The 57,671-nt window shown below is 72.7% G+C and carries 43 protein-coding genes (2 of these 43 running past the window's edge); 30 read left to right on the forward strand and 13 right to left on the reverse strand.

The window, feature by feature from the left end:
- The 10 genes from Sco07f_RS09305 to Sco07f_RS09350 form a co-directional block, all read left to right on the forward strand.
- Positions 1-1,680, forward strand: partial view of a non-ribosomal peptide synthetase gene (locus Sco07f_RS09305; protein WP_108987521.1) — the final stretch only. The gene continues 5,073 nt to the left of window position 1, outside the view; the window shows 1,680 of its 6,753 coding nt (coding positions 5,074-6,753); the start codon falls outside the window, past its left edge; its stop codon occupies positions 1,678-1,680.
- Positions 1,677-7,250 (forward strand): non-ribosomal peptide synthetase, encoded by a 5,574-nt coding sequence (locus Sco07f_RS09310; protein WP_108987522.1) that lies wholly within the window; start codon positions 1,677-1,679, stop codon positions 7,248-7,250. Before Sco07f_RS09305 ends, Sco07f_RS09310 begins: the two co-directional genes overlap by 4 nt.
- On the forward strand, positions 7,247-8,398 hold the full coding sequence (locus Sco07f_RS09315; protein ID WP_108987523.1) for a saccharopine dehydrogenase NADP-binding domain-containing protein: 1,152 nt from the start codon (positions 7,247-7,249) through the stop codon (positions 8,396-8,398). The genes Sco07f_RS09310 and Sco07f_RS09315 overlap by 4 nt, the downstream gene beginning before the upstream one ends.
- The gene (locus tag Sco07f_RS09320) at positions 8,395-10,449 is read left to right on the forward strand and encodes a Gfo/Idh/MocA family oxidoreductase (protein WP_108987524.1); all 2,055 of its coding nucleotides are present in this window, start codon (positions 8,395-8,397) and stop codon (positions 10,447-10,449) included. Before Sco07f_RS09315 ends, Sco07f_RS09320 begins: the two co-directional genes overlap by 4 nt.
- Positions 10,450-10,457: 8 nt before the next feature.
- Entirely contained in the window at positions 10,458-11,723 is a 1,266-nt protein-coding gene (locus tag Sco07f_RS09325; protein WP_108987525.1) for a cytochrome P450, read from the forward strand.
- The gene (locus Sco07f_RS09330) at positions 11,720-12,556 is read left to right on the forward strand and encodes a thioesterase II family protein (RefSeq protein WP_108987526.1); all 837 of its coding nucleotides are present in this window, start codon (positions 11,720-11,722) and stop codon (positions 12,554-12,556) included. The genes Sco07f_RS09325 and Sco07f_RS09330 overlap by 4 nt, the downstream gene beginning before the upstream one ends.
- 85 nt (positions 12,557-12,641) lie before the next feature.
- Positions 12,642-13,370: a class I SAM-dependent methyltransferase gene (locus Sco07f_RS09335; RefSeq protein ID WP_042821867.1), complete on the forward strand. Its 729-nt coding sequence runs from the start codon at positions 12,642-12,644 to the stop codon at positions 13,368-13,370.
- The gene (locus Sco07f_RS09340; RefSeq protein ID WP_108987527.1) at positions 13,367-15,253 is read left to right on the forward strand and encodes an ABC transporter ATP-binding protein; all 1,887 of its coding nucleotides are present in this window, start codon (positions 13,367-13,369) and stop codon (positions 15,251-15,253) included. Before Sco07f_RS09335 ends, Sco07f_RS09340 begins: the two co-directional genes overlap by 4 nt.
- A complete protein-coding gene (locus Sco07f_RS09345) occupies positions 15,250-17,007 on the forward strand; it encodes an ABC transporter ATP-binding protein (RefSeq protein WP_108987528.1) in 1,758 nt (585 codons plus the stop codon). Before Sco07f_RS09340 ends, Sco07f_RS09345 begins: the two co-directional genes overlap by 4 nt.
- A 64-nt stretch (positions 17,008-17,071) precedes the next feature.
- Complete coding sequence (locus Sco07f_RS09350) at positions 17,072-18,472, forward strand: salicylate synthase (RefSeq protein ID WP_108987529.1); 1,401 nt, start codon at positions 17,072-17,074, stop codon at positions 18,470-18,472.
- Positions 18,473-18,671: 199 nt separating this feature from the next.
- On the opposite strand, the gene Sco07f_RS09355 is transcribed toward Sco07f_RS09350, so the two are convergent.
- The 4 genes from Sco07f_RS09355 to Sco07f_RS09370 all read right to left on the reverse strand — a co-directional run bounded on the left by Sco07f_RS09355 (position 18,672) and on the right by Sco07f_RS09370 (position 22,356).
- Positions 18,672-19,859, reverse strand: a complete 1,188-nt coding sequence (locus Sco07f_RS09355) for a GTP-binding protein (protein WP_087789266.1) — start codon at positions 19,857-19,859, stop codon at positions 18,672-18,674.
- 7 nt (positions 19,860-19,866) lie between these two features.
- Complete coding sequence (gene rpmF, locus Sco07f_RS09360) at positions 19,867-20,037, reverse strand: 50S ribosomal protein L32 (protein ID WP_007387878.1); 171 nt, start codon at positions 20,035-20,037, stop codon at positions 19,867-19,869.
- A gap of 181 nt (positions 20,038-20,218) precedes the next feature.
- Positions 20,219-20,716 (reverse strand): FBP domain-containing protein, encoded by a 498-nt coding sequence (locus tag Sco07f_RS09365; RefSeq protein ID WP_108987530.1) that lies wholly within the window; start codon positions 20,714-20,716, stop codon positions 20,219-20,221.
- A gap of 56 nt (positions 20,717-20,772) precedes the next feature.
- Positions 20,773-22,356: an MFS transporter gene (locus Sco07f_RS09370; protein ID WP_174855330.1), complete on the reverse strand. Its 1,584-nt coding sequence runs from the start codon at positions 22,354-22,356 to the stop codon at positions 20,773-20,775.
- 726 nt (positions 22,357-23,082) lie between these two features.
- On the opposite strand from Sco07f_RS09370, the gene Sco07f_RS09375 reads away from it, so the two are divergent.
- The 3 genes from Sco07f_RS09375 to Sco07f_RS09385 all read left to right on the forward strand — a co-directional run bounded on the left by Sco07f_RS09375 (position 23,083) and on the right by Sco07f_RS09385 (position 25,669).
- Positions 23,083-23,745, forward strand: a complete 663-nt coding sequence (locus Sco07f_RS09375; protein WP_108987531.1) for a DedA family protein — start codon at positions 23,083-23,085, stop codon at positions 23,743-23,745.
- Between the two features lie 89 nt (positions 23,746-23,834).
- Positions 23,835-25,034: a sensor histidine kinase gene (locus Sco07f_RS09380; protein WP_108987532.1), complete on the forward strand. Its 1,200-nt coding sequence runs from the start codon at positions 23,835-23,837 to the stop codon at positions 25,032-25,034.
- Positions 25,034-25,669 (forward strand): response regulator, encoded by a 636-nt coding sequence (locus tag Sco07f_RS09385; protein WP_007387895.1) that lies wholly within the window; start codon positions 25,034-25,036, stop codon positions 25,667-25,669. The genes Sco07f_RS09380 and Sco07f_RS09385 overlap by 1 nt, the downstream gene beginning before the upstream one ends.
- 39 nt (positions 25,670-25,708) lie before the next feature.
- Here the strand turns inward: Sco07f_RS09385 and Sco07f_RS09390 are convergent, their stop codons facing one another.
- Positions 25,709-26,104 (reverse strand): RidA family protein, encoded by a 396-nt coding sequence (locus Sco07f_RS09390; RefSeq protein WP_087789262.1) that lies wholly within the window; start codon positions 26,102-26,104, stop codon positions 25,709-25,711.
- A 139-nt stretch (positions 26,105-26,243) separates the two neighbouring features.
- Here Sco07f_RS09390 and Sco07f_RS09395 point away from each other — a divergent pair, with 139 nt between their 5' ends.
- The 5 genes from Sco07f_RS09395 (at position 26,244) to Sco07f_RS09415 (ending at position 30,483) form a co-directional block, all read left to right on the forward strand.
- Complete coding sequence (locus tag Sco07f_RS09395) at positions 26,244-27,218, forward strand: helix-turn-helix transcriptional regulator (RefSeq protein ID WP_108987533.1); 975 nt, start codon at positions 26,244-26,246, stop codon at positions 27,216-27,218.
- Positions 27,219-27,988: 770 nt separating this feature from the next.
- Positions 27,989-29,074, forward strand: a complete 1,086-nt coding sequence (locus tag Sco07f_RS40535; protein WP_244942015.1) for an RHS repeat-associated core domain-containing protein — start codon at positions 27,989-27,991, stop codon at positions 29,072-29,074.
- A 46-nt stretch (positions 29,075-29,120) separates the two neighbouring features.
- Positions 29,121-29,411: a CdiA C-terminal domain-containing protein gene (locus tag Sco07f_RS09405; RefSeq protein WP_108987535.1), complete on the forward strand. Its 291-nt coding sequence runs from the start codon at positions 29,121-29,123 to the stop codon at positions 29,409-29,411.
- Between the two features lie 206 nt (positions 29,412-29,617).
- Positions 29,618-29,917: a hypothetical protein gene (locus Sco07f_RS09410; RefSeq protein WP_143666017.1), complete on the forward strand. Its 300-nt coding sequence runs from the start codon at positions 29,618-29,620 to the stop codon at positions 29,915-29,917.
- A gap of 29 nt (positions 29,918-29,946) precedes the next feature.
- Complete coding sequence (locus tag Sco07f_RS09415; RefSeq protein ID WP_159106933.1) at positions 29,947-30,483, forward strand: hypothetical protein; 537 nt, start codon at positions 29,947-29,949, stop codon at positions 30,481-30,483.
- Positions 30,484-30,967: 484 nt separating this feature from the next.
- On the opposite strand, the gene Sco07f_RS09420 is transcribed toward Sco07f_RS09415, so the two are convergent.
- Complete coding sequence (locus tag Sco07f_RS09420) at positions 30,968-32,407, reverse strand: endo-1,4-beta-xylanase (protein WP_108987537.1); 1,440 nt, start codon at positions 32,405-32,407, stop codon at positions 30,968-30,970.
- 491 nt (positions 32,408-32,898) lie between these two features.
- Between Sco07f_RS09420 and Sco07f_RS09425 the strand changes: the two genes are divergently transcribed.
- The gene (locus Sco07f_RS09425) at positions 32,899-34,326 is read left to right on the forward strand and encodes a non-reducing end alpha-L-arabinofuranosidase family hydrolase (RefSeq protein WP_087789257.1); all 1,428 of its coding nucleotides are present in this window, start codon (positions 32,899-32,901) and stop codon (positions 34,324-34,326) included.
- A 141-nt stretch (positions 34,327-34,467) separates the two neighbouring features.
- Here the strand turns inward: Sco07f_RS09425 and Sco07f_RS09430 are convergent, their stop codons facing one another.
- From Sco07f_RS09430 to Sco07f_RS09440, 3 genes are all read right to left on the reverse strand, one after another.
- A complete protein-coding gene (locus Sco07f_RS09430; protein WP_244942016.1) occupies positions 34,468-36,570 on the reverse strand; it encodes a SpoIIE family protein phosphatase in 2,103 nt (700 codons plus the stop codon).
- Between the two features lie 228 nt (positions 36,571-36,798).
- Complete coding sequence (locus Sco07f_RS09435) at positions 36,799-38,004, reverse strand: acyl-CoA dehydrogenase family protein (protein ID WP_108987538.1); 1,206 nt, start codon at positions 38,002-38,004, stop codon at positions 36,799-36,801.
- 24 nt (positions 38,005-38,028) lie between these two features.
- Complete coding sequence (locus Sco07f_RS09440; protein WP_108987539.1) at positions 38,029-39,594, reverse strand: class I adenylate-forming enzyme family protein; 1,566 nt, start codon at positions 39,592-39,594, stop codon at positions 38,029-38,031.
- A gap of 192 nt (positions 39,595-39,786) precedes the next feature.
- Between Sco07f_RS09440 and Sco07f_RS09445 the strand changes: the two genes are divergently transcribed.
- A complete protein-coding gene (locus Sco07f_RS09445) occupies positions 39,787-40,383 on the forward strand; it encodes a TetR/AcrR family transcriptional regulator (protein ID WP_054102264.1) in 597 nt (198 codons plus the stop codon).
- Here Sco07f_RS09445 and Sco07f_RS09450 read toward each other — a convergent pair.
- Positions 40,350-41,804: an MFS transporter gene (locus tag Sco07f_RS09450; protein ID WP_108987540.1), complete on the reverse strand. Its 1,455-nt coding sequence runs from the start codon at positions 41,802-41,804 to the stop codon at positions 40,350-40,352. The two genes, Sco07f_RS09445 and Sco07f_RS09450, sit on opposite strands and share 34 nt — an antisense overlap.
- A gap of 104 nt (positions 41,805-41,908) precedes the next feature.
- Between Sco07f_RS09450 and Sco07f_RS09455 the strand changes: the two genes are divergently transcribed.
- From Sco07f_RS09455 to Sco07f_RS09485, 7 genes are all read left to right on the forward strand, one after another.
- Positions 41,909-43,084 (forward strand): serine hydrolase domain-containing protein, encoded by a 1,176-nt coding sequence (locus tag Sco07f_RS09455; RefSeq protein ID WP_108987541.1) that lies wholly within the window; start codon positions 41,909-41,911, stop codon positions 43,082-43,084.
- A gap of 228 nt (positions 43,085-43,312) precedes the next feature.
- Positions 43,313-44,725: an MFS transporter gene (locus Sco07f_RS09460; protein WP_054102267.1), complete on the forward strand. Its 1,413-nt coding sequence runs from the start codon at positions 43,313-43,315 to the stop codon at positions 44,723-44,725.
- Positions 44,722-45,855: an FAD-dependent monooxygenase gene (locus tag Sco07f_RS09465; RefSeq protein WP_108987542.1), complete on the forward strand. Its 1,134-nt coding sequence runs from the start codon at positions 44,722-44,724 to the stop codon at positions 45,853-45,855. The genes Sco07f_RS09460 and Sco07f_RS09465 overlap by 4 nt, the downstream gene beginning before the upstream one ends.
- A gap of 248 nt (positions 45,856-46,103) precedes the next feature.
- A complete protein-coding gene (locus tag Sco07f_RS09470; protein ID WP_108987543.1) occupies positions 46,104-48,221 on the forward strand; it encodes an MMPL family transporter in 2,118 nt (705 codons plus the stop codon).
- A gap of 41 nt (positions 48,222-48,262) precedes the next feature.
- Complete coding sequence (locus tag Sco07f_RS09475; protein ID WP_108987544.1) at positions 48,263-49,774, forward strand: streptophobe family protein; 1,512 nt, start codon at positions 48,263-48,265, stop codon at positions 49,772-49,774.
- 86 nt (positions 49,775-49,860) lie between these two features.
- A complete protein-coding gene (locus Sco07f_RS09480) occupies positions 49,861-50,610 on the forward strand; it encodes a response regulator transcription factor (protein WP_087789249.1) in 750 nt (249 codons plus the stop codon).
- Positions 50,607-52,172 carry a sensor histidine kinase gene (locus tag Sco07f_RS09485; RefSeq protein ID WP_108987545.1) on the forward strand — a complete coding sequence of 522 codons (1,566 nt, stop codon included), beginning with the start codon at positions 50,607-50,609 and terminating at the stop codon, positions 52,170-52,172. Before Sco07f_RS09480 ends, Sco07f_RS09485 begins: the two co-directional genes overlap by 4 nt.
- A gap of 78 nt (positions 52,173-52,250) precedes the next feature.
- On the opposite strand, the gene Sco07f_RS09490 is transcribed toward Sco07f_RS09485, so the two are convergent.
- Positions 52,251-53,714, reverse strand: a complete 1,464-nt coding sequence (locus tag Sco07f_RS09490) for an MFS transporter (RefSeq protein WP_108987546.1) — start codon at positions 53,712-53,714, stop codon at positions 52,251-52,253.
- 157 nt (positions 53,715-53,871) lie between these two features.
- On the opposite strand from Sco07f_RS09490, the gene Sco07f_RS09495 reads away from it, so the two are divergent.
- Positions 53,872-54,483, forward strand: coding sequence for a TetR/AcrR family transcriptional regulator (locus Sco07f_RS09495; protein ID WP_007445113.1), 612 nt, complete (start codon positions 53,872-53,874; stop codon positions 54,481-54,483).
- Positions 54,484-54,682: 199 nt separating this feature from the next.
- Here the strand turns inward: Sco07f_RS09495 and Sco07f_RS09500 are convergent, their stop codons facing one another.
- A complete protein-coding gene (locus tag Sco07f_RS09500; RefSeq protein WP_159106934.1) occupies positions 54,683-55,750 on the reverse strand; it encodes a right-handed parallel beta-helix repeat-containing protein in 1,068 nt (355 codons plus the stop codon).
- 271 nt (positions 55,751-56,021) lie between these two features.
- The gene (locus Sco07f_RS09505; protein ID WP_108987791.1) at positions 56,022-56,456 is read right to left on the reverse strand and encodes a hypothetical protein; all 435 of its coding nucleotides are present in this window, start codon (positions 56,454-56,456) and stop codon (positions 56,022-56,024) included.
- A gap of 188 nt (positions 56,457-56,644) precedes the next feature.
- Here Sco07f_RS09505 and Sco07f_RS09510 point away from each other — a divergent pair, with 188 nt between their 5' ends.
- Complete coding sequence (locus Sco07f_RS09510; protein ID WP_087789245.1) at positions 56,645-57,292, forward strand: TetR/AcrR family transcriptional regulator; 648 nt, start codon at positions 56,645-56,647, stop codon at positions 57,290-57,292.
- Between the two features lie 141 nt (positions 57,293-57,433).
- Positions 57,434-57,671, forward strand: partial view of an MFS transporter gene (locus tag Sco07f_RS09515; protein WP_167468058.1) — the 5' end (the start) only. 1,415 nt of this gene lie beyond the right edge of the window; the window shows 238 of its 1,653 coding nt (coding positions 1-238); the start codon lies at positions 57,434-57,436; its stop codon lies beyond the right edge, outside the window.

The raw sequence follows: 57,671 nt of genomic DNA on the forward strand, positions 1-57,671 counted from the left end.
GGAGACCTGGTCGCGGTCACCCTCCCCAAGGGACCGGAGCAGATCGCGGCGGTCCTCGGTGTGCTCGCGGCCGGTGCCGCCTATGTGCCGCTGAGCCTGGAACAGCCCGCCGCGCGGCTGGAACGGGTGCATGCCACCGCCGCCTTTCCCGTGGTCGTGGGCGACTGGCCCGCGTCGGGAGGAACGGCCCCTCGCGCCCTGTCCTTCGCGGACACGCAGGAGCACGAGCCGCTGCCCGCACCGTGGACGACGCCTCCCCGCTCCCTCGCCTACGTGATCTTCACTTCGGGTTCCACGGGGGAGCCCAAGGGCGTCGAGATCACCCACGCCGCCGCCTGGAACACGGTCGCGGACATCAACGCCCGGCACGGCATCCGCGGGGACGACCGCGTCTTCGCCCTGTCGGCACTGGACTTCGACCTCTCCGTGTACGACATCTTCGGCCCGCTCGCCGCGGGCGGCTCCCTCCTGCTGCCCACCGAGGACCAGCGGCGGGAACCGGCTCGCTGGCCCGGCCTGCTGGAGCGGTACGGCGTCACCGTGTGGAACACCGTCCCCGCCCTGCTCGACCTGCTGCTCGACGCCGACGAACAGGGCGGCGGGGAAGGCGGCCGGATCGCCGGGCTGCGGACCGCACTGGTCTCCGGCGACTGGATCGGCCTCGACCTGCCCGCCCGGCTGAGGGCCCGGACTGCGCGGCCCTGCGCCTTCGTCGCCATGGGCGGCGCCACCGAAGCCGCCATCTGGTCCAACACCCTCACCGTCACCGAACCGGACCCCCGCTGGGTCTCCATCCCCTACGGCCGCCCCCTGACCGGGCAGCACTACCGCGTGGTCGACGGGGACGGCCGGGACTGCCCCGACTGGACGCCCGGCGAACTGTGGATCGGCGGCGCGGGGCTGGCCCGCGGCTACCTGGCCGACCCGGCCCGCACCGCCGAGAAGTTCGTCGAACAGGACGGGCGCCGCTGGTACCGGACGGGTGACCTGGGCCGGTACCGGGGCGACGGACTGCTGGAGTTCCTCGGCCGGCTCGACAGCCAGCTGAAGATCGCCGGCCACCGGATCGAGGCCGGCGAGATCGAGGCCGCCCTGGAAGCACACCCGGCCGTGCTGCGGGCCGCCGTCGTGGCCGTGGGGGAGCGCACCGACAAGCGCCTGGCCGCCTTCGCGGTACCGCAGGACCCCACCGCGGGCACCGCACCGGCCCGGGAGCAGGCTCCCCACGGGCCGGTCGAGAACCCGGAGCTCACCGAGAGCCTCTTCGCCCTGCTGGCCGAACGGGTCCCCGTCTACGCCGTTCCGTCCCGCATCCGGCTCCTGTCCGCCCTGCCCCTCACGGCGAACGGAAAGGTCGACCGGGCGGCCCTGGCCGCTCTGGCGGGACCGGAGACGGTGTCCGAGGGAGCCGAGCCGCCACGCGGCCGGACCGAGGCGGCCCTCGCCGGACTCTGGAGCGAGTACCTGCCGCACTGGGTGCCCGACCGCAACGCCAACTTCTTCACCACCGGCGGCGACAGCCTCACCGCACTGCGCCTGCTGACCGCGATCGAGCGCCGCCTCGGGGCCGCCGTGCCCGTCCGCCGCTTCTTCGCCGCACCGACCGTCGCCGCGCTCGCCGCGGACGTCAACCGAACGCTCGCGGCCCACGAGACCGCCTACGAGACCGGAGAGCTGTGAACATCGCTGAACTGCTGGCCCGCTACGCCGACGACGGCGTGGTGCTGTGGGCCCAGGACGGACAACTGCGTTTCCGGGCCCCGCAGGGCCGGCTCACCGACGCGCACCGGGCCGAACTGCGCACGCACAAGGAAGCCCTCCTGCGCCACCTGGAGGCCGGGGAACCGGCCCTGCGCGCCGACCCGGACAACCGCCACGAACCGTTCCCGCTGACCGACATCCAGGCCGCCTACCTCATCGGCCGCACCGACGCCTACGCCTACGGCGGCGTCGGCTGCCACGCCTACGTCGAACTGGAATACCCGGACCTGGACGTCGACCGCGTCACCTCCGTGTGGCGGGGACTGGTCCAACGGCACGACATGCTCCGCGCCGTCGTCCACCCCGACGGCTACCAGCGGGTCCTGCCCGACGTGCCCGCCCTCGTGGTCGGCACCGACGACCTGACCGCACTCCCGGCCGCCACCGCCGAGGCGGAGGCGGAGCGCACCCGCACGCGCCTGGCCACCCGCGAGGCACCCACCGACCAGTGGCCGCTCTTCGACGTGCACGTGACCCGCACCGCCGAGCGGGCCGTGCTCCACCTCTCCTTCGACATGCTCGTCGTCGACCACGCCGGCCTGCGCATCCTGCTGGCCGAGTTCCAGCAGAGCTACGGAGGCGCCGCCCTCTCCGACGCCCCGCGGATCACCTTCCGCGACTACGTCCTGGCCCGCCGCGCCCTCGCCGACAGCGACGCGCACACCCGCGACCGCGCCTACTGGCACGGACGCCTCGACACCCTGCCACCCGCTCCCGAACTGCCCCTCGCCGAAGCCTGGGAAGGCGCGGTGAGCGATCCCGGAGAGCCGGACCGCACTCCGGCCCCCGACGGCCCGGTGACGTTCCGGCGGCTGGAGATCCTGCTGCCCGCGGCCGACCGGGACCGCCTCACCGAGCGGGCCGCGCGGCGGGGACTGACCGTGTCGACGGCCCTGCTCACCGCGTACGCCGAGACGGTCGGCGCCTGGTCGCGCACCAGCCGCTTCACGCTCAACGTGCCCACCGTCGACCGGCCCGACCTGCACGAGGACATCGGCCGCCTCGTCGGGGACTTCACCTCGCTCGAACTCCTCACCGTCGACCTCGACGCCCCGGCCACCTTCGCCGAACGGACCAGGGCGGTGGGAGAGCAGCTCCTCGAAGACCTGGCGCATCCCCTCTTCACCGGCTCCGAGGTGCTGGCCGAGCTCTCCCGCACGGCGGGCGCCCCGGTACTGATGCCGGTCGTCTTCACCAGCGCCCTGGGCACCGGCGCCACCTCCGAGGGCGTACCCCCCGAGGTGAGGTACGCGGTGACCCGGACGCCGCAGGTATGGCTCGACTGCCAGGTCATGCACCGCGGCGACACCCTGAGCCTGTCCTGGGACATTCGGGAGGGCGCGCTCGCCCACGGGGTGGCCGACGCCATGTTCGAGGCGTACACGGCACTCGTACGGTCGCTGGCGGCCGAGCCGGAAGCCGGCGACGCCGCCTGGGACGCCCCGGCCCGCATCACCCTGCCCGCGGCACAGGCGGTACGCCGACGCGCGGTCAACGCGACCGAGGGGCCCCTGCCGGACGCCCTGCTCCACGAACCCGTACTCGCCCAGGCACAGGCCACACCGGACGCGACCGCCGTCCGGGCCCCCGGACTCGCCCTCACCTACCGACAGCTCGTGGCCCGCGCGAGCGCTCTGGCCGAGGCCCTGACCGCAGCCGGGCTGCGTCCCGGGGAGCCCGTGGCGATCTGGGCGGACAAGGGCTGGGAACAGGTCGTCGCGGTCTTCGGCACCCTTATGGCGGGCGGCGCCTACCTGCCGGTCGACACCGCTCAGCCACCGGCCCGCCGGGACACGATCGTCGCGGACGCGGGCGTCCGCACGGTCCTCACCCAGTCCTGGCTCGCCGAACTCGACGACCTCCCGGAGAACGTCACAGCCGTCGCAGTCGACCTCCTCCCCGAGGACCCGGCGGCCACGCCGCACACGGGCGGAGCCCGGCGCGACCCCGACGACCTCGCCTACATCATCTACACCTCGGGCTCCACCGGTACGCCCAAGGGCGTGATGATCAGTCACCGCGCCGCTCTCAACACCGTCGAGGACATCAACCGCCGCCACGCCGTCACCGGACGCGACCGCGTCCTCGGCATCGCGGGCCTCGGCTTCGACCTGTCCGTCTACGACCTGTTCGGACCGCTCGCGGTGGGCGCCACCCTCGTCCTGCCCGCGGCCGACCGGCGCGGCGACCCCTCCCACTGGGCCGAGCTGGTCCGCGACCACGGGGTGACCGTCTGGAACTCGGTCCCCGGCCAGCTCCACATGCTGTGCGACTGGCTCCGCTCCGAGCCCCCTGCCGACGACGTCTCGCTGCGGCTCGCGCTGATATCCGGTGACTGGATACCGGTCGCCCTGCCCGACCAGGCCCGCGCACTCCTGCCGGGGCTGGAGATCATCTCGCTCGGCGGCGCCACCGAGGGCTCCATCTGGTCCATCGCCCACCCGATCGGCGACGTGGACACGGCCCGCCCGAGCATCCCGTACGGCAAGCCCCTGACCAACCAGACGTTCGCCGTGCTCGACCGGCACCTGCGGCCCCGCCCCGAATGGGTGCCGGGCGAGCTGTACATCGGCGGCGCCGGCGTCGCCCTCGGCTACTTCGGCGACGAGGAGCGCACGGCACAGCGGTTCCTCACCGACCCCGTCACCGGAGGACGGCTGTACCGCACGGGTGACCTCGGGCGGTACCTCCCCGACGGGACCATCGAGTTCCTGGGCCGCGAGGACGCCCAGGTCAAGATCCGCGGCTACCGGGTCGAACTCGCCGAGGTGGAGGCCGCCGTACAGGCCCACCCTGCGGTCGCGGCGGGCGCCGTGGTCGTCGACGACTCGGCGGCGGGGGGACGGCGCCTGGCCGCGTTCGTGGAGACGGCCCGCAAGGACGGTGGGACGACCGGTCCTTCCGGGGTGCCCCCCAGGGACGGCGACGAGTCCGTCGCGGCGGGACGGGCACAGGCGCGCAGGGCGGCGGCCGACGCCGTGAGCGAAGCCTCCGGGGCCGTCGACGCCGCGCGGCTCACCGACTTCCTGGCCGCCCTCGACGAGATGGCGATCGCCGAGATGACGCACGTCCTCGCCGCCTCCGGAGTGTTCGACGGGGGAGCGGCACGCACGGCGGAGGACGTGGGCACGGCCCTGCGCGCCACGCCACGTCACCGGCACATCGTGCGGCGCTGGCTGCGCGCCCTGGCCGCCCGCGACCGGCTCACCCACCGGGACCCGGACGGCACCTACACCGGCCTCGTCCCCGTCTCCGACACCGAGCGGGAGCGCCGCCGGCACCAAGCCGCGGCGCTGGAGCAGGAGATCGGCTGGAGCACGGAGCTGCTCACCGTCATGCACACCTGTGCCGAGCGGCTGCCCGAACTGGTCTCCGGCGAGACGGGCATCCAGGAGCTGCTCTTCCCCGGCGCCGCCACGGAGGCCGCGGACGCCGCCTACCGCGACAACCTCGCCATCCGGCATCTCAACCGCGCGGTGGTCGCCGCGCTGCGCGAGATCGCCGCCGGTCACACCGGCGAGGAGCGGCTGCGTGTCCTCGAAGTGGGCGGCGGTGTCGGCGGCACCACCGGCGAACTGGTGCCCGTCCTCGCCGAGTACGGCGTCGACTACCTGTTCACCGACGCCTCCGCGTTCTTCCTGAACGAGGCCCGCGAGCGCTTCGCCGACCACTCCTGGGTCCGCTACCAGCGCTTCGACGTCGACGAGGACCCCCGCGCCCAGCAGCTGTCGCCGAACACCTTCGACGTCGTGATCTGCGCCAACACGCTGCACGCCGCCGCCGACGCGGACGCCGCCGTGGGCCGGCTGCGGGAACTGCTGGTACCGGGCGGACAGCTCGTGTTCGTGGAGAACACCCGCGACGAGAACCTCCCGCTGCTCGTCTCCATGGAGTTCCTGGAGGTAGCCGGCCGGACCTGGACCGACGTGCGCGAGCACACCGGGCAGTCCTTCCTCACCCACGCCCAGTGGCGCGAACTCCTCGCCGCACACGGGGCGTCCGAGATCACCTCACTGCCCGACGCCCGCGACGCCCTGGCACTCACCGGCCAGGAAGTCTTCCTCGCCACGCTGAAGGACGACCGCTACCACGTCCCCGTGGGCGAGCTGGCCCGCACGGCGGCCACCCGGCTCCCGGAGTACATGCTCCCCTCGGTGTGGCAGGTCGTCGACACCCTGCCCCGCACGGCCAACGGCAAGACCGACCGCTCCCGGCTGCGGGCCTGGCTGCCCCGCGAGAGCGCCCCCGTCGTCGTGGACGAGCAGCCGAAGGACGAGCTGGAGAACAGCCTCGCCGAGCTGTGGACGGAACTCCTCGCGGTCGACCGCGTCACCCGCAACGACGACTTCTTCGACCTCGGCGGGGACTCGCTCCTCGTCGCACGCATGGTGGGCCGGCTGCGCGAACGCGTACCGCGGGCGGCCGACCTGGAGTGGGAGGTCGTCCTGCGCCACATGCTGCGCCGCCCCACGGTCGCCGGTCTCGCCGGATTCCTGCGCGGCCTGGCCGGTGCCGAGGACACGCCCGTGGCGGACGCCGTGCGCACGAACCCGGTGATCCACCTGCACGGCTCGCGCTCCGAGGACGAGCCGACGACCGTGCTGGTGCACGCGGGGACCGCGACGATCATGCCGTACCGGGCGCTGATCACCGAGATCAGACGCCGCTCACCGGGCCTCGCCGAGGTCGTCGGCGTCGAGGTCCCGGACCTGAACGGGTTCCTGGCCGCGCCGCCGGAGGGACTCATCGAGCAGATGGCGGCCGACTACGCACGGGCCCTGACGGCGGACGGCCGCAGCCGCTTCCACGTCGTCGGCTACTGCCTGGGCGGCCTGATCGCCACCGAAGTGGCCCGCAACCTGGCCGAGTCGGGGGCGGAGGTGGAGAGCCTCACCGTCATCAGCAGCCACAGCCCCCGCTTCCGGCTCGACGACGAACTCCTCGCCGAGTACTCGTTCGCCGTCATGATGGGCATCGACCCGGCCGACCTCGGCTTCCCGGACGACCAGTACCGGGTGGCCGCGGCGGCCGACGCCGTCCTGGCCGCCAGTCCCGGTGTGCTGCCGGACGGCGGACTCGCCGCGCTGCCCGAGGAGTTCGAGGACGTCGCGAGCCCGTTCCGGCACCTCGCCGGCGTGCCCCGGGCCACCCGTATCGCCCGGATGTGCGAGGCGGTGCCCGCCTCGGCCGGCACCTACGAGCCCGACCACATGACCCGGCTCTTCCTCGCCTTCCGGCAGAGCGTCTTCGCCATCACCCGTTACGACGCCGAGCCCTACGCGGGCGACATCACCTTCCTGCGCCACGACGGCGCCTACCCCTTCCCCGGCAGCAAGGACGCCGTCACCACCTACTGGGAGGAACTGACCTTGGGCGACCTGGACATCCTCGACATCGGCGGCGACCACTACAGCTGCCTGTCCGTCGAGCACGCGCCCGGGATCCTCAAGACCCTCGGCGAGCTGACCCGGGGGGCGATCACCCGATGACCAGGACCGTGATCGGGGTCCTGGGCGCCTCCGGGGCGGTCGGCCGGGCCGCCGTACGGGAGCTGCGCGCCCTCGGCCACACCGGGCTCCGCCTGGGCGGGCGGACCGAGTCCGCCCTGCGCGCGGTCGCCGAAGAGGACCCCGTCGGCCGCGACGGGACGGTCCGGGCCGACGCCACCGCACCGGACGGCCTGCGCGCCTTCACCGAGGGCTGCGACATCGTCCTCAACTGCGTCGGCCCCACCTACCGGCTCCGTGCCACGGTGGCCTCCGCGGCACTCGCCGCGGGCGCCCACTGCGTCGACGTGGCCGGGGACGACCCGGCCGCCGAGGACCTCCTCGCGGACGGCGACCCCGCCCGCGACGGCCGCGCCGTCGTCCTTTCGGCGGGAGCGCTGCCCGGACTGTCGAGCCTGCTGCCGCGCTGGCTGGCCGGGCGGGGACTGGACGACGCCACCGCACTGACCGCGTACTGCGGTGGCCTGGAAACCTGTTCGCCGACGGTGGCGCACGACCTCATGCTGTCCCTCACCTCCGGCGGCGCGGACGGAGCGGCCTACGGCGAGGCGCTGGCGGCCGTCCGCGGCGGGCGCCGTGTGCCGCGCGTCCTGCGCACGGCCGAGGACACGGAACACGAGGCGTTCCCCGGACGGGTCGCGGTGCAGCCCTATCTCAGCGGGGAGAGCGAACGCCTCGCCACCGTCCTGGGCCTGGACCGCCTCGACTGGTACAACGTGCACCCCGGCCCCGCCGTACGCGCGCTGCTCAACCTCCTGCCCGGACGGCTCGCGGCCGGTGACGACCCGGACCGGCTCGCGGAGCGGCTGATCCTCGCCGCCGATCTCGACCTGGCCGGACGCAAGCCCTACTACGTCATGGACTTCGCACTGGCGGGCACGGCGTCGGGCCGGCCGGCGACCGCGGGAGCGACCCTGCGCGCGGCCAGCAGCTACCGCCTCACGGCGGCCGTGGGCGCGCTCGCGGTGGACGCGGTACTGCGGGGCGGCATCCCGGCGGGCGTGCACTTCGCCTGCGACGTGCTGGACCCGGACACCGTGGTCGGGCACCTGCGGTCGCACGGGGCGGCCGACCTCCGGCTCACCGGCGCGGCGGCCGACGCCGACCAGGTGGAAGAAGGTGTGCTGTGAGCGCGTCGTCGCCGCTGCGCGTACTGGTCTGCGGCACCAACTTCGGCCGCTTCTACGCCGAGGCCGTACGCCGGCGCCCCGGCTACACCCTGGCCGGCATTCTGAGCCGGGGCTCGGCAGCCTCCCGTGCGTACGCCCAGAGCCTCGGCGTCCCGTTCCTCACGGACGTCGACGACCTCCCGGCGGACATCGACGCCGCCTGCGTCGCGGTGAGTTCGTCCATATCGGGCGGCGGGGGAACCGACCTGGCCCGGGCGCTCATGGACCGGGGCATCCACGTCCTCCAGGAACACCCCGTCCACCTCACCGAGTTGACGGCCAACCTCAGACACGCCCGCGAGCGGGGAGTGCAGTACCGCCTCAACACCCATTACCCGCACGTCGCCCCCGTCCGCGCCTTCGTCGAGGCGGCCCGTCGGCTCGTCGCACAACAGCGGCCGCTGTTCGTGGACGCCGCCACTCCCGTCCACCTGATGCACCCCCTGGTGGACATCCTCGGCCGGGCGACGGGCACGCTGCGGCCCTGGCGGTTCGCGGACCCGGCGCCACTGCCCGCCGAGATCGGGCCGCAGCCGTTCCGCTCCCTGCACGGCGTGTTCGCCGGCGTGCCCCTCACCCTGCGGGTGCACCACCAGCTCGACCCCGCCGACCGGGACAACCACGCCCTGCACTGGCACCGGATCTCCCTGGGAACCGAGGGCGGTGTGCTCACCCTGGCCGACACCCACGGCCCCGTGCTGTGGAGCCCCCGGCTGCACATCGGGCGGGACGCGGACCGGCGGTTCGTCCTGGACGGTCCGGGCACCGGCCGGCTCGGGCTCGGGACCACGGCCGTGGTCGGCACCACGGGGTCCTTCCGTACGGTCTTCTCCGATCTGTGGCCCGAAGCGATCGGTGCGGCCCTCGACGGACTCCGCGAGGCGGTCGCGCAGGGCGGCGACGCCTTGCGCGCGGGCCAGTACGACCTGGCGGTGTGCCGCATCTGGACCGACCTCGCCGCCCGGCTGGGACCACCCGAGATCGTCCGGCCGGCCGCGCCCCGGCCCCTGGCGGTCAGAGACGTCTTCCCCGCCCCGGAGGGATTCCCGCACGAGACGACGTCCCGTCCGGGACCGGCCTCCCCGCCTGGCGGCCGGGCGGCCCCCACCGGGGAGCCGGACGGCCCCTCACCGCGGACCGCCCCGCCCCGCCCGGCGGACGCCGCCGCCTACTCTCCGTCGGCGGAGTTCTTCGACCTCGTCGCCGCCGAGCACACCGCGACCTCCAGCGCCCCCGCGATCGCCGCCCTCCTCGCCGACGCCGACCTGAGCACCGGTCCGGTCGTCGACATCGGCGCGGGCACCGGTCTGGTGACCGAGGCCGTCGCCCGGGCCCGGCCGGACGCGGAGATCATCGCCTGCGAACCGTCGGTCGGCATGCGCGCCGTGCTGACCAGCCGGGTCTTCAGCGACGAGGACCTGCGTGCCCGGGTGACCGTCACCGCGGACTCCGCCCCGGACCTGGAACTCCCGGACCGGATCGGCGTCGTTCTGCTCTGCGGGGTCCTCGGCCACCTCGACGCCGGAGAACGGGCCCGGCTGTGGCGGCGGTTGACCCGGCGGCTGGCTCCCGGCGGGCTCGTGGTCGTCGAACTCATGCAGTTCGAGCGTTCGTTGACCCTTCCCGAGACCCGGCTCGCCACCGCCGTAGCCGGACACCACCGCTACGAGTGGTCGTTCGGCGGAGCACCGGACGAGACGGAGGCCGCGGTGATGCGCCTGCACTCCACCTGGCGGGTCTACCGGGACGGCGCCGCCCGACCGGAACGCGAGGTGCGCGACTCCTACCGCTGGGCGCCCTTCGGGCTGAAGGACGTGGCGACCGAGTCCGGCCTGACGGCACGTGCCCTGCCCACCCGCCCCGGAGCACCCCCGCTGGCCGTGCTCACCCGGGCACCGGGCAGCCCCGGCCCGGCCGACCGACCGCAACTGCCGCACGCGCGGCCCTCGCCCGACGGCCCGGACGCCTCGCACACCGCCCCTCCACTCGTCTCCTCCTCCACCGACGGCTAGGACACCCCATGAACAGCCCAGAGACCTCCACGGCGTCCCACGCCCCCGGCCCCCTCGGCACGGATACCGCGCCGGAACCCGCCGCCCCGCCCCGGGACTTCCCGGTCCAGCGCGGCTGCCCCTTCGCCGCGCCCGCCGAGTACGCCGCCCTGCGCACCCACGACCCGGTCGCCCGTGTCACCCTGCCCACCAAGAAGGAAGCCTGGGTGGTCACCCGTTACGACGACGTACGCGAACTGCTCTCCGACCCCCGTGTCAGCGCCGACATCCGACGCCCCGGCTTTCCCGCCCTCGGCGAGGGCGAACAGGAGGCCGGGGCCAGGTTCCGTCCCTTCATCCGCACCGACGCCCCCGAGCACACCAAGTACCGGCGGATGCTCCTGCCGGTGTTCACGGTGCGCCGGGTCCGGGCGATGCGCCCCGCCGTACAGGCACGCGTGGACGAGATCCTGGACGACATGCTCGCCGCCGGCGGCCCCGCGGACCTCGTCCCCGCCTACGCCAACGCCGTCTCCACCTCGGTGATCTGCGAACTGCTCGGTGTCCCCCGCGAGAACCTGGAGTACTTCCGGGACGTCACCCGGATCTCCGGCTCCCGCAACAGCACCGCCGAGCAGGTCTCCGAAGCCCTCGGCGGCCTCTTCGGCCTGCTCGCCGAACTGGTCGGCAAGCGGCGGGAGGAGCCCCGCGACGACCTGATCTCCAAGCTCGTCACCGAGCAGCTCGTCCCCGGCCACGTGACCACGGACCAGCTGCTGTCCACCCTCGGCATCACCATCAACGCCGGCCGCGAGACCACGACCAGCATGATCGCCCTGAGCACGCTGCTCCTCCTGGACCGGCCGGAGCTCATGGGGGAACTGCGCCGCGACCCCTCCCTGATGCCCGCCGCCGTCGACGAACTCCTGCGCGTCCTGTCCGTCGCCGACTCCATTCCCCTGCGCGTGGCCGCCGAGGACATCGACCTGTCCGGCCGGACGATCCCCGCCGACGACGGCGTCATCGCCCTCCTGGCCGGGGCCAACCACGATCCCGAGCAGTTCGAGGAGCCGGAGCGGGTCGACTTCCACCGCACCGACAACCACCACGTCGCGTTCGGCTACGGCGTCCACCAGTGCGTCGGACAGCACCTGGCCCGGCTGGAGCTGGAGGTCGCCCTGGAGACCCTCATCCGGCGCGTCCCCACCCTCCGGCTCGCCGGGGACCGGGACGACGTCGTCGTCAAGCACGACTCGGCCACCTTCGGCCTCGAGGAACTGAGGGTGACCTGGTGACCGTCCCGCAGAAGGCGTCCAGGCCCTCCCCCCGCGCGGCCCGGGCCGACAGCCCCTGGATCAGGCGGTGGAGCGGCGGGTCCGCCCCCCGGTACACGCTCGTCTGCCTGCCCCACGCGGGCGGCACCGCGGGCTTCTACCGGTCCTGGGCGGCGCTGACGCCCCCCGAGGTGGAACTCCTCGCCATCCAGTACCCCGGCCGCGAGGACCGCTTCGAGGACCCCGAGGCGGCTGACATGCGCGAGCTGGTGAGCGCGGTGGCGGACGCCCTCGGACCGCTGCTCGACCGGCCGTACGCCCTCTTCGGGCACAGCATGGGATCCGCCGTCGCCTGGGAGCTGGCCCACGAGCTCACCGGCCGCGGAGTCCCCGGCCCACGCCGGCTGTTCGCGTCCGGCCGGGCCGCCCCCGGCACCGCCGTGACCGGAGACCTGCACCGCCAGAACGACGAGACGCTGAGCGCCGAACTGGCCCGCCTCGGCGGCACCGACCGAGAGGTCCTGGACGACCCCGGGCTGCGGTCCCTGGTGCTCAGGGCCGTACGCCACGACTACCGGATCATCGAGACCCACCGGCCGGCGGACCGGCCGCCACTGTCCTGCCCCCTGCACGTCCTGACCGGCAGCGCGGACCCCGAACTCGGCGAGGAACGCAGCCGCGACCGGGCAGGCGGCTGGGCGGACCTCACCACCGCCCGCACCGAGGTACGGGTCTTCCCCGGCGACCACTTCTACCTCACGCCCCGGCGCCGCGAGGTCGTCGCCGCCGTCCTGCGCAGGCTGGACCCCTCGCTGACCACCGGCGGCGCACACACCTGGCCGAGCACCCCGTGAACCGTGACCACGCGGCGGGCCCGGCCCCGTGCCGCACGCCCACCCGCACCCGACCCGCCACGCCCGCCCCCACCCGGAGCACGTCGTGATCGACTACTACTCGACCTCGGCCGAGTTCTACGAGCTGGTGGCCACCCGGCACACCGCCAGCAGCGGCCCCCCGCTGACCCGCGTCCTCACCGGACTGGACGTGTCCCACGGGCCCGTGCTGGAAATCGGCGCGGGCACCGGCCGCGTCACCGAGGTGATCGCCTCCGCCCTGCCCGGGGCGGAGATCCTCGCGGCCGAGCCGTCGGCCACCATGCGCGCCATGCTCACCTCCCGGGTCGCCCGCGACCCGGATCTGCGCCGGCGCGTGACCGTCGTCGACGGGGCCGCCCAGGACCTCGTCCTGCCCGAACGGCTCTCCGCCGTCGTCATCTTCGGCGTGGCCGGCCATCTCACCGCCCCCGAACGCGTCGCCCTGTGGAAACGGCTCGCGGACCGCCTTCCGGACGGCGCGCCCATCGTCGTCGAGCTGATGGGGGTGTCCTCGCCCCGCGTCATCCCACCCGTGATGTCCCTCAGGGAGACCATCGGGCGCCAGACGTACGAGTGGTGGATCGGCGGAGAACCCACCGAGGGCGACGCCATGCGCTTCACCACCACCTGGAAGGTGCTGCGCGACGGCCGCACCGTGCGCGAGGTCTGTGACACCTACGACTGGCACACCTTCGACGTCGCCCGGCTGGCCCGCGAGGCCGGTATGACCAGCCGCCGCATCACCGAGGCGGGCGGCAGGCCCATCCCCGAAATCGGAGTACTCGTCAAGTGAAGTCACAACCGCCCGAGCCCGGCCCGGACCCGGCAGCCCCGGACACCGCCGCCGGCGGCACCGGCACCCGCGTCACCCCGCCGCCGCTGCGCGCACTCGCCGAACCCGTCCGCGGGCGACTGGCGATCGCCGTCGGCCTCCAAGCCGTGGCCGCCCTCGCCGGAGTGGTCCCCTTCATCGCCGTCTCCCGCATCGCCGAGCGGCTCACCGGCGAGTCCCCGGCCGACGGCGACGCCCTGTGGCCGCTGGTGGTGCTGGCCTGCTCGTCGGGCCTCGTCGCCCTGGTGTGCGGCACGGCGGCCGGTGCCCTCGCCCACATCGCCGACAACGACCTCCAGCTCGCCCTCCGCCGGCGGCTCGCCCGGCACATCGGGCGGCTGCCGCTCGGCCGGCTCACCGACCGGGGCACCGGCGAGGTCAAACAGGCGGTGCAGGAGGACGTGAGCGCGCTGCACACACTGTTCGCCCACACGCTGCTCGACGTCGTGGCGGTTCTCACCGCCCCCGTCCTGGCACTGGCCTACCTGCTCACGGTCGACTGGCCTCTCGCCCTCGTCAGCGTGGTGCCCCTGCTGCTGGGCGTGTTCCTGTTCAGCCGGGCCATGACCGGCGCGGCGGCCCAGATGGCCGAGTTCGGCGCCGCGGTGGGCCGGATCTCCGTCGCCGCCGTGGAGTTCGCCTCCGGCATCGCCGTGTTCAAGAGCTTCGGACGCGGGCACAGGGCCCACGAGCGTTTCGTCCGCGCGACCGAGGGCTTCGCCGGCTTCTTCTCCGGCTGGGTCCGCTCCACCCTGGTCAGCTCCACCGCCGCGATCCTGGTCGTCGCACCGGCCGTGGTCCTGCTGCTCCTGTCCGCGCTGGGCGCCCTGTTCGTCACCCGGGACTGGATGACCGGCGCCGAACTCGTCCCCTTCCTGCTGCTCGGCCCCGCCGTCGCCGCCCCCATGGGGGTCGTGGGTCCCCGCATCCAGCAGATCCGGGCCGGTCAGGCCGCCGCCGTACGCATCACGGAGCTGCTGCACGCCCCCACCCTCCCCGAGCCCACCGACCCCGCCGTGCCCGACGGCCACCACATCTCGATGCGCGGGGTGTCCTTCACCTACGACGGTCGGACCGACGTCCTCAGCGGTGTCGACCTCGACCTCGCCCCCGGCACGGTCACCGCACTGGTGGGGCCGTCCGGTTCCGGCAAGTCCACCCTGGCGTCACTGCTGCCCCGCTTCCACGACGTCACGGCCGGCACGGTGACCCTCGGCGGCGTCGACCTCCGCGACATCCCCGCGACCGAGCTGTACCGCCGGGTCGGCTTCGTCCTCCAGGACGTACGGCTGCTGCGGGCGAGCGTCGCCGACAACATCCGCCTGGGCCGCCCCGACGCCACCGACGAGGAGGTCGAGCGGTGCGCCCGCGCCGCCCGCGTACACGAGCGGATCACGGAGCTGCCCGACGGCTACGCGACCGAACTCGGCCGGACCGTCACCCTCTCCGGCGGTGAGGCACAACGCCTGTCCATCGCAAGGGCGTTGCTCGCCGACGCCCCCGTCCTCGTCCTCGACGAGGCGACCGCGTACGCCGACCCGCACTCCGAGGCACTGATCCAGGACGCGCTGTCCGCGCTCGCGGCCGGCCGCACCCTCCTCGTCATCGCCCACCGCCTGTCGACCGTCCGCTCCGCCGACCGGATCGTGGTCCTGGAGGACGGACGCGTCACCGAACAGGGCGGGCACGACGACCTGCTGGCCGCCCGGGGGCGCTACGCCGCGCTCTGGGAGGCCCAGCACACCGCGGGCCCGTTCGAGAGCGACGGCACACCGCACCACCGGCCCGCGACGACGGGGACCGGCCGCGCGGCGGACGACATCCGAGAAGGAAGTGCACGATGATCCGTCAGCTCTACCGCGTCCTGGGACCCGAAGGCTCCCGTCCACTGAATCGGCTGCTGATCCTCCAGTCGGGCGCGGCCGTCCTCCAGGGCGTCGCCTTCGCCCTCCTCGTGCCCGTCCTCGAGACCCTGCTCGGCACGGACCCCGACGACGTGTGGCCCTGGTTGTCGGCGTTCGCCGGCTGCGTACTCGCCTACGCGGTGCTCCAGGGTGCCGCCCTGAGCGGCGGGTTCACCGTCGGCTCCACGCTCTCCCGGGTGCTGCACCGCCGACTGGCCGACCAGGCGCTGCGGCTGCCGCTGGGGTGGTTCACCGCCGGCCGCACCGCCGAGTTCAGCAGGCTGGCCGGCCAGAACGTCATCCAGGTGATGAGCACACCGGCCCACCTGCTGCGCCCGTTCATCACCTCCCTCCTCACCCCGGCGACGCTGGTCGTCGCCACCTTCTTCCTCGACGTCCGCACTGCGTTGGTGCTCCTGGTCTGCGCGCCCGTGCTGTTCGCCGTCCAGCAGGGCAGCGGTGCGCTGATGCGCCGACTCGACCTCGGCCGCGACGCCGCGATCGGTGAGTCCGCCGACCGGGTGCTGGAGTACACCCGCAACCAGCCGGTCCTGCGGGCGTTCGGCCGGACCGCGGAGGGGTACGGAGCACTGGACGACGCCCTGGTGGCCGAGGCGCGCGCCGACCGGCGCCTCATCGCGCGCGGCCTGCCCGGCCTGGTCTCCTTCACCTTCGCCACCCGGCTCGTGTTCGCCCTGCTGCTCGCACTCGGGGTGTCCTGGCAGCTCGACGGGTCACTGACGGTGCCCACCCTCCTGGCGCTGCTGGTCCTGCTGGTCCGCCTCATCGACAGCGTGTCGTCCGCCGCCGAGGCCGGCGCGGGCCTGCGCATCGCCCGCAACACCCTGGAACGGCTCGGCGCTGTCCTGGACGAACCGCCGTTCCCGCGGCCCGCCGAGCCGAAGACCCCCCGCGACGCGAGCGTGGAGCTCACCGGGGTCGGCTTCCGCTACGACGACGGGACGGCCGACGGCGATGCGGCACGCCCGGTCCTCGACGGCGTGACCTTCCGCCTGCCCGAGCGCAGCATGACCGCCCTCGTGGGGCCCTCCGGCGCCGGCAAGTCCACGGTCGCCGCACTGATCGCCCGCTTCCGGGACACCACGGAGGGCACCGTCCGCATCGGCGGGGTCGACGTGCGCGAGATCGCGGCCGACGACCTGGCCGCCCACGTCTCCCTCGTCTTCCAGGACGTCTACCTCTTCGACGGAAGCATCGAGGACAACGTCAGGATCGCGGCGCCGGACGCCGCCCCGGACGAACTCGCCTCGGCCGCGGCCCTGTCCGGGCTCGACCGGGTGATCGCGGAGCTGCCCGACGGCTGGGACACCAGAGTGGGGGAGGCAGGCGCACGGCTGTCCGGCGGACAGCGTCAGCGCGTGTCCATCGCCCGCGCACTGCTGAAGGACGCCCCGATCCTCGTCCTCGACGAGGCCACCGCCGCACTCGACCAGGAGAACGAGGCGCTCTTCGCCGAGGCCGTGCGCACCCTGGCCGACCGCAAGACGCTGCTGGTCATCGCGCACCGGCTGAGCACCGTCGTGCACGCGGACCAGATCCTGGTCCTGGAGGGCGGCGGGATCACCGAGCGAGGCACGCACGACGACCTGGTCACGGCGGGCGGAACCTACGCGTCCTTCTGGCAGCGGCGGGCACGGGCCCACGGCTGGCGGCTGGAGGCGGCACGGACATGACCCCCCACCCCGTACCAGCGAACCACCGGACACCGCAGCAGCGTCAGAGGGAAGGCACGACACGATGAGCACCGGTCTGAGGAACATGTGGGACCCATGGGCGAGTTCCGTTCCTGCACTCGTACACACGAGCACCCTGGAGCCCTGCCCCGACCTCGCGGCCGCCGCCACCCGCCTGGCCCAAGCCGCCCTCGCCGACCAGTACATGGTCTACGAGGCGGCGGGCGGCGTCTGGCACTTCGCGGCGGGATCCGCCGTGCACCTCACCGCGCACCCGACCACCATCACCGCGCGGGCGGCGGGGCGCACCTGGACCTCCCCCACCGACGGCAGGCCACTGACGGCGTTCGCCGACGCACTGGCCGCCCTGTCCGCGGCGCAGGACGGCGCACGTCGTCACTTCTACGGCTGGGCGGCCTTCGAACTGGCCCACCTCCTCCATGCCGACCCCGGGGCCGCCGGTGACGGACCTCTGCTGCACGCCCTGATCCCGTCCGTCGAGGTGACCCTCACCGGCGACCGGACCGTGGTCCGCGCGGTGGACGAGGCGTGGCTCCGCAAGGTCGCCGACCTGCTGGCGGAGCCGGCGACCCGGCAGCTCCCGCCGGACGGGACCACTCCGGACGTGACCGAGCGGATCGTCGCGGCCGGCACCGCCGCCTACGGCAGCGCGGTGTCCCGCACGGTCGAGGACATCCGTGCCGGGCTCCTGGAGAAGGCCGTCGTCTCGCGGAAGGTCCCGCTGCCCGCCGGACCACCCGTGGACTTCCCCGCGACGTACCTCGCCGGCCGCCGGGCCAACACACCGGCCCGTTCCTACCTGCTGGATCTCGGCGGCCACCGGGCGGCCGGGTTCAGTCCGGAGACGGTCCTGGAGGTCGGGGAGAACGGCCGCGTCAGCACCCAGCCGCTGGCCGGCACCCGCGCCCGCGGCACGGACCCGGCGGAGAACGAGCGCCTGCGCGCGCAACTGCTCACCGATCCCAAGGAGATACACGAGCACGCCGTGTCCGTGCGCCTGGCCTGGGACGAGATGGCCGCCGTGTGCCGGCCCGGGTCCGTCGCCGTGGAGGAGTTCATGGCGGTCCGGCCGCGCGGTTCGGTGCAGCACCTCGCCTCGCGGCTGACCGGCCGGCTGCGGCCCGATGCCGGACCGTGGGACGCCTTCGCCTCCCTCTTCCCCGCGATCACCGCCACCGGCGTCCCCAAACGCTCCGCCCTCCAGGCACTGGCCCGCCACGAGCAGGGACGCCGCGGTCTGTACGCCGGCGCGGTCTTCCGGGGGAGCACCGACGGCGACCTCGACGCCGCCCTCGTCCTGCGCACCCTCCTCGGTGAGGGCGACGGGGCGTGGCTGCGCGCGGGCGCGGGAGTCACCGCTCAGTCCAGCCCCGAACGCGAGATCGAGGAGACCTGCGAGAAACTCCGCAGCGTCGCCCCGCACCTGAGGTACACCACGGGCTGACCGCGGTCCGCCGACGGTCTCGCCGCCGTGCTCCCGTCGAACGGGCCTGCGCGCGAGACCGCCCGGGCGACGGGCCCGGGCGGTGGACTTCCGCGGAGGAGCGCCCAGCGGGGCGTCGCCCCGGGACAGCTCTTCTCCGGCACAGGTGTGCACCGGGCCGGACGGTGCCGTGGCTGCGACCACCGTCCGACCCGGAGGTTCAGCGCCCCGTCACGGTGGTGAGGGGGTCGTGCTCGTGTGCGCAGCTCTCGTCGAAGCCGTAGGTGTCCCAGGCGGGGAAGGGGTCGGAAGCGGGCAGGGCTTCGCCTTCCCGGACGAGGCAGTCGGTCAGGGCGGCCCGCAGCGGCTCCGCGTCCAGCCGGGTACCGATGAAGACGAGTTCCTGGGCGAAGGGGCTGTCGGCGTCACGTGCGGAGGAGGGCTCGAAGCGCGCCACCGACCCGGCCTGCGACCACAGTCCCGTCACACGGGGCCGGCTGGCGAGGGTGAAGAAGCCCTTGGACCGGAGGACCTGCCCGTAGGCGCCGCTGTCCAGTGCCTCCGTCACGAACGTCCACAACCGCCCGGGGTGGAAGGGCGTTGCCGAGCGGAAGACGGTCGACGAGATGCCGTACTCCTCCGTCTCGGGAACGTGGTCGCCGTTGAGCTCCCTGACCCAGCCCGGAGCCTGTTGCGCCCGCTCCAGGTCGAAGCGGCCGGTGCCCAGGACCTCGCCCACCGGTATGCGGCCCCGCACGGCCGGCACCACGCGGGCGGCGGGGTTGAGGCGGGCGAGGGTGGCCAGCAGCCGGTCGGCGGACGCGGTGTCGACGAGGTCGAGCTTGTTGAGGACGATGACGTCGGCGAACTCGATCTGGTCCATCAGCAGGTCGCTGACCGTGCGCTCGTCGCCCTCGTACTGGTCCAGGCCCCGCTCGGCCAGCTCGTCGCCGCCGGCCAGCTCCGGCAGGAAGTTGGCGGCGTCCACGACCGTGACCATCGTGTCCAGCCGGGCCAGGTCGCCGAGGGTGGCGCCGTCGTCCCGGGCGAAGGCGAAGGTGGCGGCCACCGGCATGGGCTCGGAGATGCCGGACGACTCGATGAGGAGGTAGTCGAAACGCCCCTCGCGCGCCAACCGGTCCACTTCCTCCAGCAGGTCGTCCCGCAGGGTGCAGCAGATGCACCCGTTGGTCATCTCGACCAGGCGTTCCTCGGTGCGGGACAGGGCGGCCCCGCCGCCACGCACCAGAGCGGCGTCGATGTTGACCTCGCTCATGTCATTGACGACGACCGCGACGCGCAGCCCCTCGCGGTTGCCGAGGACGTGGTTGAGCAGGGTGGTCTTTCCGGCGCCGAGGAACCCCGACAGGACGGTGACGGGGAGGCGCCGCGAGGGGGCGTGGGTCATGCCGGGGTCAGCCTTCCGGACGGAGGAGGCCGCGCTCGTAGGCCTTGGCCAGCCGCTGCGGAACGAGGTAGGGCACGCCGTCCACCGTGACCGTCACCAGCTGCGGCGTCGTGGCCTTCCACTGCGCGCGGCGGTGCCGGGTGTTGCTGCGCGACATCTTGCGTTTGGGTACGGCCATGAGAACCTCCGGTGCGATCGGTGAGCGAGGCAGAGGTTACATGAAAATGGATGTCATTACGATCGCCGGATCGGCGCGGGCCTCCGGACGGGACGGGAGAGGTGCCGCCTTAGGTTCCGCTGCCCCTTGAGGGCGAGTGGAAAGGGGCCCGGCGACGACGGCCGCCGAGCCCCTGCCGGCCTCAGTGGAAGAGCTTCTCCACGAACGCGTCGAGGTTGCCGCGCAGGCGCTCGATCTGCTGCTCGACGGTGAGGGACTCCTCCATGCGACCACCCGGGGCGGCCTTCTTCTTGCCCCGTACGTACAGCGAGCAGTCCAGGTCGGAGCAGATGTACAGGCCCACCGAGTTGCCTTCGCGGCCGGCCGGGCCCGCCTTGGCGGCGGTCATGAGGGACACACCGCTGCCGGGATGCGTGGTCAGGCACAGCGAGCACAGGCTGCGGCGCAGGAAGCCGCGGTTGCCCGAGGTGGTGCGCAGGGACAGGCCGACGAGTTCATCGGCGCGTTCCACGACGAGATACCTGCGATCGGGTGCGGAGAGATCGAACCAGCCCAGGAAGTCCAGGTCGTCCCAGTGGTCCAGGTCCGCCAGGTTCTTGGGCAGGGGCATGCGCTTGGCCTCGCCCTTGGAGCAGTTGACGAACGAGGTACGGATGTCGCGCTCGGTCAGGGGTTTCACGGAGGGATCCTTCGAGGGGGTGAGAGGGACGGTGGCGGGACACGGCGCCCGGCTCGCTAGGCCGGTGCGTCGTCTCCGGCGTGGTGCGGCGTCGTCCTGCGCCGCACGACGAGGCCCGCCACCAGGGCGGCGAGCAGCAGGACGCCCGCCGAGCACCGGTAGGCGACGGAGAAGCCGTGCACCATGCCCGCGTCGAGGGCCGCGCCACCGGGGGCCGGATCGTGCGCGTGGACGTAACGGCCGGTGGCGCCGGTGGCGACGGTGTTGAGCAGTACGGTGCCCAGCGAAGCGCCCATCTGCTGGACGGTGCTGAGGACGGCCGAGGCCACCCCGGCGTCCCGCGCGGGCACGCCGGCGGTGGCCGTCGCGTAGACCGGCATGAAGGTCAGGCCCATGCCCAGACCGAGCAGCAGCAGGGCGGGCAGCACCTGCGGGACGTACCGCGCATGCACGGTCAGGTTGCTGAGCAGCAGCATGCCGGCGGCGGCCAGCACCATGCCGGACGACATCAGGGCGCGCGGCGCCGTGCGGGGCAGCAGGCGGGCCGCGATCTGGGTCGAGCCGATGACGATACCGGCCGAGATCGGCACGAAGGCCAGGCCCGTCCGCACCGGCGGATAGCCGAGGACGGCCTGAAGGTAGTAGGTCAGGAAGAGGAAGACGCCGAACATGCCTACGGTGGCCAAGCCCATCGTCGCGAGCGACCCGGCCCGCACACGGTCCTTGACGATGCGCAGCGGCAGCAGGGGATGCGCCGTACGGCTCTGCCACCGCACGAAGGCGGCGAGCAGGACCACGCCGGCCACGAGCAGCGTGACCACGGACGGGCTGGACCAGCCGCGGGGTTCGGCCTCGCTGAAGCCGTACACGAGGGCGACGAGCCCGCCGCAGCCCAGCAGCGCGCCCGGCACGTCCAGGTGCCCGCCGCGGCGGCCGGAGCGGTCGCGCAGGAAGACCGGTGCGCCGAGCAGGGCGGCCAGCGCGATGGGCACGTTGACGTACAGGGACCAGCGCCAGGTCAGGTACTCGGTCAGCAGGCCGCCCACGACCAGTCCGACCGCGCTGCCGCCGCCGGCCAGCGCACCGTAGACCCCGAACGCCCTGGCCCGCTCCTTGGGGTCGGTGAACGTCGTCGTCAGCAGCGACAGGGCCGACGGCGCAAGGACCGCCGCGAACGCACCTTGCAGGGCCCGAGCCGCGAACAGCATCCCGGGACCGGCCGCCGCCCCGCCGAGCGCGGAGGCCGCGGCGAACCCGGCCAGGCCGATGACGAAGGTGCGCCTGCGGCCCACCAGATCGGCGATCCGGCCGCCGAGCAGCAGCAGCCCGCCGAAGGCCAGCGTGTAGGCGGTGATCACCCACTGCCGGTCGGCGTCCGACATGCCGAGCGCGCTCTGTGCGGAGGGCAGCGCGATGTTCACGACGGTGCCGTCGAGGATCACCATCAGCTGGGCGAGGGCGATGACGGCCAGCGCCCACCAGCGCTTCGGATCCGGTGCGGGTGCGGGTGCGGGTGCGGGTGCGGGCGCGGGCGCGGATGCGGGTGCCCCGTGGTCCGGGGAACGGTCGGTGGACGTCGCATCGGTGGCCCTGGGTGCCACGGACGGGAGGGATTCCCCTCCGGGACGTTTCCTGCTCATGGAGATCACGCACGTTTCGTGTCGAAGTGCTGTCGGGACAGCCGGCCGGGGACGGTCGCGGTGGCGACGGGCCGGTGCACACAGCACGGGGACACGGCAGGGCGGTGGGGCAGCGGGAACCGCGGACAGCACCCGGGGCCTGCCTCACCGGCCGTGTGTCGTCCACGCCGGAGCTCTTGACGGTCGTGCGGCGGGCAACGCCGGGATCACGGAATCAGCAAGAGAAGGGCCCGTCTTCGGGCACGCGCCCCCGCGGTCGGCGCGGCGACGAACCGCGCGGGCCAGGACGTCTCGTGACGTGGCGTCTCAGGAAGGCGCCGAGGACAGGAAACGGGAAGGGGGGAGGAGTTACCGCGTGCCGCAGAGGAGGGAGGACACACGGCCGGAGACAACTATGGCCGCAACGCAGTCGGCACGGTCCATGTCTCTCGCCTCCTTCCGGGCAGGGCACGCGGTGCGTGTCGACGCCGAGCGCGCCGAGCGGGGCGGCAGCCAACCTGCCGCGCGGAATCCCGCACAGCGTATCCCACCGGCCGAACCGCGCGACCGGATTTTCCGACCGGTCCCGGCACACCCCGACCCTGCGGAAAACCGCAGGGTCGGGCGGGGGGAAACCGTACGAGTCCGACGGCTATCCGCATACCGGCACTGAGCTGGGACTTCTAGCTTGATCAATGGATCGCGGCACCGGCTCGCGGCGTGCGCTTCGTACTTGGAGACCTCGACATGGACCACATCACCCTGGCGCTGCCACAGGAACCCGCCGACGGCATCGCGGGATGGGCCGCCGACCTGGTGGACACCATGGGCGGACCGGGTGCGGGCCTGGCCATCGCCCTGGAGAACCTCTTCCCGCCGCTGCCGAGCGAGGTGATCCTGCCGTTGACCGGTTTCGCCGCCGGACAGGGCGTCATCAGTCTCTTCTCGGCCCTGTTCTGGACCACGCTCGGGTCCGTGCTGGGCGCCGCCGTCCTCTACTGGATCGGTGCGCTATTCGGCCGTGAGCGGATGTACGCGATCTGGTCCGCGCTGCCCCTGGTCAGGACCTCCGATCTGGAGCGGACGGAGGCGTGGTTCGCCAAGCACGGCACCAAGGCCGTCCTCCTCGGCCGCATGGTGCCGATCTTCCGCAGTCTGATCTCCGTGCCGGCCGGCCTCGAGCGCATGCCGCTGCCGACGTTCCTGACACTGACCGCTCTGGGCAGCCTGATCTGGAACACCGTGCTGGTCATGTGCGGTTACTGGCTCGGCGACCAGTGGGAGACCGTCGGTGACTACGTCGGTGTGGTCAGCAAGGGCGTCCTGGTACTGGTGGTCGTCGCACTGGCCTTCGGCATCGCGGTCAGGCTCCGTTCCCGCGGCACCGCCCAGCACCGCCGTACGTCGTGACCGGCCGCCTTCTCACACCGACCGAACGATCTTGCCCGGGGTGCGCGGCGCGACTACGCTCGGCGACCGTGCAGGGGGAACCGGCGGACATGACCACCCAGCACTTCCCGACGGCCCCCGGAACCGTGCCGCCGGGCGGTGCGACCACGGCGGCCCCGTCGCCGGCGCCGCCCCTGCGGGCGGCCGGGGTCCTTCTCGGCTGCCTGACCGCGCTGTTGGGGCTGCTGTACTTCGTCGTCCCCGGCACCCTGCTCGGTCCGGCCCTGCTGTGGCCGCGCACCCGGCGGCGGGCGTTCGTCGTCCTCACCGCCGGGGCCCGACGGCTGACGGCCCTCGAGCGGCGTCGCCGTTCCGTCTTCTTCGGGGACCGCTTCCCCGCCCGGCCGGTGCCCGACCGGCGCGTCCTGCGCTACCTGGCCGCCCGCACGTACGCCGGCCTGATCACCGGCGTCGTGGCCGGCCTGCTCGGGGTCGGCGCCCTCCTCGCGGGCCTTCTCGTCGCGTCCCTCGTCCGGGGCACCCTGGGCTGGTGGGAACTGGTCGGCCAGGTCCTGCTCGGCGGGGTGCTGCTCTTCCTGGACGTGCAGGGACTGTTCTCCCTGGCGGCCCTCGACGCGCGGCTGGCCCGGGAGTGCTTCGGTCCCTCGCGGCGCGAGCTGATGGAGCAGCGCATCGACGAACTGGCCACCAGCCGGGCGGCGGTGCTCCAGGCCGTCGACACCGAGCGCCGGCGCATCGAACGGGACCTGCACGACGGGGTGCAGCAGCGTCTGGTGGCGCTGGCCATGCTCCTCGGACGGGCCCGTCGCGGCGGCCGTACGCCCGAACAGGCACGCAGTCTGGTGGAGCAGGCCCACAGGGAGTCGCAGGAGGTCCTGACGGAACTGCGGGAAGTGGCCTGGCGGGTGTATCCGACGGCGCTGGACAACCTGGGGCTCCAGGAGGCGCTGGCCGGGGTGTCGGAGCGGTGCGGCATTCCGCTGCGGACCGAGTTCGCGCTCGACGGACCCCTGCCCGCCTCCGTGGAGACCGCCGCGTACTTCGTCGTGTCGGAGTCGGTGACCAACGCCGCCAAGCACTCCGCCGCCACGGAGATCCGGGTGAGCGTCCGCACGTACGGGCCGGTCCTCGTCATCCGGGTCGAGGACAACGGCGTCGGCGGCGCGAGGCCGGAGGGCAGCGGGCTGACCGGGCTGCACAGCCGGGTCCGCGCCCTGGACGGCCGACTGCACGTCCACAGCCCCCTTGGGGGGCCCACCACGATCACCGCGGAGCTGCCGTGCGCGTAATGCTGGCCGAGGACTCGACCCTGCTGCGAGAGGGGCTGGTCCGGCTGCTCACCGAGGAGGGCCACGAGGTCCCCGCCGCGGTGGGCGACGCCGTCGCCCTGCTGCGCGAGGTCGAGGCCCGGCCGCCGGACCTGGTCGTCGTGGACATCCGGATGCCGCCTACCCACACGGACGAGGGCCTGCGGGCGGCGCTGGAGATCCGCGAGCGGTGGCCCGGCGTCGGAGTCCTGGTCCTGTCCCAGCACATGGAGCGCAACTACGCGGCGCAGCTGCTGACGTCGAACGCGGAGCGGGTCGGGTACCTGCTGAAGGACCGGGTCGCCCAGGTGGAGGAGTTCCTCGACGCGCTGGAACGCATCCGGGCGGGCGGCGCCGCGATCGACCCGGAGGTCGTACGGCAGCTGGTGGTCCGCAGCACGCACACCGACCCGCTGGCCCGGCTGACCCCCCGCGAGCGCAGCGTCCTGGAGACCCTGGCGCAGGGGCACACCAACGCGGCCATCGCGGAGAAGCTGCACATCTCCCTGAGCGCGGTGGAGAAGAACCTCAACATGATCTTCGACAAGCTCGAACTGGCGCACACCACCGGCTACAACCGCCGGATCCTGGCCGTACTCCGGTACCTGGAGTCCTGACGCATGGCATGCCGGGCTCCGGGGAGACGGGCCGGCACGTCATGCGACGGCGGTGCCCTCGAGCTCGACCGTCTGGCCGGGGATCGCCAGCCGCGTCACCCCGAGCATGGTGGTGGTCGGCGCGACACCGGCGGCGCCCAGGCGGCCCGCCAGCACACCGTAGTGCTGGAAGAGCAGATCGACGTCGGTCGTGTAGACGTTCAGCCGGACGAGGTTCGCGAGGGTCATGCCGGCCTCGGCGAGCACCGCCTCGACGTTGTCGACGGCCAGCGCCAACTGCGCCGCCATGTCACCGTCGTGCTCGGGCCTGCCGTCGTTGCTCATCGCCGTCTGGCCCGAGATGTACAGGGTGCGCGAGTGCCCGGAGACGACCTCGCCCTGGTTGAATCCCATCCCGACCGACCACGACACCGGGTTGACCGCGTTGCGTTGCATCGCCGTATCCGCTCCGTTCGTTTCATGGCACCGCGCATGCCGCCCATCGCTCGGGCGACCGCCGTGCTCTGACGTCGTGCGATGAACCCTGGCAGGAATACGTGACACCTTTGGTCATGTATTTCGCTACGGTTCCCCCATGCGCGCCGACCGGCTGGTTTCCCTGGTCCTGTTGCTGCGTCAGCGCGGCCGGACGACCGCGGAGACGCTCGCCCGTGAGCTGGAGGTGTCGACCCGGACGGTGCTGCGCGACATGGAGGCCCTCTCCGCGGCGGGCGTCCCGGTCTACGCGGAGCGCGGGCGGCACGGCGGGTTCGCGCTGCTGCCGGACTTCCGGACGGCGCTCACCGGCCTGAACCACGACGAGGCGCTCGCCCTCGTGGTCGCCGGATCACGGCGCGGCGCGCAGCTGTTCGGACTGGGATCGGCGCTCGCCTCAGCCGTGCTGAAAGTGGTCGACGCGCTGCCCGAGGGGCTGCGGGACACCGCCGCCGGAGCGGCCCAGCGGCTGCTCATCGACCCGGAGACCGACCTCCTCTCGCGTCGCGTGGCCCCCGAGGAGGTCCCGGACTCCCTCGCCGCCGAGGTCCGGCGGGCGGTGTTCGCCGGGCACAGACTGCGCATCTACTACGAGGCGGTTGGCCGGCCCCCGACGTGGCGCACGGTGGACCCGATCGGCCTGGTCACCGTCAGGGACCAGGGCTACCTGCTGGCCAAGCGGGGCACCGAGGACCGCACCTACCGGTTGAGCCGGGTCCTCGCGGCCGAGGAACTCGACGAACCAGCGCAGCGTTCGGACACGGTCGACCTGGACCGGGCCTGGCGCGAACGCAACGTGCGGTTCCGGACCGGCGGAGACACCACCGTCGTGGTGGTCCGCGTGGATCCCGCCCGCCGGGAGCCCCTGGTCGCCACCGCCCTGGAGGTCCGCTCCGAGGAGACCGACGAGGACGGCCGGCTCCGGCTGCACGTCGTCTTCCAGGACGCGCGGCACGCGGAGTGGGCGCTGTGGGAGCACGCCATGTACGCGGAGGTGGAGGCCCCGCAGTGGCTGCGCGCTGCCCTGCGCGACCGCGCGACGGTGATCGCGGCCCGCTATCGGCCACCGACCTGAAGGTTCCCCCACCCCTGCGGGGTCGGACTGGAGTTCCTGCTCGGTGGCGCGCCCCCTGACATCGCATCGACGGGCGCCATGTTGGTCACCGGCCCGGAGCCCCTCGTCGCCCACCGGCCGCGGCCGGCGGGCTGGCCGCCGAGACGGTCGAGACTCTGTACAACGACGCCGGGCTGCCCGTCCAGCAGTCGGGCATCAGCGGCTACCTGCTCGGCGTCGACTACTCCGCGCTCGGCCAGGTCCATCAGTACCGGCTCGGCACCTCGACCGCCGCGAAACGCGTCTTCATCTCCCGCACCTACGAAGCGGGCACCGGGCGGCTGCTGACCCAGTCCACCGACGACCAGACCCGCGGGCCCGTCCAGGATCTGGAATACCGCTACGACCAGAGCGGCAACGTCACGGCCATCCACGACCATGTCGACACCGGCACCGGCGCCGACCAGCAGTGCTTCGCCTACGACGGCCGGCGGCGCCTGACCCAGGCATGGACGCCCAAGACGGCCGACTGCTCCGAAAGTGGCCGCACCGCCGCCAAGCTCGGCGGCCCCGCCCCGTACTGGAGCAGCTACACCTACACCGCGTCGGACCAGCGCGCCACCGAGACCCACCACGGCGCATCCGACGTCACCACCACCTACTGCCACGACCCCGCCCGCAGCCACCGGCTGACAGCCACCACCACGTCGACGGCGCCCGGCGCCTGCGACAGCGCCGCCACCCAGTACACGTACGACGACACGGGCAACACCGAGACCCGCGTTCAGTCGGTGGGCTCCACCACCAAGCAGTCCCTGCTGTGGAACGAGGAGGGCCGCCTCAGTGAGCTGACCGAAGGCACCACTGCCACCGGTTACCTGTACGACGCCGACGGCACCCTCCTCATCCGCCGTGACAACGCAGCGAACGGCGAGACCGTCCTGTACCTCGGCGCTACCGAGGTCCACCTCAAGGCCGGCAAGAAGTGGGCCAACCGCTCCTACACGGTCGGGGGCGCCGCCATCGCCCTGCGCAGCAACGCCTCCGGCACCGAGAAACTGACGTTCCTCTCGGCCGACCACCACGGCACCGGAACCCTCGCGATCAGCGGTGACAGCACCCAAGCGCTGAGCAGGCGCTACACCACCCCGTTCGGCGCCACCCGCGGCGGTGGAGTGGGCACTTGGCCCGACGACAAGGGCTTCCTGGGCAAGCCCGCCGACAGTGGCACCGGTCTCACCAGCGTCGGCGCCCGTGAGTACGACCCGTCGACCGGTCAGTTCCTCAGCGTCGACCCGATGCTGGCGCTCGACCAGCACCAGTCCCTCAACGGCTACGCGTACGCCAACAACAATCCCACCACGTTCAGCGACCCGAGCGGTCTCATCCTCGCCGACTGCTGGACCGGCGCGATCTCCTGCACCGGCGGCCGCCCCGACACGGCGGAACAGGCCAAGGCCAAGGGCTGGAAACCGAGAGGCTCCAGCACCACCTCCGGCACCGCCTACGTGCAGAAGGACGGCAGATCCGGCAGTGCTCCGGCGAACGCACCCCGATACGGCCGTTACCTCGAACAGATTCTCTTCACCAACGCGGACATCGCCGCCAAGCTCCGCAAGGAGCGGGTGAACCAGATCCTCGACGGCAAGTGGGATCTCACCAACTACCTCGAAGAGGAGATCGAGGACATCGACGAGAGCGTCTGCCGCCGCGGAGCCAGAGACGGCTGCGGCGTCTACAACCTCGCCAAGGACCTCATGGAAATGATGGGTCCGTCCCGCGAGGAGGCCGAGGAGATCATGGAGCGGATCGACGAGTCCTGGGAAGCGGAAGAACACCAAGAAGGGAGCGTCCGAATTCGGTTTCGCCGAGGATGAAGAATTCCAGATCGCGCTCACCCTCGCCATTCACGGCCACAAGGTGATGTCCAGGAACGACGACCAGAGACCGCCGCACGCGGGTGACGCGTGGGTCGACGACATGCGGGCCGACTTCAAATCGCTGAAGAGCGACAAGATGGCCCGTATGCGGGACGCGCTGCGCTCTTCGGAGAAACAGCAGCAGACCGATCTGGTGGTCATCGACACACGCAAGAGCGGCACGAGCGAGGACGACGCCCGTGAGGCGTTCCGGCAGTTCAACAAGCCGGGCCGGGTCATGCAGCGAGTGATCGTCTTCGGGCGGAACTATATGCTGGACATGGAAGTCGGCTAGCACTCGACTCGTACATCGGATCGCGGGTGCCCGGCCTCGGACGGACCGGGCCCCCGCGCCTCAAGTGCAAGGACATACGCGTGGGACGGTTTGAAGCATTCGGGACCGGATTCAAGGCAGATTTCGACGTCCGTGTCGGCCCGGCCCACTCCGCATGGGACTGCCCGGTGTTCGCCCGCGAACTGCGTGCCGACGTGGAACGCGTCATGGGGATCACCTTTGACACCGACGGCGATGGCCGGGACGCCTCGGGCGGCTACCGCTTCTGGTTCGAGAACGACGAACTCAGCTTCCACCTCATCGTGGACGATCCGGAGGAGGGCCGGCCCCTCGACAGGGTTCCCGCCTACGCCGTCCCCGTCTCCCGCTCCGAGCGGGTGGCCACCTGGGAACTCGCCGAGAGGCTGTACGACGGCCTCGACGACCTCGGGACCTACCTCCTGATCGCGTTCGAGAGGGACGGCATGCCCGTCGCCGCCAACTTCGACATCGGCGACGACTGGTGACCAGCCGTCCTCCTGCAAGGGAAAGGCACATGCGAACCACCGCCGGGAGAGCCCGACGAGCGGCGGCCGCCGCCGGGTTGATACTCGTCACCGGATGCAGCGCCGACACCGGGCATGCGCCGGCACCTTTCGACCAGAAGGCCGTGCAGACGGACCTGAACGAGGCCATAGCGGCCGCCGGACTGCCCGAGGGGGAAACCACGAAGGGATTCCCGGCGCCCAGCCGGTCGTCCGAACTGGCGGCCGAACTGGCACCGTGCGTGGTGTCGTGGTCCGCGTCCGGTTACCCTTCCCCTGACGCTCGCAAGGATTTCAACGCCCTGCTCACCGTCTTGGGTGCCCGCGGCTGGAGGGAAGCCCAGCCCTCGGAGGAAGTACCGCTTGCGGAAGGCGGCTCCTATGTCCTGGCCACCTACAAGAAGCAAGGGTGGATACTCAACGCCCGTCACAGCAGCGCGCGGAACCTCACCCGCTCCACCGCATTGGCCACCGACGAGTCGTGCTTCGACGAGTTGACCGACGACCGGCGTCCGAACGCTCCCCTGTCCGCCACCGCGGTGCCGTGATGATGAGTTGTGGCTGAGGGGGAGAACGTGGTGACGCGTGGTACCCGCGTCCGGCTGGACGGCTACGCATCGACGAACGGAGCCGCACCGACGGCGATGGCCGGTGGGTATCGGCATGGAGATCGTCGTCGTGTTGGCCGGCGGCGCCGGCCCCCGATCCCATGAGAAATGGCGTGTCGGGCAGCCGCTGACCGGGCCGGCCTCGGCACCCGTCATCGTGATTGCCGGGTCCGCCGTCGCCTGGGCGCTGGACGCCGCGGCACAGGGCACTTGGGCCGCGGCCACGTTTCACCGCGCACCGGGTGTACCGGAGTCACTGACGCACTGCTTCCTCGAAGCGGCGGCCGTACCGGCTCTGTGGCACCTCCTCACGGACCTCCCTGCGGCCGCGGTCGGCACGTTCGTTCTCGGGGCCATGGGGCGCGCCCCGCAGGCCGCCGCCATCGTGGCGGCGGCCCGGGGTCGTCAACGGTGTCCTGCTGGATCAGGTGAGGGTCCAGCGTTGGTTGCTGCCGTTCGTGCAGGAGTAGAGCTGGATCTGCGTGCCGTTGGCGGTGCCGGTCCCGACGGCGTCGAGGCAGAGGCCGGACTGGACGCCGACGATGGATCCGTCGGAGTTGACGCGCCACTTCTGGTTGTCGCCGCCCCAGCAGCTGTAGATCTGGACCTTGGCGCCGTTGCCGGTGCCGGCGGCGTCCAGGCACTTGTCGCCGTAGACCCGGAGTTCACCGGCGTCGGTGTACGACCACTGCTGGTTGCTGTTGCTGTGGCAGTCCCACAGCTGGACCTGGGTGCCGTCGCTCGTGCTGGCGTTGGGCACGTCCAGGCAGCGGCCCGAGCCGACGCCCTTGATCTGCCCGCCCTCCACGGGCGGCTCCGGCTCCGAGGTGTCGCCGTCGTTGAGCGCGTTGAGGACGGCACTGTAGGCGGCCTTCTTGCTGCCGTCGTTGTTGAACAGCAGCGGCGTGTGCTCCGAGCGCCAGGAGTCGCTGTCGCGCACACCCCAGACGGTGATGCCGAGGCAACGCGACACGGCCAGGCAGTCGTTGACCACGTTGGCGTAGGTCGTGGGCGAGGCACCCTGGATGTCGAGCTCGGTGACGGCCACGTCGACGCCGAGGGCGGCGAAGTTCTGAAGGGTGGTGCGGAAGTTGCTGTCGTAGGGGCTGCCGCTGTTGAAGTGCGACTGGAAGCCGACGCAGTCGATCGGCACGCCGCGCTGCTTGAAGTCCCGCACCATGTTGTACATGGCCTGGGTCTTGGCCCAGTTCCAGTTCTCGACGTTGTAGTCGTTGTAGCAGAGCTTGGCGTCCGGGTCGGCCGCGCGAGCGGTGCGGAAGGCGACCTCGATCCAGTCGTTGCCGGTGCGTTGCAGGTTGGAGTCGCGCCGGGCGCCCGAACTGCCGTCGGCGAAGGCCTCGTTGACCACGTCCCACTGGGCGATCTTGCCCTTGTAGTGGGCCATCACGCCGTTGATGTGGCCGATCATCGCCTGGCGCAGATCGTTGCCGCTGAGGTTCTGCATCCAGCCGGGCTGCTGGGAGTGCCAGGCCAGGGTGTGACCGCGCACCTCCTTGCCGTTCTGCACCGCCCAGTTGTAGACGCGGTCGGCGGCGCTGAAGTTGAACTGCCCCCGCTGCGGTTCGGTGGCGTCGATCTTCATCTCGTTCTCGGCCGTCACCGAGTTGAACTCACGGTTCGCGATCGACGCGTACGTCGAGTCGCCCAGCCTGCCCGAGGCGATGGCGACACCGAAGTAGCGGCCGCTCTGCGCCGCCGCTGCGCCGAGCGTGCTCTCGGCGGCTTGGGCGGTCGACGGCGTGACCAGTGCGGTGGCCGTAGCGGTGGCGCCGACGACCAGCGCCAGCAGCAGGCCGCGGAGTTTCCGCCGGACGGCGGATCTGGGGAGGGCGTACGAGCCCATTGATGTGCCTCCAAGGTGGACATCACGGAAGGACTGGAGCGCGGGGCGGGCCCGGCCGGTACGGATTGCCCCGAGGGCTTGCGCTGTTCGAGATGTCGATCTGCGGCCGGTTTTCCAGACAGGATGATTGAGCTGTTGATGATGCATCGTCAAGACTTCCCGCGAGAAAAGTTTCTGTTCCTGGTCCGAAACTTTCGGGTGCGCGGTGAGTCGGGCGCTGAACCCTCGAGATCACTCCTGATGAGCATCGTCGGATGAAGTCGATGGGTCGCATGTCGGCCATCGGGTGGTGTGACGTGCGACGTTTCGCCCCCGGGATATCGCGAATGTTTCGACATCGATGTCGACGTATGCGGGAGGTATTGACGTCACTCACCGGCTCTCTATCATTCAGGCTGCTCGATACTTCGACAGGGGTTCGATATACCGAACGCCTGTCATGCTCCTGCCAATCTCCGTGCTCTCTTCGTCTCGAGGTTGAGGAAGTCCCCATGCTCAGAGGAAGTTTCAGTCGCAGACGTCCGTCTGTGGCACTCGCCGCCGTGGTCGCGGCCCTGACCGCGTTGGCGGCGATGCTCGTCGCCACCGCCCCGGCCCGGGCGGCTGACAGCGGCGCCTTGCGCGGTGTCGGTTCGGGCCGGTGTCTCGATGTGGTGGGCGCCGAGCAGACCAACGGCACGTACCTGCAGATCTACGACTGCTGGGGCGGGACCAACCAGCAGTGGACGCTGACGGATTCCAGCCAGTTGACCGTGTACGGCAACAAGTGCCTGGACGTCCCGGACCACGCCACCACGGCCGGTACCCGGGTGCAGATCTGGAGCTGCAGCGGTGCCGCGAACCAGCAGTGGCGGGTGAACTCCGACGGCACGGTCGTCGGCGTGGAGTCCGGGCTGTGCCTGGACGTGAAGGACAACGGTACGGCCAACGGCGCGGCGGTGCAGCTGTGGACGTGCAACGGCGGCAGCAACCAGAAGTGGACCGGTCTGACCGGGACGCCGCCGACGGACGGCACGTGCGCCCTCCCGTCGACGTACCGGTGGTCCTCGACGGGTGTCCTGGCCCAGCCGGCGAACGGATGGGCCGCGGTGAAGGACTTCACCACCGTGACGCACAACGGCAGGCACCTGGTCTACGCGTCGAACGTGTCGGGGTCGTCGTACGGCTCGATGATGTTCAGTCCCTTCACGAACTGGTCGGACATGGCATCGGCCGGCCAGACCGGGATGAGCCAGGCCGCGGTGGCGCCCACGCTGTTCTACTTCGCGCCCAAGAACATCTGGGTGCTGGCGTACCAGTGGGGTGCGTGGCCCTTCATCTACCGCACGTCGAGCGACCCCACCAACCCCAACGGCTGGTCCGCGCCGCAGCCGCTGTTCACCGGGAGCATCTCCGGCTCCGACACCGGGCCGATCGACCAGACGCTGATCGCCGACGGCCAGAACATGTACCTGTTCTTCGCCGGTGACAACGGCAAGATCTACCGGGCGAGCATGCCGATCGGGAACTTCCCGGGGAACTTCGGCTCCTCGTACACGACGATCATGAGCGACACGAAGGCCAACCTGTTCGAGGGCGTACAGGTCTACAAGGTCAAGGGCCAGAACCAGTACCTCATGATCGTCGAGGCGATGGGGGCGAACGGGCGCTACTTCCGTTCCTTCACAGCCTCCAGCCTGAACGGGTCGTGGACCCCGCAGGCCGCCAGTGAGAGCAACCCCTTCGCGGGCCGGGCCAACAGCGGCGCCACCTGGACCAACGACATCAGCCACGGTGACCTGGTCCGCGACAACCCCGACCAGACGATGACCATCGACCCCTGCAACCTGCAGTTCCTCTACCAGGGCAAGGACCCCGCGGCGGGCGGCGAGTACAACCGGCTGCCGTGGCGGCCGGGCGTCCTCACCCTCCGGCGCTGACCCTCGGCGTCCACGGTGGGAGGCACCCCGGCCGGCCGCCCGGCCGGGGTGCCTCCCACCCCGCGGTGAGCAGGGCGTGGACGAGGGCCGGCAGGGCCATGCCGGTGTGCGGGGCGCGCCCCGACGGCCCGGGCGCGGTGGTCATGTCGGCCGAGCCCGCGGCCCGTGCGGAGGCTGGACCCGCTCGGTGGTGGCAGGCCTCTCACAGGGTGCGGGGGTTCGCAGTGCCACGACGGCCACGTCGTCGTCGCCGTCGGCGGCGGGGACCGTTGCCAGGAGCGCGTCGCAGAAGTCGTCCAGTGGCAGCCGTGCCGCGTCGATGGCGTGTCGGCGCAGCCGTTCGAGGCTGACGTCGATGTCCTCGTCGCGCCGCTCGACGAGTCCGTCGGTGTACAGCAGCAGTGTGGAACCTGTGGGCAGGGTTTCGGCCGCGCTGACGTAGTGGGGGTCCGGGACGAGGCCGAGGAGCGGGTCCTGGGCCTCGGTGAGGAAGCGGGCGGTGCCGTCGGCCCCGACGAGGAGGGGTGGCGGGTGCCCGGCCACCGAGTAGTGGAACGTGAAGAGGCCGGTGGCCTCCCGCTCCACGCGGCCGAGGATGCAGGTCGCCGTGCACTCGAGATACAGGGTCTGCACGGACAGGTCCAGGCGGCGCAGGACGTCGCCGGTGGATTCCCGGCGGTCCAGGGCGAGCCCGCGCAGCATGTTGCGCAGCTGGCTCATGTTGACCGCTGCGGGCAGGTCGTGCCCGGTGACGTCTCCGACGGTGAGCACGAGGGTTCCGTCGGTCGGCGAGAAGGAGTCGTACCAGTCCCCGCCGACCTCGGCCGCGGCGTTGCTGGGCCGGTAGCGGACGGCGAGCTCCAGGTCGGGCAGGTCCGGTGGGTCGGTGAGCAGGCTGCGCTGGAGGGCCAGTGCCACCTGTTTGGTGCGCTGGTACTCCAGGGCGCTGCGGAGCGGTGCGTGGGCCTGCTTCAGGACAAGCCTCAGGAGTTCGCTCTCCGGTCGGCCCAGGGGCGGGCGGTTCCCGCTCACGGAGGCCGTGACCAGGGCCGCGACCGTTCCTTCGACGACGACGGGCAGCAGGATCACGCTGTTCGCTCCGGCCGCCAGCCAGGGCTCCTCACCCGACGGGGCGAGCTGGGGCGGGGGCGAACCGGGCGGGAAGACGGCGTGGACGGGAGCACGTTGCTCGACGGCGCGTGCCAGGGGACTGCCGGGGCTCAGGTGCTCCTCCCGGTGCGGTGGCAGCTCGGGCAGGTCCGGCCGGGTGGTGGCGGCGACGCGTTCGGCCGACCGGGTACCGCCCGGGTGGGGCAGTGCCTGGGGGAGGAGGTAGACGGTGCAGCTGTCGGCCACGGCGGGCACGATCACACGGGTGAGAGCGAGGAGCATCTCCTCCAGCCGCATGATCCCGGCGCTGGCGGCACTGGCACGGGCCAGAAGCTCCTCGCGGCGTGTCTCCTGCCACTCCTGCTCGACGTCCCGGCAGGTGCCCACCCACTCCAGCACCTCGTCGCCGTCGATGACGGGCGCGGCCTCGACGGAGACGCGCCGGAAGCTCCCGTCGACCGTGCGCACCCGGTAGGAGACGGTGAACCGGGGCGGCACCTCGGCGAGCGCCCGGTACCAGTCCCGCAGGACCGGCTCCCGGTCGTCGGGGTGGATGACCTCCGCCCAACCGTCGCCCCGGTACTCCTCCCAGCGCTGCCCCGTCATCTGCTCCCAGCCGGGGCTGCGCTCGACGACCCCGCCGCGGGGGGCCATCACCCAGATCACCTGCGAACCGGCGGCGGTGACCAGGCCGGCGTACCGCAGCAAGGCGCGTCGGCGTTCCTCGGCCACGATGCGGATCCGCTCCGCCTCGGTCATCTGTTCGGTCATCTCCAGCCACACCCCGAGGATCCCGGGCGTTCCGTCGGCCGAGGTCAGCCGCGACACACTGCAGCCGGCGTATGACGGCCGCTTCTCGGTTCCGGAACCGGTGAGGGCGGCGGGAGCGGCCGTGAGCACCTCGGCACGGCCGGTGGCCAGCACCCGGTCGAGGGTGTCGAAGTACGCGGTCCGGGCCAGATCGGGGAACGCCTCGCGCACCGGCGTGCCCAGGGGGCGGTCGCCGAACATGTTCCGGTGGGACGGGTTGGTGTAGGCGATCCGGTGTTCGGGTCCGTGCGTGATGACGACGGCCGTGAGCGCCGCGTCGAAGGCGTCGAGACCGATGGTCCTCAGGGGCCCGTCCTGGCTCATGTGCACCACCGATACCGGTTGGTCACCAGCCTCGCCGTCGGTTCCGACGGGAGTGGGTCCTCCGATGGTCCCACAACGCGGCCGACCGGGGCGCGGCGAAACCGGGCTGAACCCGTCCATCATGGTCATGTCGACCGTGACGGGCTCCCTCCCGGCCCCCGGGCTCGAGCCGTCCCTCGGTGCGGGTCGTCCGCGCCCTTGGGCATCGGCCGGACCGGACGGGAGGGTTCAGTGCTGGAAGGCGAGGAGCTTGGCGATGCCGTTGCGCTGGATCTCGGAGGTTCCGGTCAGTACGCGGAACATGCGGATCTTGCGGAACAGGTACTCCACCTCGTTGCCCTGGGTGAGCCCCTCCTTGCCGTGGATCTGCACGGCCTGGTCGAGGATGCGGAAGGCGGACTCGCCGACGAACAGCTTGCACATGAACGCCTCGGCCGGGACCTCCCGGCCCTGGTCGAGGGCGGTGAGCGCGGCGTAGGTCATGGAGCGCGCGGCGTACAGCTCGGTGGCCATGTCGGCGACCTTGTGCTGGATGGCCTGGAGCATGAGCAGGGGCTGGCCGGCGACCTGGCGGGTGCGGGTCCGGTCCAGGGTGAGCCGGAGGGCGCGGCGGGTGGCGCCCAGCACGGTGGGGCAGTGCAGGAGGCGGTTGGTGGTGACCCGGCCCAGCGCGATGCGCATGCCCGCGCCCTCCTCGCCCAGGAGGTTCGCGGCGGGGACGTAGCAGTCGTCGAGGACGACGTCGCTCTCGATGTGCTCGCCGGACATCGGCGTCGCGCCGTCCTCGACGCGGCAGCCGGGGCTGTCGAGGTCCACGAGGAAGGCGGAGAAGCGGGGCTTGTCACCCTCCTGCTCGCCGGTCCCGGCCATCCGGGCGACGACGATCGCGAAGTCGGCGAAGGGGCCGGCGGAGGAGAACACCTTGTGCCCGGTCAGCCGGTAGCCGTCGCGGTCGCCGCCGGTGTCGCGCACGGCGACGGTGCGCATGGAGCGGACGTCGGACCCCGCGTCGGTCTCGGTGAGGGAGAAGCAGCAGGCCCGTTCGCCGCGGATCAGTGGCCGCAGGTAGGTGTCCAGCTGGTACGGGGTGGCGTGCTTGAGGATGTCGCCGGCGCGCAGCGGCCCGCCCATGTCGCCCAGCACGCAGTGGGACAGGACGCGTCCGGAGGCGCCCACCTCCTCCTTGAGAGCGGCCAGTTGGGTGTACGTGAGGTTCTGGCCGCCGTACTCCTCGGGCAGGTGGATGCCGTAGAAGCCCAGTTCGCGGCTGCGCCGCCAGACCGGTTCGAGGTCGGCGCGGGTGAGGCGGGTGGCGCGGGTGATGCCGCGGTCGCGCTCGTAGTCGGCCAGCTCGCCGTCCAGGTAGTCGCGCAGGCGCTCGACCAGTTCGGCGGTGCGCGGGTCGTCGTAAGCGGGGTGGAGGGAGAAGGTCACTGCGTAACTCCTGTGAGAGATGAATCAGTTGACGCGGCGGGTGGCGTCGGCCCAGTACGGTTCGCGGACGGCCTTGCGGTCGAGCTTGCCGTTGCGGTTGTGGGGGAGCGAGGCCGTGAACTCGACGGAGCGCGGCTTCTTGAAGCGGTCCAGGCGGTCGGCGCAGAAGGCGATCAGCTCGTCGGCGGTGGCCTCGGACCCGGCACGGCGGACCACGACGGCCTTGACGGCCTCGCCCCACTGCTCGTCCGGGACGCCGACGACACACGCCTCCTGGACGGCGGGGTGCTCGTAGAGGGCGGCCTCGACCTCGGTGCAGTAGATGTTGAAGCCGCCCGAGATGATCATGTCCTTCTTGCGGTCGACGAGGAAGAGGTAGCCGTCCTCCCGCATCCACGCCAGGTCGCCGGTGTGCACCCAGCCGTCGCGGAACGTCTCGGCCGACAGCTCCGGCTCCCGCCAGTACTCCCGTACGCAGTCGGGTCCGCGCACGATGACCTCGCCGACCTCGCGCGGGGCCAGCTCCCGGCCCGCCTCGTCGACGACGCGCAGTTCGGTGTCGTACATCGCCCGGCCGCACGACTGGAGCAGCTCCGCGTCCTCCTTCACGGCGTGCGCGATCTCCGCGCCGCTCAGGCCCGCGACCACGCTGGTGGTCTCGCCGAGGCCGTAGCCCTGGGCGAGGACGGGGCCGAAGAACTCGACCGCGTCGCGCAGGCGCCGCGGGGAGATGGGCGCGCCGCCGACGCGCACGCTGGTGAGGGAGGAGAGGTCGTGGCCGGCGGCCCCGGGGTGGGCGAGGACCGTGTTCACCATGGCCGGCACGAGGAAGGTGGCGGTGATGCGTTCCCGCTCGACCGTCTCCAGGAAGGCCTTCGGGCTCCAGGCCGGCAGGACGTACGTCGTCGAGCCGCCGAAGACGCCCGCCAGCAGGCCCATTCCGGTGGCGTGGGTGATGGGGCCGCAGGCGAGGTAGCGGGTGCCGGGGCGGGGCCGGGACTCGTCGGACATCAGCAGCTTGCGCATGTTGGCGAGCCGGTTGCCGACGGTCTGCACGGCGGCCTTCAGGGCCCCGGTGGACCCGGAGGTGAAGTTCAGGACGCAGGGCGTGTCCTCGTCCACCTCCACCAAGCTCCCTGCGTCGTCGCCCTCTTGGAGGAGGGCCGGGTACGGGATCTCGTCCGGGCCCGGGTCCGCCGGTGCGTCCAGCGGTACGGGCAGGCAGCCGGTGCCGGACGCGGCGATGGCGGCGAGGGCGTCCTCGCGGTGGGCCGCGTCGAAGATCAGGGCGCGGACCGGGGCGTAGCGCAGGATGTGCTCCACCTCGCCCCGGCCGAGGCGTGCGTTGATCGGCGCGCGGGTCAACCCGGCCTTGTACAGGGCGAACTCCACCTCCACCAGCTCGCCGCGGTTCCAGGCGAGCGAGGCCACCGCGTCGCCGGGGCGCAGGCCGCGGGCGGAGAGGGCGGAGGCCAGACGGCCGGTCGCACGGTCCAGTTCCGCGAACGTCCAGGAACGGTCGCCGCAGACGAGGGCCGGGGATTCGGGCCAGTAGCGGGCACTGCGGGTCAGGTAGGTGCCGAGATTCATGGGGCCTGCTTCCGTGAACGAGGACGGAGACTTCTGGGCTTCTGGGTTTCTGGGCTTCTGCGCTGAGGGGCTGAGGGACTTCAGGAAGTTAACAATGAGGCTGTTTACATACAGAGTGTTCAATAACTTCTGGGGTGTCAAGAGTCTCCTACACTGGGCACCGCACCGGGCCGGACGACGGAGGAGGGGCTCATGGCCGAGGACAGACGGACGAGGCGGTCACGCCGTGCCCTGGGGGCGGCCCTGATCGAACTGGTCCTGGAGCGCGGCTTCACCGCGCTGACGGTGGAGGACATCACCGAGCGGGCGGACGTGGCCCGCGCCACCTTCTACGCCCACTTCCGGGACAAGGAGGACCTGTTCGCCCGCGTGACGGCCGACCTGCTGGCCGGGCTCTCCGAGCGGCTGGCCCCGGCGGTCGCCGACAGCGCGGTCGGCTTCACCGGCAAGCCGGTCCTGGAGATGCTGCGGCACGCGCGCGAGGAGCGCGACCTGTACCGGATCGTGCTGCGCGGCGAGGGCGACGGCAAGCCGCTCCAGATGTTCGCCGACGCCTGCGCACGCGCGACGGCCGAGGAGTTCCGCGCCCGAGCGGAGCGCAACGCCGTGGAGCCGCGCATCGACCCCGAGCTGCTCGCCCGGGTGTGGGTGGGCGAGCAGCTCGGCGTGCTGCGCTGGTGGGTGGAGCAGGAGACGCCGTCCCTGCCCGCCGAGGAGGTCGTGCGGATGCTGCTCGACCTGGCGATGCGCGGACGCTACTGGGCCAGCGGCTTCGAACCCTCCGCCTGAGGAGCCGGGTTCAGGCGCCGCGCGTCGCGCTCCGGCCGGATGGCGGCCAGGGCGAGGAGCCCGCAGACCAGCATGACGGCGGCGGACAGCAGGAAGGCGTGGGTGTAGCCGGCGCCGGGGGAGTCGGCGGAGTCCAGCAGGTGCCCGGTGACATAGGGGGCGACGAGGCCCGGGAGGGTGCCGGTCGCCGCGACGACGCCGAACACCGCCCCGCGCTGCACCGGCGGGACGACGGCGGACGCGGTCATGTAGTGCAGCGGGAAGACGATGGCGTGGCCGCCGAACGCCAGGCCGAGCAGGACGAGATGGGGCGCCGGGCCGTCGACGAACGGAAGGGCGGCCATGGCCAGGGCCGCCAGGAGCACCGCGATCCCCTGCGGGGCGCCGCTCGTCCAGCGGGCGGAGCGGCCTCGGCGGCGCAGCCGGTCCACCAGCGGCGGCACCGACAGCAGCAGCACCAGGCTGAACGCGGAGATCGCGCTGATCACGGCGGCGGCGCCGCCCGGCGTCAGTTCGAGCCGGGTGCGCAGGTAGACGGGCAGCCAGGCGTGGCTCAACGCCAGCGCCCAGGAAGCGCCGAACGCCCCGGCGATGCTGCCGAGCACCGTGCCGTTCAGCAGCAGGCGCCGGTACGGCAGCCGCTCCCGCGGGGCAGGGGCCGGGGTCGTGGCTGAGGCCGGGGCCGGGGCGAGGGCGCCGTCGCGGTCGTGCGGAGCGGGGGCGTGGTCACGCGGCGCGGGAGCGTGGTCGCGCGGTGCCCGGGTGCGGGTGCCCGGCGCGCTGTCCTCGCCGTAGGGGCCGTCGTGCCCCACCTTCCACCAGACCAGGCTCCACACCGTGCTCGTCACCGCGAGCACCACGAAGGCGGAGCGCCAGCCGAAGGCGGTGATCAGCCAGGTCACGACCGGCGCCGCGAACAGCGTGCCCAGGGCCGCACCGCTGATCTGCAGCGCCGACGGCAGGCCGCGCAGGTTCGCGGGGAACCACTTGTACAGGGCGTGCATCGACATCGAGGCCGCCGGGCCCTCCGCCGCGCCGAGCAGCACCCGCCCCGCCACCAGCGCGGGCACCGACGCCACGAACAGCACCGGCAGTTGGGCGACGGCCCAGACGACGGCCATCGTGAACAGCAGGACCCGGCTGGAGACGCGCGCCGACACGAAGCCGACGACCAGCCCGGACAGGCTGAACAGCAGGGCGAACGAGCTGGAGATCATCCCGTACGTGCTGTTGCTGATCTCCAGCTCGTCCATGATCGGCACGGCCGCCAGGCCCAGGACGGACTTGTCCGCGTAGTTGATCAGCATGAACGCCACGATCATCGCGGTGATCAGCCAGGCCCGTCGGCGGTCGAACGCCGGGCGGCGCGGTGGTGCCGTGACGGGCTCACGCGGCGGCGCGGGCGTGGACGGTTCGACCATGGGGCTCTCCTGCGGTTCTGGAGGAAGGACTCTGTCCCCCGATGTCGAACAGGTTGTACGTTAGCGGCGTCATTGTTCAAGACCCTGGAGTGGGGGAGTTGTCCATGAACGGCACGACGCGGCTGGGTGATCTCCGATGGACCCGCGGCTACACGGACCCCGCCTGGATCCGCCGCTTCACGTCCGCCGGCCGTGAACTGGCCCCCAGCCGCCGCGTGTGGCGCGGCCCGGAGCCCGCCCGTGCGCTGCCCGAGCGCCCCGTCGACCTGCACACGCCCGACATCGGGCCGGGCGGCGGCACCACCACGCTGGAGGACCTGTTCACCGCGGCCGAGACGGACGCGTTCCTGGTGCTGCACCGGGGCGCGGTCGTCCACGAGACGTACCGGCACGGCACCCGGGCGCACACCCCGCACTTCAACGCCTCGGCGGCCAAGTCGTACGTCGGACTGATGGCGGCGATCCTGGCCCACCAGGGTCTCCTGGACCGGTCGGCCCCCGTCCACGGCTACGTCCCCGACCTCGCGGGGACCGCCTTCGGCGACGCCACCGTCCAGGACCTGCTGCACATGGGCACCGAGGTCGCCTACGCGGGCCGGCCCTTCGACAAGGCGATGGAGGCCCAGCGGTACCACGCCGTCATCGCCCCGCAGCTGCGGCCGTTCGGCTACACCGGGCCCACCACCATCCGCGAACACCTGCTGACCGCCCGCGCCACCGGCCGGCCGGGCACCGGGTTCCGCTACGAGAACGGCAACGTCGAGGCGCTCGCCGAGGTTCTGCGCCGGGTCACCGGACTCACCACCTCCGCCCTGCTCAGCGAGCTGATCTGGTCGAAGATCGGCGCCGAGGAGGACGCCTACTACATCCTCGACGGCGAGGGCGTCGAGGCGGCCTGCGGCGGCTTCAGCGCCACGGCACGCGACGTCGCCCGCCTCGGCGAGATGCTGCGCCGCGGCGGGGCGGTGGGCGACCGGCAGGTGGTGCCCGAGGAGGTGGCGACGAGGATCGCCGCCGGTGTCCCCGACGGCTACCCCCGCCGGGTGCGGTTCCCCGCCGCGCCGCGCGACTCCCCGGCCACGCTCTCCTACCACGACCTGTGGTGGATCCCCAACGACCCCCACGGCTCCTACCTGGCCAGCGGCATCCACGGCCAGCGGCTGCTCGTCTCGCCCGGACTCGACATGGTCGCCGTCCACTTCGGCTCCCAGGTGGTCTCCCCGGCGGTCCCCGCCGTCCCGCTGCTCCAGGCCCTCCTGCGGATCGGCACCCGGCTCTGACCGATCGGCCCGGTCACCGCCCCCACCCCCTACCCCGGTAGCACCCCCACCTTGGCTCCCCGGTATGACGCCCGGCGCACGGGCGTCACCGCACTCTGCCTCCCGTCGCCCAGGGACCGCCGTACCGCCCGCGGACGGCGCCCGCACGGACAAGGAGGCAGAGATGACGACCCGACAGGAAGAGCTCGACACCGGTGCGCCGGCCGGCGCGACCGCGGCCGGGCGCCCATGACCACGAACGCGACCACGCCCACCCTCGCGCCACCGGCCCGCATCGGGAAGGCCGCGGTAGGGGCGCTCGGCCTGCTGGCGCTGTCCACCGGCGCCCTGGAGTCGGTGGTGTCGCCCACCATCCCGCTCCTGGAACGCGAACTGGACATGAGCCAGTCCGAGGGGGCGCTGCTCAGCATCGTCCTCCTCATCACCGGCGCGCTCGTCACCCCGCTGGCGGGCAAGTTCGGGGACCGCTACGGCGGGAAGCGGGTCCTGATCCTGCTGATGGCGGTGGTCTCGGCCGGCGGCACGGTGTCCGCCCTCGCCCCGAACCTGCCCGTCCTGCTGCTCGGCCAGGTACTCCAGGGCGCGATGGTCGGGGCGCTGCCCCTGTCGTTCATCGTGGTCCGCAAACACCTCCCCGCGGGCGAGTCCAAGGTGGCCATCGGCGTGGTCAGCGGCCTCTTCGTCGGTGGCGGCATGGTCGGCATGCTGTCGGCCGGGCCGGTGGCCGAACAGCTCTCCCGGCACTGGATGTTCGCCCTGCCCACGATGGCGGTCGTCGCGACCACGCTGCTCGTGCACCGGCTGATGCCGGCCGATCCGCCGGGCCGGACCGGCGGCGCCGGGATCGACTGGCCCGGCCTGCTGCTCCTGAGCGGGATGCTGGTCACGCTCATGCTCGTCCTCGCGCTGGCACCCGAGGCGGCCTCGCAGCCGCTCGTGCTCGCCGCCCTCGTGCTCGTGCTGGCCGCGTTTGTCACCGGCTGGGTACGGGTGGAACGGCGCGCCGCCTCGCCCATGATCGACCTGCGCATGCTGGCACGGCCCGCGATCTGGAAGGCCTGCGTGCTGACCTTCGTGATCTGCCTGGGCACCGCGATGGCCGTGTACCTCGTCCCCCAGCTCCTCGACGAGCGCGGCGACGGCTACGGCTTCGGGGCGAGCGCCACCGAGATCGGCCTCTTCCTGCTGCCCGGCGCCGTCGCCGCGACGCTGGCCGGACCCCTCGGCGGCATGGGGGACCGGCGTTTCGGCTCCCGGGCCGTCGTCACCACCGGCGTCGTCACGATGGCGGTCTCCCTGGTCGTCCTGGCGGCCGTGCACACCGAGGTCTGGCACCTCGTCGTCGGCAAGGCGCTGATCGCGCTGGCCAACGGGCTGTGCGTCACGGCGATGATGACCAGCACCGCCACCGCCGTCGACCGCGACGACACCGGCATCGCCACCAGCCTGATCCTGGTGAGCCGCGTCCTCGGCTACGCCGTCGGCGGCCAGCTCGGCGGCGCGCTGCTCACCGCCGCCACACCCTCCGGCTCGGACGTCGCCGCCGAATCGGCCTACGTCACCGGCTTCGTCATCGCCGGCGTCGTCACGACGCTGGCCCTCTTCGTCACCCGCACCATGCGCAAGGGAGTCACCGCATGACCCGCACCACGCCCCGACCCACGGCCCTCGTCTCGGGAGCCGCCATCGCCGGGCCCGCCCTGGCCTACTGGCTCAACCGCCACGGATACGCGGTCACCGTGGTCGAGAAGGCCCGCACCATCCGGAGCGGCGGCTACCCCATCGACGTACGCGGCGCCGCACTCGACGTGGTGGAGCGGATGGGGATCCTGCCGCAACTCCGCGACGCGCACGTCGACCTGCGCCGTCTCACCTTCCTCGACGCGGACGGCGGCGAGGTCGCCTCGCTCCACCCGCACGCCGTCACCGGCGGTACCACGGGGCGGGACCTGGAGATCCGCCGCGGCGACCTGACCGACGCGCTGTACATGGCCGTCCGGGACGACGTGGAGTTCCTGTTCGACGACTCCGTCGACACCCTCCACCAGTCCGGGCACGGAGTCGACGTCACCTTCCGCGGCGGTGGCAGCCGTACCTTCGACCTCGCCTTCGGCGCGGACGGCATGCACTCGCGCACCCGGGAGACGGTGTTCGGCCCGGAGGAGCGGTTCCGCCGGTATCTCGGCCACTGCTTCGCCGTGTTCACCATGCCCAACACCCTCGGCCTGTCCCACGAGACGGTCATGTGGAACACCCCGGGCAGGACCGCCGCGCTCTACGCCGTGGGGGACGACGACGAGGTCCACGCCTTCCTGAACTTCGCCCGGCCCGAACCGCCCCAGGACGCCTTCGGCGACCCGCAGGCCCAACGGGACCTGGTCGCCCAGGTGTTCGCCGACGCCGGATGGAAGGTCCCGGACATCCTGACGGCCCTGGACGACGCGGACGACCTGTTCTTCGACGCGGTGAGCCAGATCCGCATGCCCCGCTGGTCCAGCGGCCGGGTCGCGCTGGTGGGCGACGCCGCGCACGCACCCTCGTTCCTCACCGGCCAGGGCACCAGCCTCGCCCTCGTCGGCGCGTACCACCTGGCCGGTGCCCTGGCCGACGGGGACCACGAGGCGGGTTTCGCCGCGTACGAGCGCGGGGCGCGTGACCTCGTGACCCGCACTCAGGACCGGGTCGGCGAGGGTGGCGGCACGCTGTTCCCGACCACGCAAGAGGCCCTGGAGCGGCGCAACGAACGGCTGCGCGCGCTCAGCCGCCGATGAACCCCCGCCCACGCCTCGCCCGACACGCGGATCACGGGGCCGGGCGAGACGGTCTGGGCGGAGTACGAGGTTTCTGAGAATCCGGCCGCACCGGTGACGGCTTTGCCCGTTTCCTCCGCGTAGCGGTCCGGGACGGCCGCTCGGGGTTCTCAGAAAGCTCCCAGGATCTCTCCGGATCCGGTCAGGGAGGGCTGACAGCGTCACGCCCGGATGTTCTGTGAGCCCCGACCCGACTTGGAGCCCTTTCCGTGGCGACACTCCTCTCCCGGCTCGGCCGGTTCTCCTTCCGGCGGCGCCGGCTGGTCGCGCTGCTGTGGCTGGCCCTGCTGGTGGGGGCGGCGGTGCTGGCCGGGCGCGCTCCCGCCGCACCGCCGAACGACTTCTCCATGCCCGGCACCGAGGCCCAGCAGGCCTACGACCTGCTGGAGCAGAGCTTCCCCGAACTGAACGCCGACGGCGCCGCCGCCCGGGTCGTCTTCCGCGCCGAGGACGGCAAGGTCACCGATGCCGCGACGCGCGGCGCGATCGAGGACACGGTGCGGGCCCTCGGGGACGGGCCGCAGGTCGTACGGGTCACCGACCCCTTCGCCACCCGGTCCGTGAGCGAGGACGGCACCACCGCCTACGCCCAGGTCTCCTACGCCGTGTCCGCCGCCGAACTGGAGGAGGACTCCCGCACCGCGTTGCAGGAAACCGTCGAGCGGGCCGCGTCGCCCGAACTGTCCGTCGAGGCGGGCGGCAACGCCGTCAGTGCCATGCCGGGCGGGCACTCGTCGGAGGCGGTCGGGCTCGCGGTGGCCGCCGTGGTGCTCGTCGTCACCTTCGGCTCGCTGCTCGCGGCCGGTCTCCCGCTGCTGACCGCGCTGCTCGGTGTCGGCGTCGGCGCACTGGCCATCAAGGTGCTGGCCGCACCGTTGGGCCTCGGCGCCACGACGACCAGTCTCGCGGTGATGATCGGACTGGCCGTGGGCATCGACTACGCCCTGTTCGTCGTCTCGCGCTACCGGGCCGAACTCGCGCGCGGCCGGGACGGGACCCAGGCGGCGGGCCACGCCGTGGGCACCGCGGGTTCGGCGGTCGTGTTCGCCGGGCTCACCGTGGTCATCGCGCTGGCCGGTCTGTCCGTGGTGGGCATCCCGATGCTGACGCAGATGGGCCTCGCCGCGGCCGGCACCGTCGTCCTCGCCGTCCTGATCGCCGTCACCCTCGTCCCCGCGCTGCTCGGCGTGGTCGCGCTGCCCGCCGCTTCCCTGGAGACGGGACTGCCCGGCGACGACAGCAAGCCCGTCTCCACCACCCAGCGCCGCGCCTACGACCTGATCGCCGACGGTTTCGGGCCGGGCTACAACGGCCCCCTCACCGTCGTCGTCCAGGCCGGCGACACCGGCGACACCGGCGACACCGGCGACAGCGGCGACGGCGACGGCGGCGACCCCGGTGCCGCGCGGGCCGCCGAGGAGGTCGCCGGGCGGATCGACGGCCGCGACGACGTCAGCGCCGTCGGCCCGCCCCGGCTCAGCGCCTCCGGCGACACCGCCGTACTGAACGTCGTACCGGCCGCGTCGCCCGGCAGCACCGAGACCACCGACCTCGTCCACGCGCTGCGCGACCCGGAGTTCGAACGGGCGAGCGACGCAAGAGTGCTCGTCACCGGCACGACCGCGATGAACGCGGACGTCTCGCAGAAGCTGTCCGACGCGCTCCCGCCGTATCTGGCGCTGGTCGTCGGGCTGGCGTTCCTGCTGCTCATCGCCGTCTTCCGGTCCCTGCTCGTCCCGCTCAAGGCCGCCCTCGGATTCCTGCTGTCGGTGCTGGCCGGGCTCGGCGCGGTGGTCGCGGTCTTCCAGTGGGGGTGGCTGGGGTCCGTGCTCGGCGTCACGGAACCGGGGCCGATCGTGTCGATCATGCCCATCTTCATGGTCGGGGTCGTCTTCGGCCTCGCCATGGACTATGAGGTGTTCCTGGTGACCCGGATGCGCGAGGCGTACGTCCACGGGCGGTCGCCGAAGGAGTCGGTGGTCAGCGGGTTCGAGCACAGCGCGCGGGTGGTGACCGCCGCCGCCGTGGTCATGGTCTCGGTGTTCGCCGCGTTCCTCGGGTCCGAGGAGCAGATCCTCAAGACGATCGGCTTCGGACTCGCCGCCGCCGTCCTCTTCGACGCGTTCGTCGTCCGGATGACGCTCGTCCCGGCCGTCCTCGCCCTCCTGGGCCGGAGCGCCTGGTGGCTGCCCCGCCGGGTGGACCGGCTCGTGCCCGACCTCGACATCGAGGGCGAGCGGCTGGGACGGGGAGCGCACGGCGGTGACGACGCGGCGAGCGACGGCGAGTCCGTCGGGGCTGCCGCGGGCCGCCTCCCCGTCAACTGACATCCCACTTCTCTCGCCCCCCCGTGCACAGGAGCCTCCTCATGCCCGCAGTGACTCCCTGCCCGCGCCCGCCCTCCCCGCCCGCCTGGCGCCACGTCCTCGAAGGCGCCCTCGCCGTCGTGGCCGCCCTCGGCACCATGGCCGCCACGGCCTGGGCCGCCCTGACCCTCCTCGGTGCCGACGGCGTCGCACCGGTCTCCCGGCTGGTGCCGACGCTGGTGAGCACGGCCGTCGGCGGCGGCGTCACCCTGGAGTCGGCCGCCGAGCCCGGCGGCTCCGCGGGCGGCGGGGGCCTCGCCGGGCTGTTCGGCGGGGGCGACGGCGGCCTGAGCATCGCGCTGGCGGGCCGGGCGACGCTGACACCCCTGACCCTGTCCTTCCTGGGCGCGGCGGTACTGGCGCTCGTGTTCTTCCGGCCGCTGCGCCGCCGGGCCCGGCCCGCCCCGGCGATGCTGTGGGCGCGGTGCGCCGGCGCGCTGGTGACCTCGGCGGCGGCCCTGCCGGTGTGCGCCGTCCTGGCGACGGGCACCGCACGGCTGCCGCAGAGCCTGAAGGACCGGATGGGCGAGCGCGCCGGGTCGGGCGGGTTCGGCGGGTTCGGCGGGTTCGGAGGATTCGGGGGAGGCGGTGGCGGTGGCGGTGGTCTCGCCTCCGAGCTGTCCTCGGTCGGATTCCGGACCGACGTCGTCGGCACCGCCTTCCCCGGCGTTCTCGGTGTGGCCGCCGTCCTCGCGGTCGGCTGCCTCGCCGCACGCCGGACGGCACTGCCCCGCCCCCTCGCCCTGAGCGGACTGCGGACCAAGTGGAACGCCGTCCTTTCCACCCTGACCGGGACCGCGGCCGTGCTGTGCTGCGCCGCCCTGGCCGTCGCCGTCCTCGCCGGTGCCGCGGCCCTGACCGGACGGGGCCGCGGCGCGGAGGTCGCGGGGGTGCTGCTGCTCGCCGGGCCCAACCTGATCGCCGCGGTGCTCACCGCCGGTACCGGCACGTCCTGGCAGGCCGGGGTGGGACGGACCCGGCCCGAGGGCGGCGGGATGCTCGGCATGCTCGGCGCCGGGCAGCAGGACGGCACGTCGGGCGCGGACCGGTCGGTGGATCTCGGCCACTGGGCGGGCGCGGGCGTGCCGCTGTGGGCGATGGGACTGCTGCTCGCGGTGCTCCTGCTGACGGCCGCCGGGTACGTCGCCGCCGCCCGGACCCCGGCCCGCACCCCGCGTCAGGACGCCGACTCCCTGCTGGACCGCCACGCGGACACCGCCCTGCGCATGGGCGTCGCGGCCGGCGTCGCGACGTTCGTGCTCCCTTACCTCGCGCGCGGTTCGCTGCGGATGGGCGTCAGTCTCATGGGCCGGGAGATGGGCGGCCTGGACGCGGGCCTCGACACCGGCCCCGGGCTGTCCGCCCTCACCGCGTTCGTCGTGGCCGCCCTCGCCGCCTACGCCGGAAGCCGTCTGCAGGGGCGGCGGGCACGGCGTCGCGCACGGGCGCAGGAGACGACCGGCGGCACGCCCGCGCACGGGCGCCGCGCCCTCACGTCCGACTCGGCCTCCTGAGAAGCCGTGTGTTCTCCTGGTGGCTTCCCCGGCAGACTCCCCTTCCCCGAGCCGTAGCAGACCTCCCCGAGAAGGCGAACACGACCATGGCGGCACCGACACCCCCCTCGCGCCCCGCGGGCCGCACGGACCACCTGCTGGTCGTGGACGACGAGCCCACCGTCCGGGAACTGCTGCGCACCGCCCTGCGCTACGCCGGGTTCGACGTCGACGCCGCCGCCACCGGCCTGGAAGCCCTCGACCTGGCCGCGCGGCGCACCCCGGACCTCGTCCTGCTCGACGTCATGCTCCCGGACATGGACGGCTTCGAGGTGATCCGCCGCCTGCGCGCCCAGCCCCGCTCCCCGCGGCCGGGCCGGGGCGGCGACGTCCCGGTCCTGTTCGTCACCGCGCGCGAGGACCGCCGGGACCGGCTGCACGGACTGCGCCTGGGCGGCGACGACTACGTCACCAAACCCTTCGACCTGGAGGAGCTGATCGCGCGGATCCACGCCGTGCTGCGACGCACCCGCGGCGAGACACCGGTCCGCCTCACCGTCGGCGACCTGCACCTCGAACCCGACAGCCACCACGTCACCCGGGCGGGCCGGACCGTGCGCCTGTCGCCGACCGAGTTCCGCCTGCTGCACTTCCTGGTCGCCAACGCCGGACGGACCATGACCAAGAGCCAGATCCTGGACAGCGTCTGGGAGTACGACTTCGGCGGCGACCCCAGCATCGTCGACACCTACATCAGCTATCTGCGCCGCAAGGTCGACCCCGGTGACGCCGACGGACCCCGGCTCATCCACACCGTCCGCGGCGTCGGCTACGTCGTCCGCGAGCCCCGCCCGTGAAGCGGCTCGGCCCGTGGTCCCCCGCGGCGTGGCTGGGCCGGACGTCGCTGCGCACCCGGCTGCTGTGCCTGTCCGTCGCCCTGGTCGCCGTCGGTCTGCTCGGCACGGGGCTGCTCGTCACCACCGCGCTGCACGGCTACCTCCAGGACCGGGTCGACGACCGGCTCGCACTCACCGGTGAGATCTCCGCCCGGCTGTCCCCGCCGCCCGGCACCGGCACCCCGCCGAGCGTGCGCGCTGTCGGCGTGCTCGGCGACACCACCGTCACGTACGTGGACGAAGCCGGTGCCGCCCGCCGGACGTTCGACGCCAGTACCGCGCCCTCGGGCGGCGGGCCCGACCTGCCCCGGCTCGACCGTGCGGCCGTCCTCGGCCACGGCGGCCGGCCCTTCACCGTGTCCGCCCGGGACGGAGAGCACGACTGGCGGGTCGTCGCCGTGGCGCAGCCCGCCAAGGCCGTGCCGCCGGACCTCGCCGAGAGCGGCGGATCCGTCGTCGTGGCCACCTCCATGGAGGAGGTCGACCGCACCATCACCAAGACCCGGAACCTCTCCCTGACCGCGGGCGTCGCCCTGCTCGCGGTCCTGGGAGTCGCCGGCTGGTTCGCAGTGCGCTCGGGGCTGCGTCCGCTCACCCGGATCGAGGAGACCGCCACCGCGATCACCTCCGGCGACTACTCCCACCGCGTCCCGCGACCCGCCGCCGCGCACACCGAGGTGGGGCGCCTGACCACCTGCATCAACCAGATGCTCGACCGGATCGACACCGCCTTCCGGGCCCGCACCGAGGCCGAGGCGAGAACCCGGCGCTTCTTCGCCGACGCCAGCCACGAACTGCGCACGCCGCTCGTCGGCATCAAGGGCTACACCGACCTGCACCGCATGGGTGCCACGCCCACCCGCGAGGACGTCGACCGGACGATGACGCGGATCGCGGCCGAGTCCGAACGCCTCACCCGGCTCGTCGAGGAGATGTTCCTCCTCGCCCGCCTCGACGAGGACACCGTCGCCGCGCAGAGCGGCCCGGACACCGCCCGCGCACCCGCCCTCGCCCTCGACCTCGCCCCCATGGACCTGCGCACCCTCGCCGCCGACGCCCTGCGCGACGTACGCGCCCTGGACCGCACGCGCCCGGTGACCCTGACCGGACCGGGCGGCGGGAAACCGGCCAGCGCCCCCGCCCACGCCGACGAGGCCCGGCTGCGCCAGGTCGTCACCAACCTCATCGGCAACGCCGTCACCCACACCCCGTCCGGCACGCCCCTGCGCATCGGCGTCGGCACGGTGGGGCCGCACGCCGTTCTGGAGGTCGCCGACCAGGGGCCCGGCCTCACCGACAGCGAACGCGCCCACGTCTTCGACCGCTTCTACCGCACCGACGACTCCCGCACCCGCGCCACCGGCGGTTCCGGCCTCGGCCTCTCCATCGCCCACGCCCTCGTGACCGCGCACGCCGGCCGCGTCACCCTCGACACCGCCCCCGGCCGGGGCTGCACGTTCCGCATCCTGCTGCCCCTGCCCGACGACCCGGCGCGGGCCCGACCCGCCGACCGGCCCACCTGACCGCCCGCCGCCGCCGCCGTCCTCGTCCGGGACGGCGGCGGCGGGCGGTGACGCGGTCACGCGGTACGCGGTACGCGGTCACGCGGCCGGGCGGCCGGCGCGGCTCCGCAGGAACAGTGCGGCGACGAGGACACCGACGAGGACCAGGCCCGCGTTGACGGCGACGGCCGTGAGGACGCCCCGGTGGACGGCGGAGGCGGTGGCCGCGCCCGCGGATCCGGCGGTGACGACGGCGGACATCACGGGCGTCCCCAGGGTGATGCCGACCTGCTGGGACATCGACGCCAGGCCGGTGGCCAAACCCTGTTCGGCGTCCGGCAGTCCGCTGGTGGCCGTGACCATGAAGCCGACGATGACGAGCATGTTGCCGACCCCGCCGAAGAAGGTGGCGGGCAGCAGCAGGGCGAGGGACGCCCCGGTCGTCGTGCCGAGGAGGAGCAGCGCCGCGGTGAAGACCGCCTGGACGAGGCCGCCGCCGACCAGGACGGTCACCGTGGACGTCCTGGAGAGCAGCCTGGGGGCGAGCAGACCCCCGACGACGGTGCCCGCGCCGAGGACGCCGAAGGTGACGCCGGCCGCGAGAGGGGAGAAGCCCAGGGTCTTCTGGAGGTACAGGGTGAGCAGGTAGACCAGCGAGGTCTCGGTGACGAAGGCGAGCAGGCCCAACAGATTGCCCCAGGCCACGGTGGGGCGCCGCAGCGTCCCGAGCGGTACCAGCGGCGCGGCCACCCTCCGCTCGACCAGGACGAACGCGGTGAGGAGGAGCACGCCCGCGGCCAGTCCGGTCAGCGCGTGCGGGTGGGTCCAGCCGTGCTCGCCGGCCTGGGTCGTGCCGTAGACGAGACCGAGCAGACCGAGGGTGACGGTGAGGGCGCCCGGCAGGTCGAGGCGGGGTCGGCCGGCGGGCCGGGACTCCTTGATGACGGCCGGGGCGACGAGTACGACGGCGAGCGCGACGGGCACGTTGACGAAGAACGCCCAGCGCCAGGAGAGCAGGTCGGTCAGGACTCCGCCGAGGATCGCGCCGGTGGTGAAACCGGCCGACATCAGCGCGCCGTTGATGCCGAGCGCCTTCTGCCGCAGGGGGCCCTCGGCGAACGAGGTCGTCAGCAGGGAAAGGCCCGCCGGGGTGGCGGCGGCGGTGGCCAGACCCTGGGCGACGCGGGCGGCGAGCAGTACCTCGGGGCTGGTGGCGAGGCCCCCGGCCAGCGAGGCGACGCCCAGCAGTCCGAGGCTGCCGATGAAGATCCGCTTGCGGCCGATCAGATCGCCGATGCGGCCGAAGAAGAGCGTGAAGCCCGCGGCCGACAGCGCGAACGAGGTGGCGACCCATTGCAGGTCGGCGAGGGAGAAGCCGAGCCCGTCGCCGATCGCGGGCAGCGCGACGTTCAGGATCGAGAAGTCGACGGCCAGCATGAACTGGGCGACCAGCAGGACGCCGAGGACCAGCTTCGACCGGCCGGTGAGCCGCTGCGGTTCGCTCTCGCGGTCGGCGGCGGGGTCGGCGGCGGGATCGGTGGCGACGGTGGTGGCGGGGGGCATGACGTTCCCTTCCCATGCTCACTAATGGGTCCATGGTTCCGTTACGGCGGAGAACGTAGCACGCATCGAAGCGGTAAAGGAACTGTGGTTCCGATAAGGTGGGTCTCTGCTGCCGCTGGTGAGAAGCGCGCGTCGTGAGTGAGGAGAGGTAGTCGTCATGCCGGACTCAGCCGCCCCGGGAACCCGGCGCCCAGGAGGCCGTACCGCCCGTGTCCGCGAGGCCGTTCTCCAGGCGGCGGGCGACACGCTCGCCACCGAGGGCTTCGACATGCTCGACCTGGGCGAGATCGCCCGCCGGGCCGGCGTCGGCAAGACGACCGTCTACCGCCGATGGGGGAGTCCGGGGGGTCTCGCCGCCGACCTGCTCGCGGACATGGCGGAGCAGTCGCTGCCCCGCGCCGACACGGGAACACTGGAGGAGGATCTCCGGGCGAACGCGCGCCTGGTCGTCAAGACGCTCAACGACCCCCGCCAAGGGCGCCTGTTCAAGGCGCTGATCGCGGCCTCCCTCTGCAACGAGCAGGCGGCCGAGGCCCTGCACCGCTTCTACGCCGTACGCGTCGACGCCTGGGCCGGCTGCGTGCGCGACGCCGTCGCGCGGGGCGAAGTCCCCGACGGCACCGATCCGCACGGCGTCGTGGCGGCCGTCTCCGCCCCGCTCTACTACGCGTTGCTCAACACCGGCCGGCCCCTCACCGAGGCCGACGCCGACCGCGCGGCGCGCGCGGTGGGCACCGCCGCGCGCGCGGGTGTGTGGGCGACGGGTTGACGGGACGACGGCCCGGCACCGCGCTGAAGGTGCCCGGCCGTGTCGCCGACGAGGTGAGCGGGGCCGAGGGCCGGCGGGGCCGGCGCGGACAGCGGGGACAGCGGGGACAGCGGGGGCAGCGGGGACCTGTACTTCGACGTCGGAGACCTGTGCTGGACGGTCGGGGAGCCCGCCGCGGCGCCGGAGCGGGACGAGGAGGTCACCGGCCGAGATCCGCGAGCAGGTCGACCACGTTCCCCGACACTGTGGGAGCGTGGTTGCCCTGATGGCCCAGGAGGTGCACCGGCACCGATCCGGAACACCTCACGGACAGGTCGGACAGCGCGCAGCCGTTCAGTACCCACCGGTCGCCGCCCAGGTCGGCGGCGGTCACGTCGGTGTACCACAGCGTGTTGCCGCTGAAGGTTGGCGGCAGGACTCCGGAGACCACCACCCCGGTGCCCGGATCGCGGGGCGAACCGCTCACGGGGAAGGCGACGTTGGTCGTCCAGCGCGCAGGCGCGCCGCCGTTCGAGTGGTTGAAGGTGTTGCCGGTGACGGCGCCGTGGTTCCAGTTGTCGGCGCTCTGCCGGCCGTAGGGACTGGTGGCGGCGAGGGAGTAGTAGGCGCCGTAGCAGGCGACCACCGTGTTGCCCTGGATGTTCCAGTTGCCGGAGGAGTTCCACACCGCCAGCCGGCAGGAGGTGAAGATGTTGCCCGTCAACAGCGAGTACTCACTGCGGTCCGCCGCCGACACGCCGAAGTAGCAGCGGTCGAAGGTGTTGCCGCTCACCACTGTGCGGGCGCTCATGTAGTCGTCGGTGGCGGAACCGGTGACCACGACGCCGGCGCCCCGCCACCGCTCGAAGTCGCAGTCGACGACCCGCACGTCACTGCTGCGGGTGACGGTCATGGCCACGTGGCCGGTCACCATGGCGGTGCCGAGCGGGTCGTCCGCCTGGCCGCGGAAGCGCACGCCCGAGACGGTGACGCCGCGTCTACGGGTGATCCGCAGCGCCGGTGTCGAGGTGTCGCCGACGGTGACGGTGGCGCCGTTGCCCACGATGAGGCAGCCGTCCGGAAGCTCCACCGGCGCGTTCAGTGTGTAGGTGGCTCCCGGTTCCAGCTGTACCCGGCTCGTGGCCGCCAGCGCCTGCTGCCAGTCTTCTCCCACGGCCACGACGGGAAGCCCCGACGTGCTCCGGGTGCCGGTGGGCGGGGAGGCGGCGGCCGCGCGCGGGGTGATGAGGGCTCCGGCCGCGGCCGCGCCCATCACTCCGGCAAGCATCCTGCGCCTCCCGTTCGTGGTACCGGCGCGCCCGTTCTCTTCCATGCTCACCTCAGCCGTGTTCACCAGGGGACGCCCGGTCGCGGGTAGGTTCCGGGAGGGCGATTCGACGCGTCCGCGCAGTCAGCTCAGCAGACGTCTGATGTCCAGACCGCCGGGACGGACGCTAAGCGCAGCCGGGGGAGCCGTCAAGTGCGCGGTGCCCGCCACGTGTTGACGCTCTCCCGAAGTGCCCTCGGGGGCGACCCGCGGAACCCGCCGCCGCTGTGCCTCAGCCCGCCAGGGCGGTGCAGCCCAGGGCGAGCAGGGCGAGGACCTTCACGATCTCCAGGGCGACGTAGTGGAGGTGCGCGCCGGAGCGGTTCTCCGCCGGGTCCTCGCCCGCGAGCACCGCGTCGGAACGGCGGTTCAGGCGGGGGCGTACGGCGCCGAGCTGCACGGCCAGTACGGCCACCGCGACGGCGGTGAGCGTCACGACCGTCGCCGAGGGGCCGCCGGTGCCGACCGCGACGGCCACGGCGACGGCGAGGACGGCCTCGGCGAGGTTCAGGGCGCGGAAGACCATGCGGCCGATGCCGAGCCCGACCGGGATCGTCACCCCGGGGGCCCGGAACTTCAGCGGAGCCTCCAGGAAGGAGATCGCCAGCACCATGCCGAGCCAGAGGAAGGTGACGGCACCTGCCACGGCCGCCGACGTCGTGTCCATCGCGGAGACCTCGTCCTTCTCGTCGTCCTTCTCGGTGTTCTCTCGGGTGTTTCTCTTGGTGTCCTTGGTGTCCTTGGTGCCCTTGGTGTTCTTGGTGTCCTTCCGGGGAGTGCCCCCGTGCCAGAATGTACGACCACGTCCACGCCGCCCACCCCGCGCCCCCCGCACCGTCCCGCCCCGAGGTTCCCGTGACCAAGCCCGTCGCCCGTGAGCCGCAGCGCCGCAACGCGCGGTCGAACCGGGCGCGCATCCTGGCCACCGCCCGCCGGGAGCTGGGGCGAAACCCGGACACCACGCTGGAGGAGCTGGCCCGGGCCGCCGGCGTCGTACGGCGTACCCTTTTCGGCCACTTCCCGGGGCGTGCTGCGCTCCTTGAGGCCCTCGCCGAGGAGGCGTCCGAGGCGCTGCGGGACGCGATGGCCGACGCGGTGGGCCCCGGCGAACCGGCCGACCGGGCGCTCGCCCACTTCACGCTGCTGATGTGGCCCGTGGGTGACCGCTACCGCATGCTGCTGGCCCTCGCCCGGCACGACCTGGGCGTCGAGCGCGTGGCCGAGATCCTGGCCCCGGCCCGCGCCGAGGTCACCGACATCCTGGAGCGCGGCCGGCGGGACGGGGCCTTCCCGGCCCATCTGCCGCCCGCCGTGCTGAGCGCGGGTCTCGAAGCGATGGTCGTGGCGCTGCTCGAGCAGGTCAACACCGGTGCCCTGGAGGACGACGGCACCCGGGCCGCCGTCGCCATCCTCATCGCGGCCGGGGTGCCGGAGGGGCGCGCCCGGACCGTGGTCGAGGGTGTGAGCCCGGCCGTGCTCGCGAGGTCCGCCCCGGTCGACTAGGTACCCCCCCGGTTCAGCAGGCGCCCCCCGACCCGGTCGGGGGGCGCCTTATTTGCACGTCCGTGTGCAACAAATTACGCTGCTCTTGTCTGCTCACTCATGGGCAATTAACTTGCCCTCCCTTGTCTCCGGGAGCCCCCCATGCCCCTACTGGCCACCACCCCCGTCGAGAAGATGTCCGGGCCCTACGCCCGGCGCTGGTGGGCTCTCCTCGTGCTCTGCCTGGCTCTGCTGATCGTCGTCATGGCCAACACGTCCCTGATCGTGGCCGCCCCGGACATGACGGCCGACCTGGGCCTGAGCAGCAGCGACCTGCAGTGGGTCATCGACGGCTACACCGTCCCGTACGCCGCGCTGATGCTGGTCCTCGGCGCGATCG

This window comes from Streptomyces coelicoflavus, assembly GCF_003112555.1.
In the GTDB taxonomy this organism is placed as follows: domain Bacteria; phylum Actinomycetota; class Actinomycetes; order Streptomycetales; family Streptomycetaceae; genus Streptomyces; species Streptomyces coelicoflavus.

Coding starts and splice junctions, on each gene's coding strand:
- Sco07f_RS09315 (WP_108987523.1), top strand. CDS start 7,247: ATGACCAGGACCGTGATCGGGGTCCTGGGCGCCTCCGGGGCGGTCGGC.
- Sco07f_RS09325 (WP_108987525.1), top strand. CDS start 10,458: ATGAACAGCCCAGAGACCTCCACGGCGTCCCACGCCCCCGGCCCCCTC.
- Sco07f_RS09345 (WP_108987528.1), top strand. CDS start 15,250: ATGATCCGTCAGCTCTACCGCGTCCTGGGACCCGAAGGCTCCCGTCCA.
- Sco07f_RS09350 (WP_108987529.1), top strand. CDS start 17,072: ATGAGCACCGGTCTGAGGAACATGTGGGACCCATGGGCGAGTTCCGTT.
- Sco07f_RS09355 (WP_087789266.1), bottom strand. CDS start 19,859: ATGACCCACGCCCCCTCGCGGCGCCTCCCCGTCACCGTCCTGTCGGGG.
- rpmF (WP_007387878.1), bottom strand. CDS start 20,037: ATGGCCGTACCCAAACGCAAGATGTCGCGCAGCAACACCCGGCACCGC.
- Sco07f_RS09370 (WP_174855330.1), bottom strand. CDS start 22,356: ATGAGCAGGAAACGTCCCGGAGGGGAATCCCTCCCGTCCGTGGCACCC.
- Sco07f_RS09375 (WP_108987531.1), top strand. CDS start 23,083: ATGGACCACATCACCCTGGCGCTGCCACAGGAACCCGCCGACGGCATC.
- Sco07f_RS09380 (WP_108987532.1), top strand. CDS start 23,835: ATGACCACCCAGCACTTCCCGACGGCCCCCGGAACCGTGCCGCCGGGC.
- Sco07f_RS09385 (WP_007387895.1), top strand. CDS start 25,034: ATGCTGGCCGAGGACTCGACCCTGCTGCGAGAGGGGCTGGTCCGGCTG.
- Sco07f_RS09390 (WP_087789262.1), bottom strand. CDS start 26,104: ATGCAACGCAACGCGGTCAACCCGGTGTCGTGGTCGGTCGGGATGGGA.
- Sco07f_RS09395 (WP_108987533.1), top strand. CDS start 26,244: ATGCGCGCCGACCGGCTGGTTTCCCTGGTCCTGTTGCTGCGTCAGCGC.
- Sco07f_RS09405 (WP_108987535.1), top strand. CDS start 29,121: ATGTCCAGGAACGACGACCAGAGACCGCCGCACGCGGGTGACGCGTGG.
- Sco07f_RS09410 (WP_143666017.1), top strand. CDS start 29,618: ATGGGGATCACCTTTGACACCGACGGCGATGGCCGGGACGCCTCGGGC.
- Sco07f_RS09415 (WP_159106933.1), top strand. CDS start 29,947: ATGCGAACCACCGCCGGGAGAGCCCGACGAGCGGCGGCCGCCGCCGGG.
- Sco07f_RS09420 (WP_108987537.1), bottom strand. CDS start 32,407: ATGGGCTCGTACGCCCTCCCCAGATCCGCCGTCCGGCGGAAACTCCGC.
- Sco07f_RS09425 (WP_087789257.1), top strand. CDS start 32,899: ATGCTCAGAGGAAGTTTCAGTCGCAGACGTCCGTCTGTGGCACTCGCC.
- Sco07f_RS09430 (WP_244942016.1), bottom strand. CDS start 36,570: ATGAGCCAGGACGGGCCCCTGAGGACCATCGGTCTCGACGCCTTCGAC.
- Sco07f_RS09440 (WP_108987539.1), bottom strand. CDS start 39,594: ATGAATCTCGGCACCTACCTGACCCGCAGTGCCCGCTACTGGCCCGAA.
- Sco07f_RS09445 (WP_054102264.1), top strand. CDS start 39,787: ATGGCCGAGGACAGACGGACGAGGCGGTCACGCCGTGCCCTGGGGGCG.
- Sco07f_RS09450 (WP_108987540.1), bottom strand. CDS start 41,804: ATGGTCGAACCGTCCACGCCCGCGCCGCCGCGTGAGCCCGTCACGGCA.
- Sco07f_RS09455 (WP_108987541.1), top strand. CDS start 41,909: ATGAACGGCACGACGCGGCTGGGTGATCTCCGATGGACCCGCGGCTAC.
- Sco07f_RS09460 (WP_054102267.1), top strand. CDS start 43,313: ATGACCACGAACGCGACCACGCCCACCCTCGCGCCACCGGCCCGCATC.
- Sco07f_RS09465 (WP_108987542.1), top strand. CDS start 44,722: ATGACCCGCACCACGCCCCGACCCACGGCCCTCGTCTCGGGAGCCGCC.
- Sco07f_RS09475 (WP_108987544.1), top strand. CDS start 48,263: ATGCCCGCAGTGACTCCCTGCCCGCGCCCGCCCTCCCCGCCCGCCTGG.
- Sco07f_RS09480 (WP_087789249.1), top strand. CDS start 49,861: ATGGCGGCACCGACACCCCCCTCGCGCCCCGCGGGCCGCACGGACCAC.
- Sco07f_RS09490 (WP_108987546.1), bottom strand. CDS start 53,714: ATGCCCCCCGCCACCACCGTCGCCACCGATCCCGCCGCCGACCCCGCC.
- Sco07f_RS09495 (WP_007445113.1), top strand. CDS start 53,872: ATGCCGGACTCAGCCGCCCCGGGAACCCGGCGCCCAGGAGGCCGTACC.
- Sco07f_RS09500 (WP_159106934.1), bottom strand. CDS start 55,750: ATGCTTGCCGGAGTGATGGGCGCGGCCGCGGCCGGAGCCCTCATCACC.
- Sco07f_RS09505 (WP_108987791.1), bottom strand. CDS start 56,456: ATGGACACGACGTCGGCGGCCGTGGCAGGTGCCGTCACCTTCCTCTGG.